The 56,291-nt window shown below is 74.8% G+C and carries 50 protein-coding genes (1 of these 50 running past the window's edge); 19 read left to right on the top strand and 31 right to left on the bottom strand.

Annotated elements, in window-relative coordinates; genetic code table 11:
- The 5 genes from MNY62_RS01070 to MNY62_RS01050 form a co-directional block, all read right to left on the bottom strand.
- Positions 1–336, bottom strand: the 5' end (the start) of a protein-coding gene (locus MNY62_RS01070; RefSeq protein ID WP_242342237.1) for a dicarboxylate/amino acid:cation symporter. It extends 993 nt beyond the left edge of the window; the window shows 336 of its 1,329 coding nt (coding positions 1–336); it begins with the start codon at positions 334–336; its stop codon lies beyond the left edge, outside the window.
- Positions 337–640: 304 nt separating this feature from the next.
- Positions 641–2,050 (bottom strand): sigma-54-dependent transcriptional regulator, encoded by a 1,410-nt coding sequence (locus MNY62_RS01065; RefSeq protein WP_242342236.1) that lies wholly within the window; start codon positions 2,048–2,050, stop codon positions 641–643.
- Positions 2,047–3,753, bottom strand: a complete 1,707-nt coding sequence (locus tag MNY62_RS01060) for a transporter substrate-binding domain-containing protein (protein WP_242342235.1) — start codon at positions 3,751–3,753, stop codon at positions 2,047–2,049. The genes MNY62_RS01065 and MNY62_RS01060 overlap by 4 nt, the downstream gene beginning before the upstream one ends.
- 92 nt (positions 3,754–3,845) lie before the next feature.
- Positions 3,846–4,379, bottom strand: coding sequence for a cupredoxin domain-containing protein (locus MNY62_RS01055; RefSeq protein WP_242342234.1), 534 nt, complete (start codon positions 4,377–4,379; stop codon positions 3,846–3,848).
- A gap of 63 nt (positions 4,380–4,442) precedes the next feature.
- Positions 4,443–5,129 (bottom strand): RNA polymerase sigma factor, encoded by a 687-nt coding sequence (locus tag MNY62_RS01050; RefSeq protein ID WP_242342233.1) that lies wholly within the window; start codon positions 5,127–5,129, stop codon positions 4,443–4,445.
- 70 nt (positions 5,130–5,199) lie between these two features.
- Between MNY62_RS01050 and MNY62_RS01045 the strand changes: the two genes are divergently transcribed.
- Positions 5,200–5,631, top strand: a complete 432-nt coding sequence (locus MNY62_RS01045; protein ID WP_242342232.1) for a DoxX family membrane protein — start codon at positions 5,200–5,202, stop codon at positions 5,629–5,631.
- A 49-nt stretch (positions 5,632–5,680) separates the two neighbouring features.
- On the opposite strand, the gene MNY62_RS01040 is transcribed toward MNY62_RS01045, so the two are convergent.
- Genes MNY62_RS01040 through MNY62_RS01030 form a run of 3 tightly spaced genes read right to left on the bottom strand, consistent with a single transcriptional unit; the run spans position 5,681 to position 8,850 of the window.
- Positions 5,681–7,465 (bottom strand): lysylphosphatidylglycerol synthase domain-containing protein, encoded by a 1,785-nt coding sequence (locus MNY62_RS01040; protein ID WP_242342231.1) that lies wholly within the window; start codon positions 7,463–7,465, stop codon positions 5,681–5,683.
- Between the two features lie 16 nt (positions 7,466–7,481).
- Positions 7,482–8,609 carry a glycosyltransferase family 4 protein gene (locus MNY62_RS01035; RefSeq protein WP_242342230.1) on the bottom strand — a complete coding sequence of 376 codons (1,128 nt, stop codon included), beginning with the start codon at positions 8,607–8,609 and terminating at the stop codon, positions 7,482–7,484.
- A 7-nt stretch (positions 8,610–8,616) separates the two neighbouring features.
- Positions 8,617–8,850 (bottom strand): hypothetical protein, encoded by a 234-nt coding sequence (locus tag MNY62_RS01030; RefSeq protein ID WP_242342229.1) that lies wholly within the window; start codon positions 8,848–8,850, stop codon positions 8,617–8,619.
- 309 nt (positions 8,851–9,159) lie between these two features.
- On the opposite strand from MNY62_RS01030, the gene MNY62_RS01025 reads away from it, so the two are divergent.
- The 3 genes from MNY62_RS01025 to MNY62_RS01015 are packed head-to-tail and all read left to right on the top strand — an operon-like array spanning position 9,160 to position 12,424.
- Positions 9,160–9,762 (top strand): TetR/AcrR family transcriptional regulator, encoded by a 603-nt coding sequence (locus MNY62_RS01025; protein ID WP_242342228.1) that lies wholly within the window; start codon positions 9,160–9,162, stop codon positions 9,760–9,762.
- Positions 9,759–11,372 carry a DHA2 family efflux MFS transporter permease subunit gene (locus MNY62_RS01020; protein WP_242342227.1) on the top strand — a complete coding sequence of 538 codons (1,614 nt, stop codon included), beginning with the start codon at positions 9,759–9,761 and terminating at the stop codon, positions 11,370–11,372. Before MNY62_RS01025 ends, MNY62_RS01020 begins: the two co-directional genes overlap by 4 nt.
- A 2-nt stretch (positions 11,373–11,374) precedes the next feature.
- The gene (locus MNY62_RS01015; protein ID WP_242342226.1) at positions 11,375–12,424 is read left to right on the top strand and encodes an HlyD family secretion protein; all 1,050 of its coding nucleotides are present in this window, start codon (positions 11,375–11,377) and stop codon (positions 12,422–12,424) included.
- 26 nt (positions 12,425–12,450) lie between these two features.
- On the opposite strand, the gene MNY62_RS01010 is transcribed toward MNY62_RS01015, so the two are convergent.
- From MNY62_RS01010 to MNY62_RS00975, 8 genes are all read right to left on the bottom strand, one after another.
- A complete protein-coding gene (locus MNY62_RS01010) occupies positions 12,451–13,236 on the bottom strand; it encodes a 3-hydroxybutyrate dehydrogenase (RefSeq protein WP_242342225.1) in 786 nt (261 codons plus the stop codon).
- Positions 13,233–14,177: a branched-chain amino acid ABC transporter permease gene (locus MNY62_RS01005; protein WP_242342224.1), complete on the bottom strand. Its 945-nt coding sequence runs from the start codon at positions 14,175–14,177 to the stop codon at positions 13,233–13,235. The genes MNY62_RS01010 and MNY62_RS01005 overlap by 4 nt, the downstream gene beginning before the upstream one ends.
- Positions 14,174–15,037 carry a branched-chain amino acid ABC transporter permease gene (locus MNY62_RS01000; RefSeq protein ID WP_242342223.1) on the bottom strand — a complete coding sequence of 288 codons (864 nt, stop codon included), beginning with the start codon at positions 15,035–15,037 and terminating at the stop codon, positions 14,174–14,176. Before MNY62_RS01000 ends, MNY62_RS01005 begins: the two co-directional genes overlap by 4 nt.
- A 7-nt stretch (positions 15,038–15,044) precedes the next feature.
- Positions 15,045–16,256 (bottom strand): ABC transporter substrate-binding protein, encoded by a 1,212-nt coding sequence (locus MNY62_RS00995; RefSeq protein ID WP_242342222.1) that lies wholly within the window; start codon positions 16,254–16,256, stop codon positions 15,045–15,047.
- A 25-nt stretch (positions 16,257–16,281) separates the two neighbouring features.
- Positions 16,282–16,998, bottom strand: a complete 717-nt coding sequence (locus MNY62_RS00990; RefSeq protein ID WP_242342221.1) for an ABC transporter ATP-binding protein — start codon at positions 16,996–16,998, stop codon at positions 16,282–16,284.
- The gene (locus MNY62_RS00985) at positions 16,995–17,747 is read right to left on the bottom strand and encodes an ABC transporter ATP-binding protein (RefSeq protein ID WP_242342220.1); all 753 of its coding nucleotides are present in this window, start codon (positions 17,745–17,747) and stop codon (positions 16,995–16,997) included. The genes MNY62_RS00990 and MNY62_RS00985 overlap by 4 nt, the downstream gene beginning before the upstream one ends.
- Positions 17,748–18,045: 298 nt before the next feature.
- Positions 18,046–22,101 carry an InlB B-repeat-containing protein gene (locus MNY62_RS00980; RefSeq protein ID WP_242342219.1) on the bottom strand — a complete coding sequence of 1,352 codons (4,056 nt, stop codon included), beginning with the start codon at positions 22,099–22,101 and terminating at the stop codon, positions 18,046–18,048.
- A gap of 397 nt (positions 22,102–22,498) precedes the next feature.
- On the bottom strand, positions 22,499–23,443 hold the full coding sequence (locus tag MNY62_RS00975; protein ID WP_242342218.1) for an aldo/keto reductase family protein: 945 nt from the start codon (positions 23,441–23,443) through the stop codon (positions 22,499–22,501).
- Positions 23,444–23,887: 444 nt separating this feature from the next.
- On the opposite strand from MNY62_RS00975, the gene rnk reads away from it, so the two are divergent.
- Positions 23,888–24,307, top strand: coding sequence for a nucleoside diphosphate kinase regulator (gene rnk / locus MNY62_RS00970; RefSeq protein WP_242342217.1), 420 nt, complete (start codon positions 23,888–23,890; stop codon positions 24,305–24,307).
- Here rnk and MNY62_RS00965 read toward each other — a convergent pair.
- Positions 24,284–24,784: a hemerythrin domain-containing protein gene (locus tag MNY62_RS00965; protein ID WP_242342216.1), complete on the bottom strand. Its 501-nt coding sequence runs from the start codon at positions 24,782–24,784 to the stop codon at positions 24,284–24,286. The two genes, rnk and MNY62_RS00965, sit on opposite strands and share 24 nt — an antisense overlap.
- Positions 24,778–25,476 (bottom strand): iron-sulfur cluster repair di-iron protein, encoded by a 699-nt coding sequence (gene ric / locus MNY62_RS00960; RefSeq protein ID WP_242342215.1) that lies wholly within the window; start codon positions 25,474–25,476, stop codon positions 24,778–24,780. Before ric ends, MNY62_RS00965 begins: the two co-directional genes overlap by 7 nt.
- A 116-nt stretch (positions 25,477–25,592) precedes the next feature.
- On the opposite strand from ric, the gene MNY62_RS00955 reads away from it, so the two are divergent.
- From MNY62_RS00955 to MNY62_RS00930, 6 genes are all read left to right on the top strand, one after another.
- Positions 25,593–26,591: a sigma-54 interaction domain-containing protein gene (locus tag MNY62_RS00955; protein WP_242342214.1), complete on the top strand. Its 999-nt coding sequence runs from the start codon at positions 25,593–25,595 to the stop codon at positions 26,589–26,591.
- Between the two features lie 112 nt (positions 26,592–26,703).
- Complete coding sequence (gene rdgC, locus MNY62_RS00950) at positions 26,704–27,342, top strand: recombination-associated protein RdgC (RefSeq protein ID WP_242342213.1); 639 nt, start codon at positions 26,704–26,706, stop codon at positions 27,340–27,342.
- A complete protein-coding gene (locus MNY62_RS00945; RefSeq protein WP_242342212.1) occupies positions 27,329–27,958 on the top strand; it encodes a hypothetical protein in 630 nt (209 codons plus the stop codon). Before rdgC ends, MNY62_RS00945 begins: the two co-directional genes overlap by 14 nt.
- 105 nt (positions 27,959–28,063) lie before the next feature.
- On the top strand, positions 28,064–29,416 hold the full coding sequence (locus MNY62_RS00940) for a TolC family protein (protein ID WP_242342211.1): 1,353 nt from the start codon (positions 28,064–28,066) through the stop codon (positions 29,414–29,416).
- Positions 29,413–30,420, top strand: a complete 1,008-nt coding sequence (locus tag MNY62_RS00935; protein ID WP_242342210.1) for an efflux RND transporter periplasmic adaptor subunit — start codon at positions 29,413–29,415, stop codon at positions 30,418–30,420. The genes MNY62_RS00940 and MNY62_RS00935 overlap by 4 nt, the downstream gene beginning before the upstream one ends.
- Positions 30,417–33,776, top strand: coding sequence for an efflux RND transporter permease subunit (locus MNY62_RS00930; protein ID WP_242342209.1), 3,360 nt, complete (start codon positions 30,417–30,419; stop codon positions 33,774–33,776). Before MNY62_RS00935 ends, MNY62_RS00930 begins: the two co-directional genes overlap by 4 nt.
- Positions 33,777–33,838: 62 nt before the next feature.
- On the opposite strand, the gene MNY62_RS00925 is transcribed toward MNY62_RS00930, so the two are convergent.
- The 8 genes from MNY62_RS00925 to pdxH all read right to left on the bottom strand — a co-directional run bounded on the left by MNY62_RS00925 (position 33,839) and on the right by pdxH (position 40,163).
- Positions 33,839–34,159 (bottom strand): carboxymuconolactone decarboxylase family protein, encoded by a 321-nt coding sequence (locus MNY62_RS00925; protein ID WP_242342208.1) that lies wholly within the window; start codon positions 34,157–34,159, stop codon positions 33,839–33,841.
- Between the two features lie 231 nt (positions 34,160–34,390).
- A complete protein-coding gene (locus MNY62_RS00920; protein WP_242342207.1) occupies positions 34,391–34,900 on the bottom strand; it encodes a class I SAM-dependent methyltransferase in 510 nt (169 codons plus the stop codon).
- A gap of 282 nt (positions 34,901–35,182) precedes the next feature.
- Positions 35,183–36,214: an ABC transporter ATP-binding protein gene (locus tag MNY62_RS00915; RefSeq protein ID WP_408628810.1), complete on the bottom strand. Its 1,032-nt coding sequence runs from the start codon at positions 36,212–36,214 to the stop codon at positions 35,183–35,185.
- Positions 36,215–36,216: 2 nt separating this feature from the next.
- On the bottom strand, positions 36,217–37,020 hold the full coding sequence (locus MNY62_RS00910; RefSeq protein WP_242342205.1) for a carbohydrate ABC transporter permease: 804 nt from the start codon (positions 37,018–37,020) through the stop codon (positions 36,217–36,219).
- Positions 37,017–37,889, bottom strand: a complete 873-nt coding sequence (locus MNY62_RS00905) for a carbohydrate ABC transporter permease (protein WP_242342204.1) — start codon at positions 37,887–37,889, stop codon at positions 37,017–37,019. The genes MNY62_RS00910 and MNY62_RS00905 overlap by 4 nt, the downstream gene beginning before the upstream one ends.
- Entirely contained in the window at positions 37,886–39,145 is a 1,260-nt protein-coding gene (locus tag MNY62_RS00900) for an ABC transporter substrate-binding protein (protein WP_242342203.1), read from the bottom strand. Before MNY62_RS00900 ends, MNY62_RS00905 begins: the two co-directional genes overlap by 4 nt.
- Before the next feature lie 127 nt (positions 39,146–39,272).
- Positions 39,273–39,554 carry a YciI-like protein gene (locus MNY62_RS00895; protein ID WP_242342202.1) on the bottom strand — a complete coding sequence of 94 codons (282 nt, stop codon included), beginning with the start codon at positions 39,552–39,554 and terminating at the stop codon, positions 39,273–39,275.
- Positions 39,555–39,566: 12 nt separating this feature from the next.
- Entirely contained in the window at positions 39,567–40,163 is a 597-nt protein-coding gene (pdxH, locus tag MNY62_RS00890) for a pyridoxamine 5'-phosphate oxidase (protein WP_408628809.1), read from the bottom strand.
- A 51-nt stretch (positions 40,164–40,214) separates the two neighbouring features.
- Between pdxH and MNY62_RS00885 the strand changes: the two genes are divergently transcribed.
- Both MNY62_RS00885 and arsN2 read left to right on the top strand, forming a co-directional pair.
- Entirely contained in the window at positions 40,215–40,640 is a 426-nt protein-coding gene (locus MNY62_RS00885) for a YbaN family protein (protein ID WP_242342200.1), read from the top strand.
- Entirely contained in the window at positions 40,637–41,098 is a 462-nt protein-coding gene (gene arsN2, locus MNY62_RS00880; RefSeq protein ID WP_242342199.1) for an arsenic resistance N-acetyltransferase ArsN2, read from the top strand. Before MNY62_RS00885 ends, arsN2 begins: the two co-directional genes overlap by 4 nt.
- 121 nt (positions 41,099–41,219) lie before the next feature.
- Here arsN2 and MNY62_RS00875 read toward each other — a convergent pair whose 3' ends face one another.
- Positions 41,220–42,689: a hypothetical protein gene (locus tag MNY62_RS00875; RefSeq protein WP_242342198.1), complete on the bottom strand. Its 1,470-nt coding sequence runs from the start codon at positions 42,687–42,689 to the stop codon at positions 41,220–41,222.
- Positions 42,690–42,883: 194 nt separating this feature from the next.
- A complete protein-coding gene (gene hemF, locus MNY62_RS00870; protein WP_242342356.1) occupies positions 42,884–43,744 on the bottom strand; it encodes an oxygen-dependent coproporphyrinogen oxidase in 861 nt (286 codons plus the stop codon).
- A 180-nt stretch (positions 43,745–43,924) separates the two neighbouring features.
- Here hemF and MNY62_RS00865 point away from each other — a divergent pair, with 180 nt between their 5' ends.
- The 3 genes from MNY62_RS00865 (at position 43,925) to MNY62_RS00855 (ending at position 48,684) form a co-directional block, all read left to right on the top strand.
- On the top strand, positions 43,925–45,622 hold the full coding sequence (locus MNY62_RS00865; protein ID WP_242342197.1) for an ABC transporter permease subunit: 1,698 nt from the start codon (positions 43,925–43,927) through the stop codon (positions 45,620–45,622).
- An 8-nt stretch (positions 45,623–45,630) separates the two neighbouring features.
- A complete protein-coding gene (locus MNY62_RS00860) occupies positions 45,631–46,899 on the top strand; it encodes an ABC transporter ATP-binding protein (protein ID WP_242342196.1) in 1,269 nt (422 codons plus the stop codon).
- Positions 46,900–47,055: 156 nt separating this feature from the next.
- Positions 47,056–48,684: a peptide chain release factor 3 gene (locus tag MNY62_RS00855; RefSeq protein ID WP_242342195.1), complete on the top strand. Its 1,629-nt coding sequence runs from the start codon at positions 47,056–47,058 to the stop codon at positions 48,682–48,684.
- An 85-nt stretch (positions 48,685–48,769) separates the two neighbouring features.
- On the opposite strand, the gene MNY62_RS00850 is transcribed toward MNY62_RS00855, so the two are convergent.
- Both MNY62_RS00850 and MNY62_RS00845 read right to left on the bottom strand, forming a co-directional pair.
- Positions 48,770–50,098, bottom strand: a complete 1,329-nt coding sequence (locus tag MNY62_RS00850) for an L-lactate MFS transporter (protein WP_242342194.1) — start codon at positions 50,096–50,098, stop codon at positions 48,770–48,772.
- 453 nt (positions 50,099–50,551) lie between these two features.
- The gene (locus tag MNY62_RS00845) at positions 50,552–51,256 is read right to left on the bottom strand and encodes an SDR family oxidoreductase (protein ID WP_242342193.1); all 705 of its coding nucleotides are present in this window, start codon (positions 51,254–51,256) and stop codon (positions 50,552–50,554) included.
- A gap of 130 nt (positions 51,257–51,386) precedes the next feature.
- On the opposite strand from MNY62_RS00845, the gene MNY62_RS00840 reads away from it, so the two are divergent.
- Genes MNY62_RS00840 through MNY62_RS00830 form a run of 3 tightly spaced genes read left to right on the top strand, consistent with a single transcriptional unit; the run spans position 51,387 to position 55,265 of the window.
- The gene (locus MNY62_RS00840; RefSeq protein ID WP_242342192.1) at positions 51,387–51,965 is read left to right on the top strand and encodes a LemA family protein; all 579 of its coding nucleotides are present in this window, start codon (positions 51,387–51,389) and stop codon (positions 51,963–51,965) included.
- A gap of 10 nt (positions 51,966–51,975) precedes the next feature.
- Complete coding sequence (locus MNY62_RS00835) at positions 51,976–53,862, top strand: M48 family metallopeptidase (protein WP_242342191.1); 1,887 nt, start codon at positions 51,976–51,978, stop codon at positions 53,860–53,862.
- Entirely contained in the window at positions 53,859–55,265 is a 1,407-nt protein-coding gene (locus MNY62_RS00830) for a DNA topoisomerase IB (protein WP_242342190.1), read from the top strand. Before MNY62_RS00835 ends, MNY62_RS00830 begins: the two co-directional genes overlap by 4 nt.
- A 103-nt stretch (positions 55,266–55,368) precedes the next feature.
- On the opposite strand, the gene MNY62_RS00825 is transcribed toward MNY62_RS00830, so the two are convergent.
- Positions 55,369–56,291, bottom strand: a 923-nt coding sequence (locus tag MNY62_RS00825; protein ID WP_242342189.1) for an HNH endonuclease, incomplete at its 5' end; no start/stop codon positions are given.

Here is a 56,291-nt window from a genome sequence, read left to right as displayed (position 1 = left end):
GTCGAGGGTGGCCGGGTTCACGTCCATGCCGGCGCCGGGCTGGGCGAGGCGGGCGACGACCAGCCCGATGGCGAGCGCGAGCGTCGTGAGCCCCTCGAAGTAGAGCAGCCCCTTCAGCCCCACGCGGCCGACCTTGCGCAGGTCGCCCATCTTCGCGATGCCCGTCACCACCGTCGTGAACACGATGGGCGCGATGAGCATCTTCACGAGCTTGATGAACGCGTCGCCGAGCGGCTTCAGCGACGCGCCCGTCGCCGGGGCGAGGTGGCCGACGAGGGCGCCGAGCGCCACCGCGACGAGGACCTGCAGGTAAAGGCTGCGAGCGAGACGCTTCACGTGAGCCTCCTCCTGGCGGCGCCGCGCCGCCGTCGCGCCGCGCCGCGAGGACGGGAGCGCGCTCGTCCACAGCACGCGATGTGCCCGGGCGCGCCGATCCGGCGGAAGTCGAAAAAATGCACGCCGGGGCGCGTGCCACGACCCATCGGACCGGGCGGGCCGGCACGAAGGGGCATTCCGATCGTCATCGGTGCGTGAGGGAGACCGCGCGCCGGCGCGCAGGCACGCAGGATCCGCAGCGCGCGCGAGCGGTCATTCCGCGAGGCATGACCATTCCGGAGGGAATGGCCCTTCGCGGCCGGAGCTACCGGCGCCAGGCCTTGAGGCGCTTCGAGAGCGCCGGCTGCGAGAGGCCGATGAGGCGCGCCGCGAGCGTCTGGTTCCCGCCGGCGCGCGTCATCGCCTCGCGCGCGAGGAGCTCGAGCGCCTCGTCGAACGTGGGCAGCCGCTCCGCGCCGGCGAACGGGTTCGCGTCGGCCTCCGGGTCGGCGCGGCCACCGTCCGCGACGCGCCCGATCGCCTCCACGAACGCGTCCATCGACAGCACGCGATCCACGTGGAGCGTGACCGCGTCGAACACCATCGCGCGCAGCTCGCGCACGTTGCCGGGGAAGTCGTGCGTCGCGAGGAGCAGCGGGAGCTGGCGGGGCGGGGTCGGCTTCTTCTTGCCGAGCGCGCGGGCGGCCTCTCCGAGGAAGTGGTCGAGGAGCAGCGGCAGGTCGTCCTTCCGCTCGCGCAGGGGCGGCACCCGGACGCGGTGGGTGCGGAGCCGGTAGAAGAGGTCGCGCCGGAAGCTGCCGGCCCGCTCCTTCGCGGCGAGGTCCTGGTGGGTGGCGGCGATGACGCGCGCCTTCACCCTCCGCGGGCGGTCGCTCCCGAGCGGGAAGAACTCGCCGTCCTGCAGGAAGCGCAGGAGCTTCACCTGCGACGCCATCGAGAGATCGCCGATCTCGTCGAGGAACAGGGTCCCGTCGGCCGCCTCCTCCACCATGCCGCGCCGCGGCTGGTCCGCGCCGGTGAAGGCGCCGCGCACGTGCCCGAAGAGCGTGTCGGCGAACACGGCGTCGTCGAGCCCCGCGACGTTCACGGCGACGAGCTTCCCGGGGCAGCCGGAGACCGCGTGGGCGGCCCGCGCGACGAGCTCCTTGCCCACCCCGCTCTCGCCCGTGACGAGCAGCGGCTGCGCGCTCCTCGCCACCGCCTCCACGTAGGAGAAGAGCGTCCGCATGGTGGGATCGCGCGTCACGATCCCGGCGAACGCCTCCGGGTGGCGGAGCTCGCCGGACAGGAGCCGCGTCGCGACCTCGACGTTCTCGCGCTGGAGCTCCTGCATGCGCAGCGCGCGCAGCACGCCCGCGACGAGCCGGTCCTCCTCCTCGGTCTTCACGTGATAGTCGAACGCGCCGAGCTTCATGCACCGGACGGCGGTCTCGACCTGGTTCAGGCCGGAGACGACGATGACGGCCACCTCGGGGTGCTCCGCGGCGATCCGCGGCAGCAGCTCCTCGCCCGAGAGGTGCGGCATCGTGAGGTCGAGGAGCACGACGCCGATGTCGTCGCCGTCCAGGATCTGGAGCACGCGCCGCGGATCCTGGCAGGTGACGACGCGGCGGATGCCGGCGGTGCGCTCGAGGGTGAGGCTCATGGCGCGCAGCCAGGCCGGCTCGTCGTCCACGAGCAGGATGCCGAACGCGGGGGAGCCCGGATCGCTCATGCGGCCGCCGCCTCCGGCGCGGCCGGGAGGGCGAGGGTGGCGGTCGTGCCCGCGCCCGGGGTGGAGGTGAGCGCGAGCGTGCCGCCGTGCTCCTTCACGATGCTCGCCGAGACCGAGAGGCCGAGCCCCGTCCCGCCCCGGGCGCGCTTCGTCGTGAAGAAGGGCTCCTCGACGCGCGCGAGGTGCTCGGCCGCGATGCCGACGCCCTCGTCCCGCACCTCGAGCACGACGCGCCCGTCCTCTCGCCGCGTGGTGAGCCGCACGCCGCGGCCCGGCGCGGGCAGGGCCTCGCAGGCGTTCACGAGCAGGTTCACCACCACCTGCTCGATGCGTTGCCCGCTCCCGAGCACGGCCGGCAGCGCCGGCGCGAGCTCGAGCTCGAAGCGCGCGGTCGCCCTCCGCAGCGCCGCGCCGGCGAGCCGGGCCGCGGCCCGCGCGACCTCGTTCAGATCCACGCGGGCGAGCGGCGGGGCGTCGTCGCGCCGCGCGAAGTCCTTGAGGTCCTCGACGATGCGCTGGATCCGCCGCCCGCTCTGGGCCATCTCGTCGAGGAGGAGCGGGAGCTCCTCGCGCATCCTCGCGTAGGGGAGCCCCGCGAGCGCCAGCCCCTCCGTGCCGCCGCGCGCGTCGAGGGCGTCGAGGGCGTCGAGGAGCGCCGCGCGCACGGTGGTCGTGTCGAGCAGGATGAGGCCGGTCGGGTTGTTGATCTCGTGGGCGACGCCCGAGACGAGGACCCCCAGCGCCGCGAGCTTGTCCGCCTGCAGGAGCTCGGCCTGGTGCCGCCGCAGCTCCTCCATCGCGCGCTGGCGCTCCTTCACCTCCGCCGCGAGCGAGGCGGTCCGCTGCGCCACCTGCCGCGAGAGCGCGCGCGACCAGAGGAGCACCGCCCCGAGGACGGCGAGGAGCGGCGCCAGCACGAGCGCCGCCCAGCGCAGGGCCGCCTCCCAGCTGAGGCCCCGCGGCTCGAGCACCCCCAGCCAGCGCTGGTGGATCGCGTCGTAGCGGCCGGTCTTCTTGAGGATCGCGAGCCCCTCGTCGAGGCGGGCGAGGAGCGCCGCGTTGCCCTTCCGAACCGCGTAGCCGTAGGGCTCGCTCGCGACCTCGCGGACGACCGGCTCCACGTTCGAGAGCCCGAGCTCGCGCTCGAGGTACACGCCGGGGAGGAGCGCGAGCGCGACGTAGTCGTGGCGGCCGGAGGCGAGGAGCCGCATCGCGTCGGCGGGGGTGCCGGTCCGGACGAGCGCGGCGCCCATCCCGCGGCGCGTGAGCTCCTCGTCCATGATCCCGCCGCCGAAGACGATGACCTCCTTGCCGCGGAGGGCGTCGAGCGAGGTGACCGCCGGCGTGCCCTTCCGCGCGAAGAGGGCGTGCTGGACGATCGCGTGCGGCGGGGCGAAGTCGAGGGTGGCGGCGCGCGCCTCGGAGAAGGAGATGCCCTCCAGCGCGTCGATCTGGCCCGCCTCGAGCGCCGCTCGGATCTCCGCCCAGTTCCCGAACCGGAACTCGACCCGCAGGCCCATCACCTCCGCGATGGCGCGGGTGAGCTCCACGTTGTAGCCGGCGGGACGCCCCTGGGCGTCGAGGAACTCGTACGGCGGGTAGTCGCGATCCGCCCCCACCACGATCGTGCGCTCCGGGTCGCCGGCCGCGGATCGGGGGAGCAGGCTGGCCGCGAGCAGCGCGGCGGCAAGGCGGCGGCGCATGGAGGCGCGAGGCTACGCCGCCGCCCTGCGCGGGACAAGGCGCGCCAGGCGGGCGGGCGGCGGGCCCGCCGGGCGCTCCCCGCCGCCCGGGCTCAGTACGGGCCCGAGGGCGTGGGCGTCGGCATCGTGGGCGTCGACGGAGTCGCCGGCGTCGTCGGAGTCGTGGGCGTGCCGGTGGTCGTCGAGCCGGGCGTGGCGGTGACCACGATCTCGCCGTTCGGCGTCGCCATCGTGCCGAGGTGGACCGAGCAGTAGTAGGGGATCGTCGCGCCGAGGGGCGCGTTCGCGGGGATCGTGAACGTCCGCTGGCCCGTGAACTGCCCCGTGTCGAACGAGACCCCGCTCGCCGCGCCCGGGCGGAACGCGCCCGCCGTGCTCTCGCTCGTGACCGAGTGCGGAATGCCGTCGAGGTTCCGCACCGTGACGGTGGCGCCCGGCGCCACCTCCAGCTTCAGCGGGCTGAACGCCATGCCCTGGATCGTGATCTCGTTCTGCGCCGTCGGGTTCACGGTGGGCGTCGTCCCCGGCGTCATCGCCGGGGTCGTCCCGCTGCCCGAGTCGCTGGACGACCCTCCGCCGCCACACGCGACCACCGCCGCGAGCAGCGCCCCCCACCTCGTCGTCATGCTTCGCATACGACCTCCAGCACCGATCGACGTGGGAGGCGCGGCGCGGTTACCGCTCGACCCTTATGAGCGCGGCTCGGTCACGCGGGGCATGACCGCGGCGACGATCCGGTCGCAGCGTGGCGCGAGGAACGGGAACGCCTCGGCGTACGCCTGGCCGCTCGCGGCGGCGAGCACCTCGCGGAGCGCGCGGCGCGCGCGATGGAGGCGGACCTTCACGAGGACGGCGGAGATGCCGAGCGCCTCCGCCGCCTCCGCGGTGGAGAGCTCCTCCACTTCGCGCAGCATGAAGACCACGCGATGGGCGGGCGGGAGGCGATCGAGGGCGCGCTGCAGGAACGCCATCGCCTCGCCCGCCGCGGCCCGATCCTCCGGAGAGCGATCGGGCGGTCCGGGCGCCTCGTCCTCCGCCTCGGGAGCGTCGAGCCGCTCCACCTTGCCGCTCCGGCGCAGCCGCCCGAGCGCCTCGTTGAGGGCGATCCGGGTGAGCCACGTCGAGAACGCCGCCGCGCCGGCGAACTCGCCGAGCCGCGCGAACGCGAGGAGGTAGGTCTGCTGCATCGCGTCCTCCACCTCCGCCTCGTCGCGGAGGAGCGCGCGGATCGCGCGGTAGACGCGCGGGTTGTGACGGCGGATGAGCAGCTCGAACAGCGCGCGCTCTCCGGCCTGGACGCGCCGCACGAGCTCGAGGTCGGGAAGCGCGGAGCCCGCGGCCGGCGGGACCTGCGCGAGGACGGTGCCGTGCTCCATGACGGCCTCCCTTTCAGGCAAACGTAACCTCGCGCCGCCGGCGCGCATCGGATTGCACGAGGAGGGAGTCATGGAGAGGAACACCGTGATGGCGTACCGGGTGCTGCGGGTGGCCTTTGGCGTCGTGCCGATCGTCGCCGGGCTCGACAAGTTCACGAACCTGCTCACCGACTGGAGGATGTACTTGAGCCCGCTCGCGGTCCGGCTCCTGCCGGTCCGCCCCGAGCTGTTCCTGCGCGCCGCGGGGATCGTGGAGATCGTGGTCGGGGCGGCGATCCTGCTCGGGTTCGCGCGGATCTTCGGCTTCGTCGCGATGGCGTGGCTCGCCGCGATCGCGCTGAACGTCATCGCGACGGGCGCATTCCTCGACGTGGCCGCGCGCGACGCGGTGATGGCGTGCGGGGCGTTCGCGCTCGCCGAGCTCGCCCGGGTGCACGAGCCCGTCCGCGCGCGGCGGGCGGCGCGAGCGGCGGGGCCGGGAGAGGCGAGCGCGCACGCGTGAGGCGGGCGCGGGAGGGGCGAGGCCTCCACCTCGCCGCTCTCTCTCTCACTCAGCGGGCCTGGTCCGGCGGAGCACCCGCCGCCGCGCCGGTGAGGGCGCGCGTCCCGCCGCGGGCGGCGAACGCCACCCCGAGCAGCGCGACCGGGACGACGTGCACGGCGTGGAAGCCGAGCGCGTACGCGAGGGCGAGCTCCCGGTCGACCCCGAGCGCCTCGAGGGCGACGACGGCGGCGAGCTCGAAGACGCCGGCGTTTCCAGGCGAGACCGAGACCGCGGCGGAGAGCGTCGTCGCGACCACCATGAGCACGGCCACGGTGACCGAGGCGGGCATGTGGAGCGCGGGGAGGCAGAGGAGCGCGACGAGCGTCTCCGCCGCCCAGCCGACGAGCGCGGCGGCGAGCGACCTCGCGACGACGCGCGGGTCGCCCGCCGCGGTGAGCCCGCCCCTGAGGCGCGCCCAGGTCCGCGCGAGCCACCCCGCGTGCGCGGCCGCCGCCTCGCGCCGCGCCAGGAGCGCGGCGAGGGCGGCGGCGGCGGTCGCGACGGCCAGGGTGGACCAGGCGGCCGAGCGCGCCCAGCCCGGCAACGGCGCGAACAGCCCGAAGAGGCCCAGGCCGCCGAGGAACGCGAACGACGCGGTGAGGTGATCGAGGCCGACGGTGGCGAGGAGCGTCGCGGTGGGGCTCCCGCTCGCACGGGCGTGCAGGTGCGCGCGGGCGGGGTCGGCGGCGCGCGCCGGCAGCACGAGCCCGAGCGCGTAGCCGCCGACGAGCGCGCGGAAGCTCGCGCCGTACGTCGCGCGGGGCGCCACGGGGCGGACGAGGACGTGCCAGCGCAGCGCCTGCGCGGCGAGCCCGGCGACGTTCGCGAGCGCCGCCGCGAGGAGCAGCGCCGGGTCCGCGCCGGCGAGCGCGCGCGCGACGCCGCGGACGTCGGCGTGGCGCAGCCCGAGCGTGATGAGGAGGGTCAGGACGGCGAGCCCGCCGAGCCGCGCGGCGACGCCGCCGCCTGCGGCGCGCGGGGGCCGCTCGAGCCGGTCGAGCGTCACGAACCGGAAGCCCGCTGCGCGCCAGCGGCGGACGATCTCGGGGATCGCCTCCGCCGTCTGCTCCCGGCGGCGCTCCGGCGCCGGCTCGCGCTCGCCGGCCACCTCGCCCGCGCCGTCGTGGAGGAGGAGGATCTCGCCGCCTCGCATGCGCGCGCAGGCGCGCTCCGCGATCGCGGCGGCGCCCGGTCGCTCGGTGTCCCACACGCCGCGCGTCCACGCGGCGAGCACGAGGCCGCGCCGCCGCAGGGCGCGGCGGAGCAGCGCCGACTTGAAGCCGTGCGGCGCGCGGAAGAACGGCGCCGGCTCGACCCCCGCCGCGCGGATGGCAGCCGCGCCGCGGTCGATCTCCGCCGCGAGGGTGGCCGGCCCGGCGAGGTGGAGCTTCTCGTGGCCGTGGCCGTGCTGCGCGACGAGGTGCCCGCGGCGCGCCGCCTCGCGCACGAGCTCCGGGGCCGCCTCGGCGGCGCGGCCGAGCACGAAGAAGGTGGCCTTCACTCCGGCGCGGTCGAGCGCGTCGAGCACCGCGGCCGTGTCGGGCCCCGGCCCGTCGTCGAAGGTGAGGGCGACCTCGGCCCGGTCGCGGCGACCGGCGCGCAGGCTCGTCCCGCCCGGATCGAACGCCGGCCAGAGCGCGTCGGCGGCGGCCACGGCGATCGCGAGGGTGACCGCCGCGAGGGCGATCCCCGCGACGGGGCTGCCCCGCGCGGCGAGGAGCGCGGCCGCGGCCAGGAGCGCGACGAGCGCGGCGAGGGCGAGCGCGAGGAGGGCCTGCTTGCGGAGCGGCATGGATCCCCAGCAGATCCTAGCCGGCCCCGACCGCGCGATACAGCTCGAGCACCTGGCGCGCCACGCGCGGCCAGGCGTAGCGCGTCGCGGTGAGCTTGCCGCGCGCGCCGTACGCGGCGGCGAGGTCCCGGTCCGCGGCGAGCCGCGCGAGCGCGCGTGCCCACGCCGCCGGGTCGGCCGGCGGGAGGAGCTCACCCTCGCGCTCGTGCTGCATCACCTCGCGGAAGCCCGCGATGTCCGACGCGAGGACCGGCTTCCCCGCGCTCATCGCCTCGAGGAGCGTCACGCCGAACGACGCGATGCGGGTGGGCGCGCAGTAGACGTCGGCGGTCGCGTACCAGTCGGGCCGGTCGTCCCGGGAGACGCCGGCGAACACCACGTCGTCGCGGAGCTCGGGCGGGACCAGGTCCTCGTAGCGGGGGCGAAGCGGCCCGTCGCCGACGACGAGGAGCCGCGCGGACACCTCCCGGCGCAGGAGCGCGAAGGCCTCGAGCATGACGTCGAGGCCGTTGCGTGGCTCGAGCCGGCCGACCCAGAGCACGTTGAGGCGCCCGTCGTCGAAGCGCGCGAGCCGCTGGCCCGAGCCGAAGCGCTCAGTGTCCACGCCGTTCGGGATGATGCGGAACGTGGCGCGCAGCCGCTGCTCGTACGGTCCCGCCGCCGCGTGGGACACCGCCACGGCCGCGTCGAGCCGCTCGAGGTAGCGGCGCTGCCAGAGCTGGGTGAGCGACCAGGCGCGCCCGGGGTGGAAGTTCGTGTGGAAGGTCCCGACCACGGGGCAGCGCGCGTGGTGGATCGCGAGCCAGGGGAGGACCGGGGTGAGCGGGCAGTGCACGTGCACGACGTCGAACCGCTCGCGCTCCAGCGTCTCGCGCACCGTGCGGGAGAGGCCGTAGCCCACGGAGACGCGCCCGAACCCGCCGTTCAGGTACATCGGGACGCTCCGCCCGACGCGCAGCACGTCCGGCGCCTCTGCGACCCCGGGGCTGCCGGCACCGCCGCTGGCCGCGAGATCCGGCATCTCGCTCGTGACGATCCGGGCGACGTGCCCGAGGCGGCGCGCCTCGCGGGCGAAGTGGTGGACGTGCTCCTGAACGCCGCCGATGCTGGGGTAGTAGTACTCGGTGACGATGCCGATGCGCATTCCGGGCTCAGGCCTGCGAGGCGCGGCGATCGGTGGGCGTCGGGGCGACCGCGTCGCCCGGACGTAGCTCGCGGCCGAGCGGGCGCCGGCGGCGGAGGATCGGGAGCATCGCGGCGCTCGCCCCCAGGAAGGCGACGACGTCCATCCAGGCGACGCGGGCGACCGCGCGGACGACACGCGCGCGCGCCCAGCGCCGCGAGCGCGGCGGCGGGGCAGGGGGTCGAGGATCGGCGGGTGGCATGGTGACCGAGCGTAAGATGTGCCGCCTTCGCCGGCACGTCACGGAGAAGCCGGCCGAGTGGGTTGCGGCCGATCGAGCAGGGGCGGGCAAGCGCGAGCGCGCCGCGTCGGGGAGAAGGGGGACGGTGCGCGCGAGGGGCGGGGCGATTCTCCCCGGCTCGGGGGCCCCCTCGCGCCCGGAGGGGGCGTGCGCCGGTCCATGGGTTCCAGCGCTCGCGGCGCCCGGCCGCGCGGCCCAGGGCGCACGCCCGTTGACGGGTGCGACAAATAGCATTAAGTGGCGTTCATAAGTTGAATGGAGATTCATCGAATGACCCGCTCCTCAGCCCAGCCCCGCCTGCGCGATCGCCTCCGCGAGGAGACCAACCGCGCCATCCTCGAGGCGGCGGAGCACGAGTTCGCGGGGGAGGGGCTGCACGCCGCGCGCATGGAGCGCATCGCGGCGCGGGCAGGCGTCGCGGTGGGCACCGTCTACAACCACTTCTCGGATCGCGAGGCGCTCCTCGGGGCGCTCGCACGCTCGCGGCGCGAGCGGCTCCTCGCGCGGGTCGACGCGGCGCTCGCGGCGGCGAAGGGCGAGCCCGTGGCGGCGCAGCTCCGCGCCTACCTCGAGGCCATCACCGAGCACGCGCGGGCGCACGGTCCTTTCCTCACCGTGCTCGTGCAGGCGGGCGAGGGGCCCGCCCGCGCCCGGCCGGCACGGCTCGGCGACGAGCTCACCGCGCGGGTGGACGCGGTCGTCCGCCGAGGGATCGCGACGGGAGAGCTCCGGAAGGACGAGGCCGGCGTGTTCGCCCTCGCGTTCGTGGGCATGGTCCGGATCGTGCTCACCCGCTCCATCCAGGACGACGCGCCGTTCGAGCGCGCCTCCGGAGCGCTGCTCGAGCTCTTCCTCAGGGGGGCGCACCGGTGAGCGCCACGACGCTCTCCGCGCCGCTCGCCGGCGCGAGGCCGGTGCCGAACAAGTGGCTCGTGACCGTCTCGGTGACTTTCGGGACGCTCATGGGCGCGATCGACTCGTCGATCGTGAACGTCGCGCTGCCGCAGATCCGCGGCGCCGTCGGCGCCACGGTCCAGGAGATCACCTGGATCACGACCGGCTTCGTGATCGCGACGGTGATCGTGATGCCGCTCACCGCGTTCCTCGGCCGGCTCTTCGGGCAGAAGCGCGTGTACATGGCGAGCCTCGTGCTCTTCCTCGCCGGCTCCGCGCTGTGCGGCGTCGCCTCGAGCCTCCCGGAGCTCGTCCTCTTCCGCGCGCTCCAGGGGTTCGGAGCGGGAGCGCTGCAGCCCACCGAGCAGGCCATCCTGCGCCAGACCTTCCCGCCGAAGGAGCAGGGCATGGCGATGGCGCTCTTCGGGATGGCCGTGATGGTCGGACCCGCGATCGGCCCGACGCTCGGCGGCTACATCGTCGACAACTATCACTGGTCGTGGATCTTCTTCATCAACCTGCCGGTCGGCGCGCTCGGCCTGTTCATGGTCTGGCAGTTCGTCCAGGAGCCGGAGGACATCCGCGCCGCGAACGCCGCCGCGGCGGCCGACCAGCGTCGCAACCTCGACTGGCTCGGGATCGCGCTCCTCGCCGTCGGCCTCGCCGCCCTGCAGTTCTTCCTCGAGGAGGGGCAGCAGGAGGACTGGTTCCAGTCCCGTCTCATCGTCGCCGCCGCGGCCGTGGCGGTCGTCGGCCTCGCGCTGTTCGTGTGGCGCGAGCTCACCGCCCGCGCGCCGGCCGTGAACCTCCGGCTCTTCAAGGACCCGGTCTTCACCTCCGGGACGCTCGTCGGCGCGGTGATGTTCTCGATCCTCATGGCGAGCATGTTCCTCCTGCCGCTCTTCATGCAGGAGCTGCTCGGGTTCACCGCCATGCAGTCGGGGCTCGCGCTCATGCCGCGCGTGCTCGTCATGATGGCGGTGACGCCGATCGTGGGGCGGCTCTACGGCAGGGTGTCGGCGCGGCTCCTCATCGGGGTCGGGGTGCTCCTCGTCGCCTACGGCGCCTTCGCCGTGTCGCACGTGACGCTCGCGACCTCCGCGGCCGGCATCACCCACGCGATCCTGGTCCAGGGCGTGGGCTTCAGCTTCCTGTTCGTGCCCCTCACCACCGTCGCGCTGTCGAACGTCCCGCGCATGCGGCTCGCCGACGCGACGGGCCTGAACTCGCTCCTCCGCCAGGTGGGCGCCTCGGTGGGCCTCGCGGTGTTCGCGACCCTGCTCTCCCGCTACGGCGTCCACGCGCGCGCAGCCGTCGCGAGCCACCTCACGATCGAACGGCCGGAGGTGCAGGGCCGCCTCGCGCAGCTCGCGGCGGGGTTCCAGCAGCGCGGGTTCGATGCGGTCGCGGCCCACGAGGCGGCGCTCCGCGCCCTCGACGGCATCGTCAGGCGGCAGGCGATGGTGCTCGCCTTCGAGAAGGTGCTCCTCCTCACGGGGCTCCTCTTTCTGTGCGTCCTGCCGCTGCTCTTCTTCCTCAAGGCCAAGCGTGGCCCCGGCGAGCCGGTCCACGTCGAGATGGAGATGTGAAGATGACCCCCACCGATCCGAAGCTCCACGAAGTCCGGCCGCTCCCGGCGGCGCCTCCACCCGCGCCCGCCCCGGCACGGTCGCGGCGCCGGCTGATCATGGGCGGCGGCGCCGCGCTGGCGCTCCTGCTCCTCGGCGCCTTCGCCGCCTGGGAGTACCTGCACCGGGGCGAGGAGGTGACGGACGACGCGCAGGTCGAGGCCGACGTGGTCGCGGTGGCGGCGCGCGTCGGCGGCCCGATCGCCGAGGTGCTCGTCGAGGAGAACGCGCCGGTGAAGGCAGGACAGCCCATCCTGCGGCTCGACACGGCCGACTACGAGCTGCGCGTCCGGCAGGCCGAGGCGGAGGTCGCGACCGCGCGCGCCCAGGCTCGGGCCGCCGACGCGCAGATCGGCGCCGCGCGCGCGACGGTGACGCGCGCCGAGGCCGAGGCGGAGAAGGCGCTCGCGGACCTCCGGCGGGCCGACGAGCTCAAGAAGGGCGAGGCCATCGCGGCGAGCCAGTACGACACGACCCGCGTGTCGAGCGAGACCGCGCGCGCGGGCGCCGGCGCGAACCGCGCCCAGTACGCCGCGGCGCTCGCCAACGCCGAGCTCGCCCACGCGCGCGTGCAGAGCGCGGAGGCCGCGCTCGCGCTGGCGAAGCTCCAGCTCGGCTACACGGAGGTGCGCGCGCCGGCGGACGGCGCCGTGACCCGGCTCGGGGCGCGCGTCGGCCAGATCGTGGCGCCCGGCCAGGTGCTCGGGCAGCTCGTGCCGGACCGGACCTACGTCGTCGCGAACTTCAAGGAGACGCAGACCGGCGCGATCCGCCCCGGGCAGCGGGTGGACGTCGAGATCGACGCCTACTCCGGGCGCACGATCGAGGGGCGCGTCGAGAGCGTCTCCGGCGGCACCGGCGCGCGCTTCGCGCTCCTCCCGCCGGACAACGCCTCGGGCAACTTCGTCAAGGTGGTCGAGCGCGTGCCGGTGCGGATCGCCTGGGTCGGGCCGCCGCCGGATCTCTCGCTCCGCGCGGGCCTCTCCGCGCTCGTGACGGTGCACACGCGCTGACCCGCGGCACGGCGCGCGGAGCCTCGCTACTGCGCCGTGTACCCTCCGTCGATGACCGCGGCGGCGCCGGTGATGCCGCCGGCGGCGTCGCTCGCGAGGAACAGGGCGTAGGCGGCGACCTCCGCCGGCGTGAGGAGGCGGCGCAGCGGGACGAGGGGATAGATGACCTCCTCGAAGACGCGCTCGAGCGGCACGCGGCGCGTGCGCGCGAGATCCGCGAGCTGGTTCCGGACGAGCGGCGTCTCGACGTAGCCCGGGCAGAGGGCGTTCACGGTGATGCCGTGCTGCGCGCCCTCCAGCGCCGCCACCTTGGTGAGCCCGATGAGGCCGTGCTTCGCGCTGTTGTAGGCGCACTTCCCGGCGAAGCCGACGAGGCCGTTGATCGACGCGACGTTGAGGATCCGGCCGAAGGCCTGGCGCTTCATCGCGGGGAAGGCGTGCTTCGTCGCGAGGAACGGCGCGACGAGCATGACGCGGAGGAGCATCTCGAACCGCTCCGTCGGGAACTCGTCGATGGGGGCGACGTGCTGCAGCCCCGCGTTGTTCACGAGCACGTCGAGGCGGCCGTCCTCGGCCACCACCTCGTCGAGGACCGCGCGCACCTCCGCCTCGCTCGTCACGTCGCAGGCGACGCCGCGCGCGGCGAGGCCGCCTTCCGCGAGCGCGCCCGCCGCCGCGGCGGCGGCGGGGCCGTTCAGGTCCGCGAGCGTCACGCGCGCGCCCGCCCGCGCGAGCTGCGTCGCGATCTCGAGCCCGATGCCGCTGGCCGCCCCGGTGACGACCGCGACGCGCCCCGCGAGCCCCTCCGTCATGGCTTCCCTCCGATGAACGAGCGGCGCACGAGCGCGCGCACCTCGCCGACGATGCCGCGCCGGAACGCGAGGACGCACGCGACGAACACCGCGCCGGTGATGACCGTCACCCAGGACCCCACGTCGGCGAGGTAGTTCTCGAGGGTGACGACGAGCAGCGCGCCGACCGACGGCCCCAGCACCGTCCCCATGCCGCCGAGCAGCGTCATGAGCACGACCTCGCCGGAGCGGTGCCAGTGGACGTCCGAGAGCGACGCGAACTGGAGCACGACCGCCTTGAGCGAGCCGGCGAGGCCCGAGAGGGCGGCCGAGAGGACGAACGCGAGCAGCTTGTAGTGCGCGACGTCGTAGCCGAGCGACAGCGCCCGCGGCTCGTTCTCGCGGATGGCGCGGAGCACGTGCCCGAAGGGCGAGTGGATGGCCCGCTGGATGAGCCAGAAGCCGGCGAGGAACGCGACGTAGACGAAGTAGTACGTCGTGACCGGCCCGTCGAGCGCGAGGAGGCCGAGCGCCTTCCCGCGCGGGATGCCCTGGAGCCCGTCCTCGCCGCCGGTCCAGGGCAGCTGGACCACGAGGAAGTAGACGAGCTGCGCGAAGCCGAGGGTGATCATCGCGAAGTAGATGCCGGAGCGGCGGATCGCGAGCGCGCCGAACACGAGCCCGAGCAGCGTCGCGACCGCGGTGCCCGCGAGGACGCCGAGCTCCGTCGGCAGCCCCCACGTGCGCAGCGTGATCCCGGTGACGTAGGCCGCGGCGCCGAGGAACGCCGCGTGGCCGAAGGAGAGGAGCCCGGCGTAGCCGAGCAGGAGGTTGAACGCGCTCGCGAACAGCGCGAGGCAGAGCACGTTCATCGCGAACACCGGGTAGACGAGGTAAGGCGCGGCGAGGCCGAGGAGCACCATCGCCGCCCACGCGAGGCGCCGCAGCGCGGGCGCGCTCACCGCTGCCTCCCGAAGAGCCCGGCGGGGCGGACGAGCAGGACGAGCGCCATCACGACGAACACGACGACGCTCGAGGCCTCCGGGTACAGGTAGCGCGTGAGCCCCTCCACGAGGCCGATGCCGAGGCCGGTGAAGATCGAGCCGGCGATGGAGCCCATCCCGCCGATGACGACCACGGCGAACACGACCATGATGAGCGAGCTGCCCATGAGCGGGGTCACCTGGTACACGGGCGCCGCCATCACGCCGGCGAACGCCGCGAGGGCGACGCCGAAGCCGTAGGTGATCGTGAACATGAGCGGGACGTTCACGCCGAACGCCTGCAGCAACCTCGGGTTCTCCGTCCCGGCCCGCAGGTACGCGCCGAGCTTGGTCCGCTCGATGACGAACCAGCTCGCCGTGCACACGACGACCGACACGACCACCACCCACGCGCGGTAGATCGGCAGGTACATGAACCCGAGGTTCACGCCGCCGCGCAGCGCGGCGGGCACGGGGTAGGTGCTCCCGGAGTTCCCGTAGGCCTGGTGGAACAGGCCCTCGGCGATGAGGGTGAGCCCGAAGGTGAGGAGGAGGCCGTACAGGTTGTCGAGCCCGTACAGCCTCCGCAGGAGCAGCCGCTCCACGGCGACGCCGACGAGACCCATCGCCGCGGGCACGAGCAGCAGCGCCCAGAAGTAGCCGATCCCGAGGTACGTCGCCGCCATCCAGGCGGCGAAGGCGCCCATCATGTACTGCGCGCCGTGGGCGAAGTTCACGACGTTGAGCAGCCCGAAGATGATCGCGAGCCCCAGGGAGAGGAGCGCGTAGAACGACCCGTTGATGAGGCCGACGAGGAGCTGCCCGAAGAGCGCCTGCATCGGGGGGCTACTTCTTCGCGAGCGGGCAGGCCTGCTGCTCGACGGTCGGGAACGCCTCGGCGGCTGGGATCGTCTTCACGATCTCGTAGTAGTCCCAGGGCTTCTTGGAAGCGCCCGGCGCCTTCACGCGGGCGAGGTACATGTCGTGGCGGAGCAGCCCGTCCGGCCCGATGCGCGCGTTCTTCGCGAAGAAGTCGTTCACCGGCGTCGCCTTCATCTTCGCCATCACCGCGTCCGCGTCGTCCGTCCCGGCCGCCTGCACCGCCTTCAGGTAGTGCATGATCGACGAGTACACGCCGGCCTGGACCATCGTCGGCATCTTCTTGTGCTTCTCGAAGAAGCGCTGCGACCACTTGCGCGTGTCGTCGTTCAGGTCCCAGTAGAACGCGGTGGTGAGGTACATGCCCTTCGCGGTGTCGAGCCCGAGGCTGTGGACGTCGGTGATGAAGACGAGCAGGCCCGCGAGGCTCTGCTTGGGAGTGACGCCGAACTCGTTCGCCTGCTTGATGCAGTTCACGGTGTCGGCGCCCGCGTTCGCGAGCCCGACGATCTTCGCGCCGGACGACTGCGCCTGGAGCAGGTAGCTCGAGAAGTCGGTCGTGCCGGGGGAGGGGTGGCGCGCGAAGCCGAGGACCTTGCCTCCCGCGGCCTTCACCACCTTCGAGGTGTCCTCCTCGAGCGAGCGGCCGAAGATGTAGTCGGCCGTGACGAAGAACCAGGTGTCCCCGCCCTGGCGCACGACCTCGCGGCCCGTGCCGTTCGCGAGCGCCCAGTTGTTGTACGTCCAGTGCACGTTGTAGGCGGTGCACTTCTCGCCCGTGAACGCGGTCGTGCCCGGTCCGGAGAGCAGCGTGATGCGCTTCTTCTCCGCGGCGACCGGCATGACGGCGCCCGCGGTCGACGACGAGACGAGGTCTGCGATGACGTCCACCTGCTCCTGGTCGAACCACTTGCGGGCGGTGTTGGACGCGACGTCCGCCTTGAGCTGGTGATCGGCGGACACGAGCTGGATGGGCTTGCCGAGGACCTTGCCGCCGAAGTCCTCGACCGCCATCCGCGCGGCGAGGACGGAGCCCGGGCCGGCGAGGTCGGAGTAGTAGCCCGTCATGTCGGTGAGGACGCCGATCTTGACGACGCCGTCCGAGACCTTGTCGGCGGCGAGGGTGGGCGCCGCGAGCAGCGCGGCGAGACAGCAGGCGACTCGAGGAATCCGGCTCATGTGCGCTCCTTCGTGGTGGGCGGCGCTAGACGCCCAGGAAGCGTTGCAGCGACTCCATCCTCCCCGGGAGCTCGTCCCGGGCGATCGTGTCCACCACGCGCCCGCGCTCGAGCAGCACGTGGCGGTCGGCGAGCGGCGCGACGAAGCGGAAGTTCTGCTCGACCAGGATCACCGTGAACCCGCGGTCGCGGAGCGCGCGGACGGCGCGCCCGAGTGCCTGGACGATGACCGGCGCGAGCCCCTCGGTGATCTCGTCGAGGAGGAGCAAACGCGCGCCGGTGCGGAGGATCCGGGCCATCGCGAGCATCTGCTGCTCGCCGCCGGAGAGCCGCGAGCCGGGGCTCTTCCGGCGCTCCCGGAGGTTCGGGAACATCTCGTAGATCTCCTCGAGCGACATGCCGCCCGAGCGGACGACCGGCGGGAGCGTCAGGTTCTCCTCCGCGGTGAGGCTCGCGAAGATGCCGCGCTCCTCCGGGCAGAAGCCGAGGCCGAGCTGGACGATGCGGTGCGTCGGGAGCCCGATGGTCTCGTGACCGCTCACCACGATCGACCCCGTGCGCCGTCCCACGAGCCCGAGGATGGCCTTGAGCGTCGTCGTGCGGCCCGAGCCGTTCCTGCCGAGGAGGGTGACGAGCTCGCCCGCGCTCACGGCGAAGTCGACCCCGTGCAGCACGTGCGACTCACCGTAGAACGCGTGGAGCCCTGCGACGCGCAGGAGCTCGGGGCGGGCGGGCTCGGTCACGCGGGCGCTCCGATGTACGCCTCGAGCACGGCGGGATCGCGCGAGACCTCGTCGTAGCTCCCCTCCGCGAGCACCGCGCCGCGCGCGAGGACCGTCACCCGTCGCGCGAGGTCCTGGACGACCGACAGGTTATGCTCGACGAGCAGCACCGTCCGCCCCGCCGCGACGTGGCGGATGAGCGCGACCACCCGCCCGACGTCCTCGTGGCCCATCCCCTGGGTCGGCTCGTCGAGGAGGAGCAGCTCCGGATCGAGCGCGAGCGTCGTCGCGAGCTCGAGCGCGCGCTTGCGCCCGTAGGGCAGCTCGACCGCGACGGTGTCCCTGTCCGCCTCGAGCCCGACCGCCGCGAGGAGCTCGACCGCGCGCGCGTCGAGCGCCTGGAGCGTCCGCTCCGAGCGCCAGAAGTGGAAGGAGGTGCCGAGCGGACGCTGCAGCGCGATCCGCACGTTCTCGAGCGCGGTGAGCGCCGGGAACACCGCCGACATCTGGAACGAGCGGACGATGCCGCGCCGCGCCACGTCGGCGGGGCGCGCGTGCGTCACGTCCTCGCCATTGAAGAGGATCGCCCCGCGCGTCGCCGGCAGGAACCGGGTGAGGAGGTTGAAGACCGTCGTCTTGCCCGCGCCGTTCGGGCCGATGAGCGCGTGGATGCTGCCCCGCGCCACGCGCAGCGAGACCCCGTTCACGGCGACGAAGCCGGCGAACTCCTTCACGAGGTCGCGCGTCTCGAGGATCGTCTCCTCGGGCATCCGGCCTCCGGCGTGGAACCCAGGTGGAGAGGAAACCTTTACAGGTTGTGGGGTGCGCCGAAACGCCCCAGGGGGGAGGGGAGGGGTGGGCTGCACGGCTGGAGGCAGCCAGTTGGGAGCCAGCAGGCGACGCGCCGCGTCGCGAGCGGATTCGGACCCGGCTCCGCGCCCGATCCTGGCCGCGGAGGCGGCGGCGCCGGAGAGCAAAAAAGAACGCGCGGGCCCGGAGGCCCGCGCGGTGGACGCCGTCGTGATGCCGGGGGGCGGGGCGGTCAGCGGACCGGCCCCGCCCGCGCCGTCAGGGCTGCGTCACTGGGTAGCAGAGCGTTGCGCCGGTGCTCCCGAAGGAGGCCGTCACCGTCTTCGCCGACGTCATCGTGACGGTGCACGCTCCCGTCCCGGTGCACCCTCCGCCCGACCAGCCGCTGAACGTGTCGCAGGTCGAGCTGGGCGTGGCGTCGAGCGTCACGGTCGCGCCGTTGTCGATCGCCGCGGTGCAGCCGCTCGCCGAGCCGGTCGAGCACGCGATGCCCGGCCCGCTGACGGTGCCGTGGCCGAGCCCGGTGGTCGAGACGGTGAGCGCGTACGTCGCCGGCTGGAACGTCGCGGTGACCGTCTTCGCGCTCGTCATGGTGACGGTGCAGGTCGCGCCGTCCGCGGACGTGCAGTTCGCCCAGCTCTTGAAGATCGAGCCCGGGGCGGGCTCGGCGAGGAGCGTGACGGTCGCGCCGTTCGCCACGGAGGCGGAGCAGCCCGTCGTCGCGCCCGGGGCGCAGGAGATCCCGGGGCCGCTCACGGTCCCGCTCGCACCGTAGACGCCGGTGATGGAGACGGTGAGCGCGTACTCGCTCGGCATGAACGTCGCCGTGACCGTCTTCGCGCCCGTCATGGTGACGGTGCAGCTCGTGCCGCTCACGGACGTGCAGTTCGCCCAGCTCTTGAAGAGCGACCCGGGGGCGGGCTCCGCGACGAGCGTGACGGTCGCGCCGTTCGCCACGGAGGTGGAGCAGCCCGTCGTCGCGCCCGGCGTGCAGCCGATGCCGGGGCCGGCGACCGAGCCACTCGCCCCCGAGACGCCGGAGATGGAGACGGTGAGCGGGTACTCGCTCGGCTGGAACGTCGCGGTGACCGTCTTGGCGCTCGTCATGGCGACGGTGCAGGTCGCGCCGTCCACGGACGTGCAGTTCGTCCAGCTCTTGAAGATCGAGCCGGGGGCGGGCTCGGCGAGGAGCGTGACGGTCGCGCCGTTCGCGACGGAGGTGGAGCAACCCGCCGTCGCGCCCGAGGCGCAGCTGATGCCCGGGCCGCTGACCGAGCCGCTCGCTCCCGAGGCGGCGGAGATGGACACCGTGAGCGGGTACTCGCTCGGCTGGAACGTCGCGGTGACCGTCTTGGCGCTCGTCATGGCGACGGTGCAGGTCGCGCCGTCCACGGACGTGCAGTTCGTCCAGCTCTTGAAGATCGAGCCGGGGGCGGGCTCGGCGAGGAGCGTGACGGTCGCGCCGTTCGCGACCATCGTCGAGCACCCCTCGGTCGCGCCGGGCAGGCAGCTCACGCCGGGCCCGCTGACGGAGCCGCTCGAGCCGGAGAGGCCGGAGATCGACACCGAGAGCTTGTACTGGGCGGGCTCGAAGTAGGCGGTGGCGGTCTTGGCGCCCGTCATGGTGACGGTGCAGGTCGCGCCGTCCGAGGAGGTGCACCCGCTCCAGCGCTTGAACACCGAGGCCGCGTCGGCGGTCGCGGTGAGCGTCACCGTGGCGCCGTTCGCGATCATCGCGGAGCAGCCGTCCGGGGACCCCGTGGTGCAGGAGAGGCCGGCCCCCGTGATCGTGCCGCCGGAGCTCACGCCCGACGTCGTCGCCGTCAGCTTGTACTGGGCGGGCTCGAAGTAGGCGGTGGCTGTCTTGGCGCTCGTCATGGTGATGGTGCAGGTCGCGCCGTCCGAGGAGGTGCACCCGCTCCAGCGCTTGAACACCGACGTCGCGTCCGGCGCGGCCGTGAGGATCACGGTGTCGCCGTTCCCTACGGTGGCCGAGCAGCCCGCCGTCGAGCCCGTCGTGCAGCCGATCCCCGGCCCCGTGACCGTGCCGCCGGCGCTCGTGCCCGACGTCGTCACCGTGAGGGGGTACGTGCTCGGCTGGATGACGGCGCTCACCGTCTTCGCGGAGGAGACCGTGACCGAGCAGGTGTTCCCGGAGGAGCTCGTGCATCCGCTCCAGCTCTTGAAGAGCGAGCTCGCGTCGGGCGTCGCGGTCAGGGTCAGCACCTGGTACGGGGTCGTGTTGGCCACGACGGCGGTGCAGCCCGTCGTCGACCCGGTCGTGCAGGAGATGCCCTCGCCGGTGATCGTGCCGACTCCGCCGCCGGAGCTGCCCACCTTCACCGTGTAGGTCGAGGGCTGGAAGCTCGCCGTGACGGTCTTGGCGGCGCTCATCGCGAGCGTGCAGTCGCCGAGGCCGGTGCACGCGCCGCTCCACCCCTTGAACACGGCGCCGTCGCCGGGCGCGGCGTGCAGCGTGACGGAGTCACCGCTCGCGACGAGCGCGCTGCAGCCCGCGGTGGAGCCGGTGGTGCACGCGATGGTGCCCGCCCCCACGGGCCCGGTGGCGCCGCCGCTCACCGTGCCGGTCGCGCCGCCGATGTTGGACACCGAGAGCTTGTAGGCCGGGACGAACGTCGCGGTGACCGCCTGCGCCGCGTTCATCGCGACGACGCAGGTCCCCATGCCCGAGCAGGCGCCGGACCAGCCGGCGAACACGGACGTCGCGCTCGGGCTGGCGGAGAGCGTCACGACCGTCCCCTCGACGAGGTCCGCGGCGCAGGTCGCGCCGCAGACGATCCCCGCCGGATCCGACGCGACGTCCCCGGTCCCCGCGCCCGCGCGCGTCACCGTGAGCGCGTAGAGCGGCGAGAACTTCGCGATCGCGAGGCGAGACTCGTCCACCGTGAGCGTGCAGGGTCCGAGGCCCGCCTCGGCACAGGCGCCGGACCAGCCGACGAACGTCGAGCCGGGGGCCGCGGTGGGCGTGAGCGTCACCACCGTGGGCGCGTCAAACATCGCGGCGCAGGTCGCGCCGCAGTCGACGCCCGCCGGCTCGGAGACGACGGAGCCCGAGCCGTTCCCGATGAGCGACGCGGTGAGCTCCGCGCGGACCGTGATCGCCTGGGTCCGGACGCGCGTGACGGTGGTGAGGTCGCCGAGCGTCTGGAGGGCGTCGAACGCGACGAGCACCTGTCCCGCGCCGTCGGAGGCGACCGAGGTCGTGACCCCGCCCGTGCCGCTGGCGACGAGGAACCCGGAGGGATCGACGACCGCGCCCGCGCCCGTGACGCGTGCCGCGTACAGGTCGAACGCGACGCCGCTCCGCCGGTCGTGCCAGGCGACGACGTAGTAGGCGCCCTCGAACTGGGCGTCCGGCGACTGCTGCGCATCCGCTGCCGTCGCGATCGCGAGGCCGGACGCGTCGAGGATCGCTCCGGCCGCGGTGACGCGCGTGCCGTAGACGTCGCTCGTCCCCGAGCGCGTGTCGTTCCAGACCACGAGGTACCCGGTCCCGTCCGACGCGATGGCCGGGCGTCCCTGGCTGCTCCCCGCCCGCGAGATCGGCAGGCCGGCGGGCTCGAGCACGCTCGTCCCCGCCACCCGCGCGCCGTACACGTCGGGTCCACCCGCTCGTCCATCGCGCCAGGCGACGAGACACCCGCCGGTCGCGCACGCGACGGCGGGCTGCGTCTGGTGCCCGGTCGCCCCGGAGATCAGGAGATCCGCCGCGAGGACCGTTCCGTTCGGGCTCACGCGCGCGCCGCGCACGTCGGCGAAGCCGCTCCGGCGATCCTCCCAGACCACGAGGTAGCTCGTCCCGTCGAACGCCACCGCGGGCTCGACCTGGTGCTCGAGCGCGGTGCTGATCGGGATCCCGCCCGGATCGAGGACCGTGCCGTCGGGCGTCACGCGGGCGCCGTAGATGTCGCGTCCCGTGGAGCCGCGCGAGTCCTGCCACACGACGAGGTAGTTCGTTCCGTCGAAGGCCACGGCCGCGGAGACCTGATCGCCGGGCGCCGCGGAGATGACGATCGGGGAGGAGCCGAGCACGACGCCGGCCTTGCTCACCTGGGCGCCGTACAGGTCCTGGCCCGTGCCGCCGCGGGCATCCGACCAGACGACGAGGTGGTTCGTCCCGTCGAACCCGGCGGCGGGCGCCGCCTGGGAGCCGGTCGGGGGCGGGAACACGTCGCCCCCCGCCTCGTTCACCACGGCGAAATCGGTCGATTCCAGTGCGCCGCGTTCCGGGCCGCCCGTGCCGTTGCACGCGAGCAGCGCTGCGACCCACAAAAGTGAGATCTTCCCCCTCATGACGCACTCCTCCCTCTCGGAGCGTCGACCGGATCCCCGTTTTGGGTGATCTCCTGTCGGTGACGGCGCACCCTAAGTGGACAATTCACGACATGTCTTGAGCCCGACTGGGGTGAGTCTAGCCTGACCTGCGACCGAGAGGGAAGAGTGCCCGGTCGCCGCGCGGTTGCTGAGGTCGAGATCACGTGGGTGATATCGCTCAGCAACCATCAGTGAATGTCGGCGGTGACGAAAATCGCGCGAGAGCGGGACGGTGCCCAGCGTCACCTCGAGTCGCCCGACCGAGCGCGACCCTGGGAAGGTTCACGCGACCCCGGCATGTTCACTGACGGTGGTGATGACGAAGCGCGCGCGATCGCCGCGGGGCGCTCCGGTGCGCTTCGCGATTCACGGTGGGTTACGAGGACGCCTGGAGGGCGAACGCCTCGTCGATGCGACGCAGCACGTCCGGGGAGAGCTTCACGCCAGACGCCCTCGCGTTCTCCGTCACCTGCGCAGGCCGCGAGGCGCCGATGATCGCGGACGAGACCTCCGGCCGCCGGAGCACCCACGCGAGCGCGAGCTGGGAGAGCGTGAGCCCGAGCTCGGCCGCGATCGGGCGGAGCCGCTGCACGCCCTCGAGCACGCGGTCGTCGAGCCGCCGCTGGATGAAGACGCCCATCGTCGTGCTCGCGGCGCGCGAGCCGGGGGGCGGGGCGGCGCCGGGGAGGTACTTCCCGGTGAGGATGCCCTGGGCGAGCGGGGACCACACGATCTGGCCGATCCCCTGCTGCGCGCAGAGCGGGAAGACCTCGGCCTCCGGCTCGCGCCAGAGGATCGAGTACTGCGGCTGGCTCGACACGAAGCGCTCGCCAGGGAGCGCGAGCGCGGCGCGGATCTGGTCCGCGCTCCACTCCGAGAACCCGAGGTAGCGGGTCTTGCCCTGCCGCACCGCCTCGGTGAGCGCCGCCATCGTCTCCTCGAGCGGGGTCTCCGGGTCGTAGCGGTGGCACTGGTACAGGTCGACGTGATCGACGCGCAGGCGCCGGAGCGAGGCGTCGAGCTGCTTGCGGATCTGCGCGGCGGACAGGCCGCGGTCCGTCTCGGACATCGGGAAGTAGAGCTTCGTCGCGAGGACGTAGGAGTCGCGCGGTACGCCCCGGAGCACCTCGCCGAGGAGCTCCTCCGCCCGCCCGCCCGAGTAGACGTTGGCGGTGTCGATGAAGTTGATGCCGGCGTCGAACGCGGCGCGGACACAGCCCTCTGCCTCCGCGCGCGCCACGCCGCCGCCGTAGGTGAGCCAGGAGCCGAGCGAGATCTCGGACACGACGAGGTCGCTGTTGCCGAGCTTGCGGTACTCCATCGGGTTCCCTCCGTTCAGCGCGGCGCCGGGCGCGGCGCGAGGCGTGAAATACGAATACGCCGAGGTGGCGGTCGACGCATGCGTCGTCGACCCGGCCCGCAATCCGCCGCGGCTCCGACTCGGCGGGAGGAGAGGCGAGGCTTCGCGCCTTGACGCGCCGCCCGCCCGCCGATAGACGAAGAGGAGCATGTCGTCTCTCGCCCGCCATCGCTCGCGCCCGCAGCTCCCGCCGCTCTCGCGGCGCGGGGTGACGCAGGGTACGCCGAGCTGGGCGTGCGCTCGCGAGACGGCCTGCCTCCTCGCCCGCGCCTCGCGCTCCCTGCGGTAACCGAGGGCGAGGCGCCACCCGACAGCACGCCGCCGCCGCCATCCGCGGTGGCCCCCAGCCATCTTCCCCACGCTCCGGCGCGCGCGCCGGCCGTGGTTCCCGCCGAAGGAGCCGTCATGTCCGCCCCCGTCCGCAAGCCCATCCACGTCCTCCGCGCCGATCTCGAGCGCCTGCGCGCGCTCGTCGACCAGCACCTCGCGAGCCGCGACGCCACCGCCGCCGAGCAGCTCGACGCCGAGCTCGACCGGGCGATCGCGGTGGAGGTCGCGCCGCCCGACGTCGTCACGCTGAACGCGCGCGTCGCCTTCGTGGACGAGGCGACCGGCGTGCGCCGCGAGGTCGTGCTGGTCTACCCGCGGGACGCCGACGCGTCCTCGGGGCGGATCTCTGTGCTCGCGCCGATCGGCGCGGCCCTGCTCGGGCTCTCGATCGGCGACGACATCGACTGGAGGCTCCCGGACGGGCGCGTCGCGAGGCTCCGCATCCTGTCGGTCGCGCAGCCCGCCGAGGCGTCAGCTGCTCCCGCGGCGGTCTGACGCCGGTGGCGGATCGCCGACCTGCGCGCGGTATGCCTCCCGGCCGAGCGTGCGATCGAGGATCGGGAACAGGACGTGCTCCTCGAGCTCGAAGTGCGCGAGCACGACGCCGAGCAGGCGATCCGCGTGCCTCGCGAAGGCGCGCGGGTCGCCGCCGGACCTCCGCGCGAGCTCCGCGCTCCAGCGGTGGATGATGTCGTGCTCGTAGCGCATCGACGCGCTGAACGCGGCCGGCCCCTCGCAGGCGTACTTGTCCACCACGGGGTGCAGGGTCCGCTCCTCCCAGGCGAGGTGCGGCCGGAGGCACGCGTCGAGCGCGGCCACGATGGCGCGCATCTCGGCGGCCGCGCCGTCGGCCCCGAGCCCGGCGAGCGCGCCGACGCGGTCCCCGATCGCGGCGAGCGTCTCGCGCAGCCGGGCGCGCTGCTCGCGGAGCGGGGCGGTGACCGCCGGCGCCGGCGCCGGCGAGCTCAGCACCGCGCGCCCCGGCCTGCGGCGAACCGCGGCATGAGCACGTGGTTCTCGAGGTGGACGTGGCGGAGCACGTCGCCCTCGAGCGTCTCGAGCTCGCTCATCAGGACCCGGTACGTGGAGCAGCCCCACTCCGGGGTCGCGTAGCCGTCGGCGAGCGCGCGCATCCGCGCGAGCAGCTCCCCGACCGCGACGTGCTCCTCGTACATGCGATCGAGCTCGCGCCGCACGAGCGCCGGGTCCGGGCTGCGCGACATGAGCGCGGGGAAGAGCACCTGCTCCTCGTCGTCGAGGTGCGGCTCGAGCGCGTCCGCCAGCTCCGCGAAGGTGAGGCGCAGCTCCTCGAGCTTCTCGTTCTTCGGGCCGTGGACGCGGGCGACCTTGTCCGCGAGGGGGGCGATGAACGGGATCGCGCGGCGGAGGTAGGCGTGGTGGTGGGAGACGATGTGGGCCACGAGCGCGGGCACCGTGAGCGATCGCGGGTCCGCCTCGAGCGAGGCCTCCCCGCTCGAGGGGAGGGCCGCCTCGAGCTCCGCGAACACGGCGTCGGGATCGAGCTGCCGGCCGGCGCAGGCCTCGGGGAGGGTGACGTTCCCGTGGCAGCAGAAGTCGATCTGGTGCTTCTGGAAGACGCGGGCGGCGACGGCGTGGTCGGCGACGATCTGGGCGACGGTGGCGCTGCGGTCGAGGTGGGGCATTCGGGTCGGGTTTCCTTTCGGGGCTCCGAAGAGCACGCGGCGTGCCGCCCGGGAGAGCCGCCGATCCCGCGGTTGTGGGGCCCGGGGCTCGGCGTTAAGCACCGGATTGGAACACCATGGAACGTCCCCTGCCGCCGCTCCGCGTGCACGAGGCCTGCGACGTCTGCGGGCTCGACACCGTCGTCCCGCGCATCGCGCGCACCGCCCACCTCGTCGCGGAGGGCCCTGCCATGCGGGCGGCCCTCCGCCGCGCGCACGACTTCGCCGACTCCGACGCGCCCGTGGTGGTGCTGGGCGAGAGCGGCACCGGAAAGGAGGTCGTCGCGCGTGCCCTCCACGCGGCGAGCCCTCGCGGCGCCAGGCCGTTCGTGCCGGTCAACGTGGCGGCCCTGCCCGCGGAGCTGCTCGAGTCGGAGCTGTTCGGCCACGTGCGCGGCGCGTTCACGGGCGCGACCGCCGAGAAGCAGGGGCTCCTCGAGGCGGCGGACGGGGGGACGCTCTTCCTCGACGAGATCGCCGAGATGCCCCTCGTGCTCCAGGCGAAGCTCCTGCGCGCGCTCGAGGACGGCGAGATCCGCCGCGTGGGCGACACGCGCGCGTTCGGGGTGGACGTCCGGTTCGTCTGCGCCACGCACCGCGATCTCGCCCAGCGCGTGGCGGCGGGCCTCTTCCGGGAGGACCTCTACTACCGGCTCAAGGTCCTCGTGCTCCGCCTGCCGCCGCTGCGCGAGCGCGGCGAGGACGTGCTCCCGCTCGCGCGTCAGTTCCTGGCGGCGGAGCGGAGGCCGGCGGAGGGGCTCACGCCGGAGGCTGAGCGGCTGCTCGTCGCGTACGCGTGGCCGGGCAACGTCCGCGAGCTCCAGAACGCGATGCGGCACGCGACGGTGCTCGCGCGCGGCGCGGAGATCCGCCCCGAGCACCTGCCCGAGGAGCTCCTCGCGCCCGCCACCCGCGCGGACGCGCCGGCGCGGACGCTCGCGGAGGTCGAGCGCGAGCACGTCCTGCGCGTCCTCGAGGCGTGCGGCGGCTCGCAGGTCGAGGCGGCGCGCGCGCTCGGCATCGGGCGGAACACCCTCTGGCGGAAGCTGCGCGCGTATCGAGAACGCGAGCGCTGAGCGGCCGATCGGGATCCGGCGACCGTCGAGGAGCGCAGGGCAGGGCCCGCGCGAGCCGGGGGCGGGGGACGCAGTTGACGGCGGGCCGGGACTCGCTCATGTTGCGCGGCCCATGCCCGTCCTCGGTGGTGCCGTCACGTTCGCCCGGTTCCGGTGGGAGCCGGGCAAGAAGCCTCTCTCGGATACCCGGCGCTGGCTCGCGAAGGGGCTCGCCTCCGCCGCCTTCGAGCCGCTCGACCCGGCCAAGGGCGACGAGGAGCGCGCCGCCGGCTTCGTGGAGCTCGAGGACCAGGACGCGACGTCCTTCGCCTCGATCATCCAGGGGGAGTACGCGCTCTTCGCCTTCCGCATCGACACGCTCAAGGTGCCGGGCGCGGCGCTGCGCACCGAGCTGGAGCGCTGGCGCGTCGCGTTCGAGAAGGAGCACGGGCGGCCGCCGGCGAAGCGCGAGAAGGCGGAGCGCAAGGAGGCCGTCCGGCACCTGCTCCGCCAGCGCGCGACCCCCACCTCGCGCGTGCACGACGTCAGCCTCAACCTGAAGGCCGGCCAGGTGCAGATCTGGGCCGCCTCGCGCAAGGCGGTGGACGAGATCGCCGCCGCGCTCGAGGGCGCGCTCGAGCTGAAGCTCGCGCCGCTGACCCCCGGCGCGCTCGCCGCGAAGGCGGGGACCCCGGACGCCGCGCTCGCGCCGACGCCGGAGCTCGTGGGGCTCGAGTCGTCCAGGCGGGAGGTGAGCGATGTCGAGGCGTGAGCAGGCGCGGACCGACGCGGCCGTCCAGCGGGGCGACGCGGGGGTGGACGGGCTCCCCACCGAGGAGGAGCGCCGCGACGAGGCCGAGGTCGAGAAGGACAAGGCGCGCGAGCAGCTCCTGCGCGGCCGGACCTACCTCGGCCGCGAGCTGCTGACCTGGCTCCTGTGGCGCTCCGAGTCGACCGAGCCCGTGATCGAGCTCGACGGCGCGGGGGTGACGGTCGTCTTCGTCGGGCGCCTCACGCTCCGCGGCATCGCGGGGGACGTGACGGAGCTCGTCGCGCGCGGCGCGCTCGCGCCGTACTCGGCGCAGGTGCGCCGGGCCCTCGACGCCGGCCTGCTCGTGCACCAGGCGCGCGTGCGCATCGAGCACGCCGAGCGGGTGTACGAGACGACGCTCGACGCGGAGTTCCTGGACGTGCGCGCCGCGAAGCTGCCGGAGCTCCTGACCGAGGAGGAGGACGATCGGCTGCTCGAGCGGCTCGAGCTCGCCGAGCGGCTCTCCGCCATCGTGGACGCGCTCTCCGGCGCCTTCCTGGACGTCCGCACGAGCCGCGCATGGCGCAAGCGGGTTGCGACACTCAAGGCGTGGATGCGCGAAGGCGAGAAGACCTAGCCTCGCGTAGAGCCGTCGCCGGTCGAAGCGATTCGCCGAAGCCCCATCGGCGCAAAGACGAGCTCGCTGCCGAAACTTTTCACGCGATGACGGCTCGCATCGCCTGTGAAAAGCCATTCGATCACGTGGAAGCGGCTCACGGTCGCGGCGCTCGCCGCGCTCGCGGCCGTCCCCGCCGGCGCCGCCGCGGCGCCGCCCGTCACCATCCAGGAGGCGATCCGCGCGGCCTGGCAGGAGAACGCGGGCCTCAAGGCGTCCTCCGCCCAGGTCGAGGCCGCGCGCGCGGAGGCGGCGCGCGCCCGCGCCGGACACCTCCCGACGCTCTCCCTCTCCGGCCGTGGCGTCCGCACCGACGAGCCGATGATGGCCTTCGGGCTGAAGCTCGATCAGGCCCGCATCGGCCAGTCGGACTTCGACCCGGCGCGGCTCAACCACCCGGACGCGGTAGGGGGCTGGGGCGCGGGCGCCGCGCTCAACCTGCCGGTCTTCACCGGGGGCCGCGTCGCGGCCGGGTCGCGCGCCGCGGGCGCGATGGCCGGGGCCGAGGCGGCGAGCCACGAGCGGCGCCGGCTCGAGATGGCCGCCGCCGTCGTCGAGGCCTACTTCGGCGCGCAGGTCTCGGAGGAAGGTGTCCGCTACGCCGACGACCTCCTCGCGCAGGCGAAGGAGACGGAGCGCTTCGTGCGCGAGCGGAACGCCCAGGGGCTCGCGCTCGACGCGGACCTCGCCCGCGCCTCCGCGTTCCGCGCCCAGGCGGAGGCCGAGCGCGCCGCCGCGCTCCAGCGGCGCGCCTCCGCCCGCTCCGGGCTCGCGCTCGTCGCCGGTGACGCGGTCGGGGAGGCCGAGCTCGCGACGCCCGTGGCGGCCCTCCCGCCGCTGCCGCCCGTCGCCGACGGCGCGCCGCCTCCGCCGGACCGGCCCGATCTCGTGGCGGCGCGGCTCCAGCGCGACGCCGCGGACGCTGGCGTCTCCGCCGCGCGCGGGAGCCTGCTCCCGTCGCTCTTCGCGCAGGCGAGCGCCGAGACGATGCGCGAGGGGAGCGATCTCTCCCGCGGCGGCAGCTGGACGACGCTCGGCCTCATGCTGCGCTGGGACCTCTCGCTCGCCGACGCACAGGCCACGCGCGCGGCGCAGGCGCGGGCCCGCGCGGCGGGAGAGGCCCTCGTCTGGCGTGAGCGCGAGGCGACCCGGGAGGTCGGCGAGGCGCGCCGCGCGGTCGAGACCGCCGACGTCCGGATCCGCTCCGCCGAGGAGGCGGTGGCGGCGTCCGAGTCGGCCCGCCACCTCCGCGGCGCGCGCCACCGCCAGGGCCTCCTCCCGCTCACCGACGTCCTGGACGCGGAGGCCGGCCTCGCCGGCGCCCGCGCCCTGCTCCTCGCGAGCCGGCTCGAGGCGCGCGTCGCGCGCGCCCGCCTCGCGCTCGCGCTCAACCTGCCCATCGAAGGGATCACGCCATGAAGACCGCTGCCCTCGCCGCGCTGGCGCTGCTCGCGCCCGCGCTCGTCGTCGCCTCGCCCGCCGCCGCGCCACAGGCCGCCACGCCGCGGCGCGTCCGGCCCGTCCACGGCGACACGACGCCCACGGGTGGCCACCTCGTCCCGGCGAACGTGATCGCTGCGCGCCGCGCCACCCTCTCGACGCGGATCGCCGCCCACGTCTCGGCGCTGCACGTCGAGGAGGGCCAGCGCGTGAAGCAGGGCCAGCTCCTCGTGTCGCTCTCCGACGACGACCTGCGCGGCGCGCTCGCCGCGGCCGAGAGCGGCTACGCGGCGGCCGCGGCGCACGAGAAGCGCATCCGCGCCCTCGCCGCGGAGCGCGCGGCGACGCCCTCCGAGCTCGAGATGGCGGTCTCCCAGCGCGCGCAGGCCCAGGCGGGCCTCGCCGCGGCGCGCGCGAACCTCGACTACGCCCAGATCCGCGCGCCGTTCGCCGGCACCCTCCAGACGCGCCGCATCTCGGCGGGCGACATGGTCGGCCCCGGCCAGCCGCTCCTGGAGCTCGAGGGCGACACGCTCGAGCTCCAGGCGAGCCTCACCGAGGCGGAGGCGGCCGGGCTCGCGCTCGGGCGAGCGCTCCCGTTCGTCTCGGGCGACGCGAAGGGCCAGGCCGAGATCACCGCCCTCACCCCGGGCGGCGACCCGGTCTCGCACCGGCGCGGCCTGCGCGCGCGCGTGCGCAGCGTCACGGGCGAGCTCCGCTCGGGCGCGTTCGCGCGACTCGAGGTGCCGGGCGCGCCGGAGGGCGCGCGCGGCGCCTGGGTGCCGCGGAGCGCGCTCGTCGAGCGCGGCGATCTCACCGGCGTGTTCGTGGCCTCGGGCGGCAAGGCCGAGCTGCGCTGGCTCTCGCTCGGCGAGCCGACCGGCGACGGCTTCGCGGTCCGCGCCGGCCTCCGGCCCGAGGAGACCGTGATCGACGCCCCCGGCGCGCTGCGCGACGGGGAGCCGGTGGAGGTGCAGCCGTGAAGGAGCAGGAGTATGGCCTCGCCGGGCGCCTCGCGCGCCCGTTCCTGCGCTCGAAGCTGACGCCGGTGATCGTCTTCGCGTCGATCCTGCTCGGCGTGCTCGCCGTGTCGCTGACGCCGCGCGAGGAGGAGCCGCAGATCGTCGTCCCCATGGTCGACGTCATGGTGCCGTTCCCGGGCGCCACGCCCTCCGAGGTGGAGAGCCAGGTCGTGACGCCGCTCGAGCGGCGGCTGTGGGGCATCCCGGGGGTGGAGTACCTCTACAGCACGAGCCGGCCGAACGCCGGGTTCATCACCGTGCGGTTCAAGGTGAACGAGCCGCTCGAGCCGAGCCTCGTGAAGGTCCACCAGGAGCTCGGCGCGCACCCGGAGCTGCTGCCGCAAGGCACGATGCCGCCCGTCGTCCGGGCGCTCACCATCGACGACGTCCCCTTCCTCACCGTGACGCTGCACGGCCGGGAGGCGCTCCCGGCGGGCGAGCTGCGCAAGCTCGCCGAGCAGGTCGCCCGGGAGATCTCGGACGTCGAGCGCACCGCGCAGGTGCGCGTCGAGGGCGCCGCGCGGCGCGTCGTGCGCATCGAGCCCGATCCGGCGAAGCTGCGCACCCTGTCCGTCTCCATCGGCGAGCTCCACCAGGCGCTCCAGTCCGCCCAGGCGCAGCTCCCCGCCGGCGCGCTCGTCGACGGCGGCGCGCGCGTGGAGGTCGAGGCCCGCGGGTTCGCGCGGTCCGCGGAGGAGCTCCGGCGCGTCGTCGTCGCGGTGCGCGACGGCCGGCCGCTCTACGTCGAGGACGTGGCCCGCGTGACGGACGGGCCCGAGCCCGAGCCCGCGGTGGTGCTCACCGCCTCGAAGGAGCGGCCCGGGTTCGAGCAGGCCGCGACGGTGGTGGTGGCGAAGCGGCCCGGGACGAACGCGACCGAGCTCGCCGACCGGGTCATCGCCAAGGTGAACGCGCTGCGCGGCGGGCTCATCCCGGCCTCGGTCGACGCGACGATCACCCGCAACTACGGCGAGACCGCGGGCGAGAAGTCGAACGAGCTCATCGAGCACCTCCTCATCGCGACGCTCTCGGTCATCGCCCTCATCCTCCTCGCCATGGGCTGGCGCTCGGCGCTCGTCGTCGCGGTCGCCGTGCCGGTGACGCTCGCCCTGACCCTGCTCCTCACCTACCTGAACGGCTACACGCTGAACCGCGTCACGCTGTTCGCGCTCATCTTCTCGATCGGCATCCTGGTCGACGACGCGATCGTGGTGGTCGAGAACATCCACCGCCACATGTACCTGCCCGGCCCGCGCCGGAGCTTCGCGCGGGTCGTGCTCGACGCGGTGGACGAGGTCGGGAACCCGACCATCCTCGCCACGGTCGCCGTCATCGCGGCCATCCTGCCGATGGCGATGGTGCGCGGGCTCATGGGCCCCTACATGCGGCCCATCCCGGTGGGCGCGAGCGTCGCGATGGTCTTCTCGCTCGTCATCGCGTTCGTCGTGAGCCCCTGGGCGGCGATGAAGATCTTCCGCAAGGAGGCGCACCTCCCGGACACGGACGCGAGCGGCCTCCACCCCTCCGATCCGGCGCGGGACGCGCCGGAGCCCGAGCACGACCTGCCGTCGGCGCACCCCGAGACCGCGCCCGAGGGGCGGCTCGCGCGCGCCGACCGCCGGATGGTCCGCTGGCTGCTCGGGACCTGGAAGGTCCGCGTCGGCTTCCTCGCCGGCGTCGCGGTGCTGCTCCTCGCCGCGACGGCGCTGCTCTTCACCGGCGCCGTGAAGGTCAAGATGCTCCCCTTCGACAACAAGCGGGAGTTCCAGGTGCAGCTCGATCTCCCCGCGGGCGCCGCCCGAGAGGAGTCGCTCGCCCTCGGCCAGCAGGTGGCGCGCCGGCTCCTCGCCGAGCCGGAGGTGGAGAGCGTCCAGGTCCACTCCGGCGTGGCCGCGCCGTTCACCTTCGTCGGCATGGTGCGGCACAGCTTCATGCGCGAGGCGCCGGAGCAGGTGGACCTCCAGGTGAACCTCGTCGCGAAGGGGGACCGCCACGCCTCGAGCCACGCCATCGCGGTCCGGGTGCGTCCGGAGATCGAGGCGCTCGCGAAGCCGCACGACGCGCGCGTGAAGGTGGTGGAGATCCCGCCCGGCCCGCCGGTGCTCGCCACGATGGTGGCCGAGATCTACGGCCCGAGCGCGGCGACCCGCGATCGGATCACCGGCGAGGTGCGCGAGGCGTTCCGCGCCGTGCCCGGCATCGTGGACGTGGACTCGACGCTCAATCCCACGGCCCCCAAGCTCGTCGTGGCGGTGGACCGGGAGAAGGCGGCGCTCCACGGCGTGGCGCCCGCGCACGTCGTGCAGACCCTCGCCGCCGCCGGCTACGGCGTGCCGCTCGGCGCGTTCCACGTCGAGCGCGGCGCGGCGCAGGTGCCGCTCGTCCTCCAGCTCGCGCCGGCGCAGCGCTCCAGGCTCGACACGCTCCTCGCGCTCACCGTCCCGGGCGCGCGCGGCCAGGTGCCGCTCTCCGAGCTCGTCCGCGTCGAGCGGACCCGCGAGGCGGCCGAGATCCAGCACAAGAACCTGAAGCCGGTCTCCTACGTCACCGCCGATCTGGCCGGCCAGATCGAGAGCCCGCTCTACGCGCTCCTCGCGCTCGAGAAGAAGCTCGACGGACTCCGCGGGGACCGAGGCGAGCCGGTCGCGCGCTACGGACTCGCCCACCCGGCGGACACCGAGTCGCCCTCGCTCAAGTGGGACGGGGAGTGGCACATCACGCTCGAGGTCTTCCGCGACCTCGGCCTCGCCTTCGCGGCGGTGATGCTGCTCATCTACGTGCTCATGGTCGGCTGGTTCCAGAGCTTCTCCATGCCCATCGTGATCCTCGTCCCGATCCCGCTGTCGCTCATCGGGATCCTGCCGGCGCACGCGCTCGGCGGGACCTTCTTCACCGCGACGAGCATGATCGGCTTCATCGCAGGGGCGGGGATCGTCGTCCGCAACAGCATCATCCTCGTGGACTTCGCCGAGCTGAAGCTGCGCGAGGGGATGCCGCTCGCGGCGGCGGTGGAGGAGGCGGTGCTCGTCCGGTTCCGGCCGATGGCGCTCACGGCGCTCGCCGTGATCGTCGGGAGCGCCGTGATGCTCGCGGACCCGATCTTCCAGGGCCTCGCGGTGGCGCTCATGGCCGGCGCGGTCGCGGCGACCTTGCTCTCCCGCTACGCGGTGCCGGTCCTCTACTACATGCTCGCGCGGCACGGGCGCGCCGCCGAGCTGCAGCGCGAGGGCGCGCGCAGCCGCACCGCCGAGGAGAAGGAGCGCCGGCCCCCGCCGCCGCTCGAGGCCGCGCTCGCGACCGGCACCGACGTGTACTGACCGAGTACCCGGTGCCGCAGCCGCCCCGCTCGCGCCGACCCGCCGGCGCGGGCGCGGGCTCGCTACTTCTCCTCGCCGACCAGATCCTCCACCCAGCTCATGGCGGCGAGCGCCCGCGGCCAGCCGATGGTCGTGATGGCCAGCCGGACGACGTGCGCGATGTCCTCGCGCGAGCAGCCGCCGGCGTTCGCGAAGCGGACGGCGGAGTGGACGCCGCCCTCCGTGCCGAGCCCCACCGCGATGCCGAGCTTCACGAGCCGCCGCTCGCGCTCGGAGAGCGGCCCGCTCTCGTGCAGCGTGCGCCCGAGCTCCTCGAACGCGGCGTAGATCTCGGGGTGCGTGCCCTTGAAGCGGAGGAAGTTCTCGGGGAGCTTGCCGGCCATCGCTCGTCACCTCTCGTGTCGGTTCAGGCGCCTTCGTACACCGCCGCGGCCCGCCCGGTGCGGGCGAGCGCGCCGCGCGCCCCGCCTGGGCGCCGCGGGGCCCAGGGGGCGGGCGAGCCGGCGTGCGTCGGACGCAGGGGCCGGGCGACCGTGAACGGAGTCGCCGTGGCGCTGGCGCGCCACGGACCGTGCCCCATGCGGCGGGCGACCGTCGTCGCGATGCTCCGTGGATCACGGGCGCACTGCCAGGAAGACCTCGCTCCCGAGGTCCGCGCCGGGGTCCCGAGGCAGCGGTCGCGGCTCGAAGCCCGCCTCGGCGATCAGCGCGCGCCAGCGCGCGCGCGGAAAGAGCCCGCACACATGGCGATCGTGGAGGGCCCGAACGTCCCCGCCCTCTCGGAGGAGATACGCGAAGTCCACGAGGTACGTCGAGTCGCCGGGATCGGGATCCCACGTCCACTCGAGGTATCGGAGGGCCCGCCCGTCGCCGTCGCGTCCGCCGTGGTCGGTGCGCGTCGTGAACGTCTCGCGCGTACAGTCCGGCACGAACAGCGCCGCCCCTCCCGGGCGACAATGGACGAGGGCCGTCGCGATGGCGGCGCGGAGGTCGGACTCGCTCGTCATGTACGTGATCGCGTCGTGCACGAGCACCGCGTCGAACGTCCGTCCCAGCCGCAGGCCACGCATGTCCCCCGGCACGTGCTCGCACTCGGGGTTGAGCGCGCGGCTCTGCGCGAGCATGGCCTCGGACACGTCCGTGAGCGTGCAGCGGATGGGAGGCGTTGTTGCCGCCGCCGCTCCCCAGCTCGAGGAGCGTCGCGACGGGCCCGGCGACGCCGACCAGCGCCTCCCGGTAGAACGCGGCCTCGTCCGCGTACTCGTCCGGCGAGGTGAGCAGGTGGAACCACCCCGCGAGCTCGCCGTAGAGGAGCGGCTGCGATGGGTCGGGCATGCCGGTTCATTAGCGGCCCTGCGGCCGGACGCAACGCATCGGGCCGCGCGCCCGGCACCGGGCGCGCGGCCTCACCCGGGGCGATCGGGCACGACGCGTCGCCCCGTCTCGCGTTCGAACCGCTGCAGCCGGCGCGGATCGAACCCGAGCCGCACCGGAGCGCCCGGCGGCGCGTCGAAGGCGGCCTCGCAGCGCGCGACGAGCCGCGCGCCCGCGCGCTCCACCGTCACCCACGTCTCCGAGCCCATCGGCTCGACGAGCCAGACGCGCGCCGCGAGACCGGCTGCCCCGGCCTCGCGCGAGACCCGCAGGTCCTCGGGCCGGAGCGCCACGTCGATGGGGCCTTCGGGGAGCCCGAGCACCTCCGGCGCGACGAGGTTCACGGGCGGCGTCCCGACGAAGCGCGCCACGAACGCCGTGGCCGGCGCGCCGTAGATCTCGCGCGGCGTCCCCACCTGCTCCAGCGCGCCGTCGCGGAGGACCGCGATCCGGTCGGCGAGCGTCATCGCCTCGGCCTGGTCGTGCGTGACGTACACGAACGTCGCGCCGAGCCGCTCGTGCAGCTTCTTCAGCTCGGCGCGCACGCCGAGCCGCAGCGCTGCGTCGAGGTTCGAGAGCGGCTCGTCGAGGAGGAACACCTTCGGGCGGCGCACGAGCGCCCGCCCCAGCGCGACGCGCTGGCGCTGCCCGCCGGAGAGCGCGGCGGGGCGCCGGTCGAGCAGCGGCGCGAGGCCGAGCAGCGCCGCGACCTCCTCCACCCGCGCCGCGATCTCCCGGCGCGGGACGCCGGCCACGTCGAGCGGGAAGGCCAGGTTCCGCCGCACGGTCATGTGCGGGTAGAGGGCGTAGCTCTGGAACACCATCGCGACGTCCCGCTCCCGCGGGGAGAGGTCGTTCACGACGCGGCCGTCGATCCGGATGACGCCCGCGTCGGGCGCGTCGAGGCCGGCGACGAGCGACAGCAGCGTGGACTTCCCGCAGCCCGACGGGCCGACCACGGCGACGAGCTTCCCGTCGCCGACCGAGAGGCTCACGCCGCGCAGCGCGGGCACGCCGCCGTACGACTTCGCGAGCGACTCGAGCTCGAGGCGGACGCCGGCCACGCTCACCCCTTCACCGCGCCGGCCGTGAGCCCCGCCACGACCCGCCGCTGGAACAGGACCGCGATGGCGACGACCGGCACGGTGGCGAGCATCGACGCCGCGGCGAGGACGACGAACGGGTCCCGGAACTCCCCGCCGAAGAGCGCGAGCGCGACCGGCACGGTGCGGCGCGAGGGCGAGGTGAGGAACGTCACGGCGTAGAGGAGCTCGTTCCAGGCGAAGACGAACACGAGGAGCCCCGCGGTCGCGACGCCGGGCGCGGCGAGCGGGAGGAGCACCCGGCGGAACGCGCCGAGCGGCGTGCACCCGTCCACGCGGGCGGCGCGGTAGAGCTCCAGGGGGAGGGCGCGGAAGGTGCCGGTGACGAGCCAGAGCGCGAGGGGCACGGAGAAGCTCGTGTAGGGCAGGACGAGGCCGGGGAGGGTGTCGAGGAGCCGCGCGGCCCTGAGCGCGGCGTAGAGCGGGGCCGCGGTGGCGATGGGCGGGAACATGGAGACGGCGAGCGCGGCAGCCAGGAGCGCGCGGCCGCCGCGCACGCCGAGCCGGGCGATGGCGAACGCGGCCGGGGCGGCGAGCGCGAGGGCGAGCGCCGCGGTCGCGCCGCTCACGAGGAGCGAGTTCAGGACGGCGCGCGCGAGGCCGCCGCCGGCGAGCGCGGCGGCGTGGTTCTCGAGCGTGAGGTGAGAGGGGAGGGGCCGGGCGAGCTCGGCGTCGGGCCAGAAGGAGGTGAGCGCGAGCCAGCCGAGGGGCAGGAGGAAGAACGCGAGGTAGGGGAGGGCGATCGTCCAGGCGGTGCGCGGGCTCATGGCGCCTCCGCGGGACGCCGCTCGCCGAGGGCGGAGAGCCACGCGAGCCCGATCGCCACCACGCACAGGAACGTGACGAGCGAGATCGCCGCGCCGAGCCCGAAGCTGCCGGCGCGGAGGAGGGTCCGGTACGCGTAGAGCGAGAGCGGCTCGGTCGTGTGGCCGGGTCCGCCCTCGGTGAGGACGAAGACGACGTCGAACACCCGGAAGGCGTCGAGGCTGCGGAACAGGAGGGCGAGGAGGATCGCCGGGCGCAGGAGCGGCAGCGTGATCGAGCGGAACACGCGGAGCGCGGACGCGCCGTCCACCCGCGCCGCGCGGGCGAGGTCCTCCGGGATCGCCTGCAGGCCGGCGAGGAGGAGGAGGGCGACGAAGGGCGTCGTCTTCCAGACGTCCACGAAGATCGCCGCGTGCAGGGCGAGCCGGGGCCGGGTGAGCACCGCCCCCGCGCCGTCGGGCCAGATCCGGGCGAGGAGGCCGAGGTCCGGCTGGAGGAGGAGGGCCCAGAGCTTCGCCGCGACGACGGTGGGCAGGATCCAGGGGACGAGCACCGCCGCGCGGATCCCGCCGCGGCCCCGTCCGGCGTGGTGGAGCGCGAGCGCCAGCGGGAGCGCGAGGACGAGCTCCAGGGCGACCGCGAGGGCGGTGAAGTACGCGGTGTTCGCGAGCGCGCCGAGGAAGCGCGCGTCGTGCGCGAGCGCGCCGTAGTTCGCGAGCCCGACGAAGCGATCCTCCCCGAGCACCGGGACGCGGTGCCGGAGCGAGAGCCAGGCCGTGGCGAGGAGCGGGCCGAGCGCGACGAGCGCCAGCGCCGCGCCCGCGGGGGCGACGAGCGCGGCGCCCAGGCGCCGCTCCCCTCGCGCGCTCACCGCTCCACCCCGGCGATCGCGTCCGCCTGCGCCTGCGCCCGCGCGAGCGCCTCCGCGGGCGAGCGCAGCCCCGACACCGCCGCGGAGAGCTCTCCCTGCAGCGCGTCGGCGGCGAGCATGTAGTACGGCGTGACCGGGCGCGCGCGCGCCGCCTCGACGCGCGGGAGGAGCGCGGCGATGAACGGCGCCTCCGCGCGGATGCGCGGGTCCTCGTACGACGCATGCCGCGCCGGGTTCCGGCCGTAGGCGATCGCGAGGACGGCGTTGGCGTCGGGAGAGGTGAGGTGCGCGACGAGCCGGATCGCCGCGGCGCGCCGCGCGGCCGGCGCGCGCGAGGAGACCGCGAGCTGCCATCCCCCGAGCGCCCCGGGCGCGGGGCCGTCCGCGCCGGGGAGCGGCGCGACGCCCACCTTGCCGCGGACCTTCGAGGCGGGATCCTGCAGGAGCGGCCACGCGTAGGGCCAGTTGCGCATGAACACGGCGCGGCCCTCCTGGAACGCCCGCCGCGCGTCCTCCTCTGCGGCGGTGACCACCGACCGCGGCGAGAGCCCGTCGGCGACGAGCCGGCGCAGATGGCCCAGCGCCTCGCGCGCGGCGGGCGTGTCGAGCCGCAGCCGATCGCCGTCGAGCGCCGCGCCGCCGTGCCCCCACAGCGCCTCGAAGAAGTTGCAGGAGAGCCCCTCGTACTGGCGGCCCTGCCACAGGAAGCCTGCGATCCCGGGGGCCTCCGCCCGCGCGGCGCGGATCGCCGCCGCGAGGGCCGCGTACGTGCGCGGCGGCTCCGGCACGAGGTCCTTGCGGTAGTAGAGGAGCCCCACGTCCACGTACCAGGGCACCGCGAACGTCCGGCCGCCCTGCACCACGGCGCCGGCGGGGCCGGCGAGGAACTCCTCGCGCACGCGCGCGGGCGGGAACGCGTCCGAGAGATCCGCGAGCCACCCGGCCCGCGCGAGCTCCGCCACCCAGACGACGTCGAGGACGAACACGTCGACGTCCTGGCCGCCCGCACCGAGCGAGGTGACGAGGAGCTGGTGAGCGAGATCCGCCGCGTTCGGCAGCGCCTGCACCTCGACCTCGACGCCGCTCTCCCGCTCGAACGCCGCGACGAGGGCGCGGAACGGGGCCGGGTCGGGCCCGAGCGGCTGGTAGCGCAGGACGAGGCGATCGGCGGACCGGGTGTCCTCGCGAGCCCGGCACCCGGCCGCCAGGGCGGCGCAGAGGAGGAGCGGGGCGAGCGCGCGGAGGGACGGGAGCACGCGGGGAGCGTAATTGGGCTGGACCCGGCGGGTGGGGCATCCCGCGGGTGCGGCCCGGGGAGGGACGCGAGGGCCGACCCGACCCCCTCGGTTCGTCACGGCACCCGAGGCGCCCGCGCGGCGCCGCTCAGCCGAGCGCGCCGAGGACCACCTTCCACTCGCGCACGCGCCAGGAGGCGACGAGCCCGTTCCGGACGTACGGGTCGGCCCGCGCGAACGCCTCGGCGCCCTCGGGGCCGTCGCCGCGGAACACGAGCAGCGCCGCGTCCGGGGGATCGAACGCGCCGGCGAGGAGGAGCTTGCCCTCGCGGTGCGCGCGCTCGGCGGCCGCGAGGTGCTCCGCCCGGAACTGCGGGCGCCGTGCGAGGTAGTCGGGGACGGTGTCGTAGACGAGCGCGTAGAGCGGCATGGGGACCTCCGGTCAGGGGTTGAGGAGCGACGTCGTCCAGCCTTCCGCGGCGCGCGTGAACAGCGTCCGGTGGTGGAGCCGGCCGTCCGCGCTCGTCCAGAACTCGATCCGGTCCGGCCGCAGGAGGTAGCCGCCCCAGAACGGCGGCCGGGGGACTTCCCCGCCGGAGAAGCGCGCCTCGACGGAACGGACCGCCTCCTCGAGCGCGGCGCGCGACTCGAGCGGCGCGCTCTGCCGGGAGGCCCACGCGCCGAGCTGGCTCGCGCGCGGGCGCGTGGCGAAGTACGCGTCCGAGGCGGCGTCGTCGAGGAGGGCGACCGCGCCCTCCGCGCGCACCTGCTCGCCGATCGCCGGCCAGTGGAAGCAGAGCGCCGCGCGCGGGTTCGCCGCCAGCTCGCGCCCCTTGCGGCTCTCCCGGTTCGTGAAGAACGCGAACCCCTCCGCGCCGGCCTCCTTCACGAGGACGATCCGGACCGAAGGCCTCCCGCTCGCGTCGGCGGTCGCGAGGGCCGCCGCGGTGGGGTCGTCGCCGGAGGCGCCGGCGGCGCGGGCGAGGACCGCGTGGAAGCGGGCGATGGGATCGAGCGGGTCGGGCATCGTGGGTAGCATAACCGCTGCATCCCCTTGCGCCCCCGCCCATCCTCGGCCAAGTACATGGCCGTGCCCGCGTACGCCCCCGACCCCGCGACGCCCCGCCCGCGCGCCCACCGCCGCTGGGCCCTGCTCGCCCTCGGCTGGACCTGCTTCGTCCTCGGCGTCGTCGGGGCGGTGCTCCCGCTCGTCCCGACCACGCCGTTCATGCTCGTGGCGCTCTGGGCCTTCTCGTCGAGCTCGGAGCGGTTCCACCGCTGGCTCTACCACCACCGCGTGTTCGGCCCTCCCCTGCAGCGCTGGCAGCGGGAGCGGGCGCTGCCGTTCTGGGTGAAGCTCGTCGCGGCGGGCTCGATGGCGGCGAGCCTCGCGTACGCGACGTTCGCCCTGACCGTCCCCGGGTACGCGCTCGCCGCGATGGCCGCGGTGATGCTCGCCGGCCTCGTGTTCATCGCGCGGATCCCGAGCCGCGCCGCGAGAGGGCTGTCTCGATGATCGACCGGGAGAGGGACATGGACGTGCACTTCGACGACGCCGAGCCGGCGGATCTCCCGCGCCTCCGCGCGCTCCTCACCGAGGCCCGGCTCCCGGAGGCCGACGTGGGCGCGCCGAACCAGCTCTTCCTCGTGGCGCGGGCGCCGAGCGGCGCGCTCGTGGGCTGCGTCGCGCTCGAGCGCTACGGGGACGACGTCCTCCTCCGCTCCCTCGCGGTCGTGCCGTCACGGCGGGGAGAGGGGATCGGCGAGGCGCTGCACGCCCGCGCGCTCGAGCGGGCGCGGGAGCTCGGCGTCGGGACCGTGTACCTGCTCACCACCACCGCGGAGGGCCTGTTCGCGCGGGCGGGCTACGCCCGGATCGATCGGAGCAACGTGCCCGCGGCGGTCCGCGCGAGCGCGGAGTTCGCCGCCCTCTGCCCGGCGAGCGCGGTCTGCATGGTCCGGCGCCTCGACTGACGCAGTCCCTGCGCTGCTCGACGGGCCTCGGTGGCCCGCCTGCGCTGCTCGGTCGTCAGGTGCCCGGATCGCCGACGCCGTCGCGCGCCTCGTGACGCGACCCGATCGACCGGGCTCCGCGCTAGCGAGCGGAGGGCGGGGCCGGTCGGGCCGGCTGACCCTGCTGCCCGGCCGGCGCGACCGGGCCGCCGATCTGGGTGAGCCCCGTGACCGTTCCGTCGGGCCGGTCCGCGACGTCAGCCTCGATCCGCAGCTCCGTCACCGAGCCGTCCGAGAGCGCCACCTCGCCGTTCGCCACGAGGTCCGCCAGCCGGAACGTGAGGAGGCCGACGTCGGTCATCCGCCCGCCGCCCTCGTCGCTCACCACGCGCAGCGAGATCGTCCGGTCGTCGTAGGCGTTCGCCGCCACGACGACGCTGCCCTCGAGCAGCGCGTAGACGCCGCGCCGGGGCGCGCTCTGGAAGGCGCGGCCGTCGGGGAGGGCGAGCGTCACGACGAGGTTCGGCTGGTTGGCGTGCGGGATTCGGCGCGCGAGGTCGAGCGCGACGGCGGCCGGGCCGCTGCCCTCCCGGTACGTCGTGAGCCGCGCGACCGCCCGGTCGAGCTCGCGGGTTCGGCCGCCCGCCCAGGGCCAGCCGTCGGGCCGCGTGGGGCGGACGAGGACGGAGCGGAGCCGCACCGCGTACGGGCGCACCTTGACGCGGTCGAGCTCGGCGAGGGCGATGCCGCCGTCCACCTCGAGCGCTGCGGCCTCCGCGAACGCCTTCTCGGCGCCGGCGAAGTCCCGCCGGCGCAGGGCCTCGTCGCCCTGGGCGAGGAGCGCGGCGCAGCGCGCGCGGGGCTGGGCGCGGCCGTTCGGACGGAGCTTCAGCGCCGCGTCATAGCTCGCCTTCGCGTCCGCGAAGCGTCGCTTCGCGAGGAGCGCGTCACCCTCGGTCGCGTACCGCTCCGCCTCGGCGTCCTTCCAGCGCTCGTGCTCGGCGCGCACCGCGTCGAGCCGGGGCGTGACGCTCGCGTCCACCCGCGCCGCGCGGGCGAGGAGGTCGATGGCCTCGGGGAACTGGCGGGCCGCGCGGTGGCGCTCCGCCGCGTCGACCGCGCCGCGCACGACGCCGGGCTCCACGCGCCGGGCCTCCGCCGCGACGCCGAGATCGTCCGTCGCCGCGCGCGCGCCCTCGACGAGCTGCAGCGCCGTGGCCCAGTCGCGCCCGCTCGCCGACTCCTGCGCGCGCCGGAGCCGGAGGTAGCCCACCTCACGGCCGGAGTCACGCCGCAGCGTGGCGAGCGCCGCGCTCGTCGGCTCGAGCGCGAGCGCGTAGTCGGACTCGGAGAACGCACACTCCCAGTCGCGCGCGGCGACGCACGCCTGCGCGCGCTTCGTCGCGTCCTCGAGCGCGGCCGCCCGCGCCTGCCGGTACTTGTCCTGGAGCTCCTTCTTCTCGGGATCCTTGCGCACCGCCGCGGCGTACTCGCGCTCGGCGGTCTTCCAGTCGCCCAGGGCGGCGGCGCGATCGCCGGACTTCTCGTGCGCGGCGCACGCGAGGGCGAGGGCCAGGGAAAGGGCGAGGAGGGGCAGCGAGCGGCGCGTCATGCGGGATTCTCCGGCGAGCGGCACCGGCCGGGCGGCCGGGCGAGCCCACGCTACGGGGAAGCCGCGTCGCCGGGCAAGTCCGCGAAAGGCGTGGCGCGCGCGCCGGCGCGGCGCGGCGGGATATCGGGGGCGCGGCGCGACCACCGCAGCGCACCGCCGCACACAGCGTCGCGCGTCCCGCGCGCGCCCTCCGATCACACCCAGTCGCGCGGCGTCCGGAGCACCTCGAGGAGGGCCGCCTCGCGGCTGCCCGGCGCGGGCTCGTGGCCGTACACCCAGCGAACCCGGGGCGGCAGCGACATGAGGATCGACTCGGTGCGCCCGCCGGTCTCGAGCCCGAACACCGTCCCGCGGTCGAGCACGAGGTTGAACTCCACGTAGCGTCCGCGGCGGATCTCCTGCCAGCGCCGCTCGTCCTCGCCGTACGGCTCGGCGCGGCGCCGGTCGACGATGGGCAGGTAGGCCGCGACGAAGGCGGACGCGACGTCCTTCGCGAACCCGAGGTCCCGCTCGAGCGGGCCCCCCGTGTCCTCGAAGAAGATCCCGCCCACGCCGCGGTGCTCGCCGCGGTGGCGCAGGTGGAAGTAGGCGTCCGCGGCGCGCTTGTGCCGCGCGTGGCTCCCCGGCGCGTGCCGCTCGCAGGCCTCGCGCATCAGGCGGTGGAAATGGACGCAGTCCTCGTCGAACAGGTAGTAGGGCGTGAGGTCCGCCCCGCCGCCGAACCAGCCTGCCTCCCCCCGCCGGATCATCCGGACGTTCATGTGCGCGGTCGGCACCATCGGGCTCTGCGGGTGGATCACGACCGACAGCCCGGTCGCGGCGAACGCGACGCCTTCGCCGCCCACCCTGCGAGCGAAGTCGGGGGAGAGCGCTCCGTGCACGTCCGAGAAGCTCACCCCCGCCTTCTCGAACACGGCCCCGTCCTGGAGCACGCGGGAGATCCCGCCGCCGCCGCCCGGCCGCTCCCACGCGTCCTCCCGGAAGCGCGCCGCGCCGTCGACCTGCTCGAGCTCGCGGCACAGGGCGTCCTGGGTGGCGCGCGTGAACGCGACCATGTCGGCGTAGATGCGGTCGAGCGCTTCGGGCGTGGCGGGCGTGGGCACGGCGGACGAGATGCCGCGCGGACCCGTGCGGTGCCACCTCCCGGCAGGGGCGGGGACGCACGCACCGTCTCGTGCCTTGATGGCCGCGAGGCGCGGCCGTGAACGGCGCGCAGGATGAGGATGCGGGAGCGGGTGAACCGGGTGTTCGGCGCGGCGAGCGCGCTCCTCGACCGATCGCGCCGGCCGAGCGTCGTGGACGCGGCGCTCCTCCTCGCCGTCGCCGCCGCGGCGATCGGGCTCGTGCGGCTCGGCCACCGGTCCGGCGGCGGGCTCCGCGCCGCCGTCGAGATCGATCTCTCCGTCGCTGCGCTCCCGCGCTACGCGCTCTACTCCCTCCTCCGCGGCGTCGCGGCCTACGCGCTCTCGCTCGCCTTCTCGATCGGCTATGGCTACTGGGCCGCGAAGGATCGCCGCGCGGAGCGCGTCCTCGTCCCGCTCCTCGACGTGCTCCAGAGCATCCCGGTCCTCGGGTTCATGCCCGGGCTCGTCCTCGCGCTCGTCGCCGCGTTCCCCCGCTCGAGCGTGGGCCTCGAGCTCGCGGCGATCCTCATGATCTTCACCGGGCAGGCCTGGAACATGACGTTCAGCTTCTACCGCTCGGTGGGGAGCGTGCCGAAGGAGCTCTCGGAGGTCGCCACCTGGGGACGCTTCTCGGCCTGGCAGCGCTTCCGCGCGGTCGAGCTGCCGGCGGCCGCGATCGGGCTCGTCTGGAACAGCATGATGAGCATGGCGGGCGGCTGGTTCTTCCTCATGGTGAGCGAGGCCTTCGTGCTCGGCGACCGGGACTTCCGCCTCCCCGGGATCGGCGCGTACATGAGCGTCGCCGTCCAGCGCGGGGACGGCGGCGCCATGGTCGCGAGCGTCGTCGCCATGGCGCTCCTCGTCGTCCTGCTCGACCAGCTCGTGTGGCGGCCGCTCGTCGCGTGGTCGGAGCGGTTCCGCCTGGACGAGGGCGGCGGCGCCCTGCCGGCGCGCTCCTGGGTCTACGATCTCCTGCGCCGCTCGCGGCTCGGCGCCGCGCTCCGCGGCCGGCGACGGCCACCGCGACCGCCCCGGCCCGCGCCGCGCGCGGTCGCGGCGGCGCTGTCGGTCGCCTCGCCGGCGGCGTTCCTCCTCCTGCTCGGCGTGCTCGGGGCGGGCGGGCTGCGGCTCGTCCACCTCCTGCGGGCGGAGAGCGTGTCCGCGTGGGTCGGGGTCGGCCGCGAGACGGCGATCACGCTCGGCCGCGTGCTCGCCTCGGTCGCGCTCGCGACGCTCTGGGCCGTGCCGGCCGGCGTCGCGATCGGCCGCTCGCCGCGGCTCGCGCGCGTGCTCCAGCCGGCGGTCCAGGTCGTCGCCTCGTTCCCGGCGCCGATGCTCTTCCCGGCGGTGGTCCTGGGGCTCCGCGCCGCGGGCGTCGGCCTCGGCGCCGGCAGCGTCCTCCTCATGACGCTCGCCACCCAGTGGTACGTGCTCTTCAACGTGATCGCCGGCGCGAGCGCCGTGCCCGCCGATCTCGAGGAGGCCTCGCGCGCCTACCGGCTCGGGCGCTGGCAGCGGTTCCGCGCGCTCTACCTGCCGGCGGTGTTCCCGTACCTCGTCACCGGCTGGGTCACCGCCGCGGGCGGCGCCTGGAACGCGAGCATCGTCTCGGAGTACGTCGCGATCGGGAAGGACACCCTCGTCGCGCCCGGGATCGGCGCTGCGATCAGCCGGGCCGCCGCGGAGGCGCGGCTCGCCGACCTCGCCGCCGCGGTGACGGTGATGGCGGTCACCGTCGTCGTGTTCAACCGCCTCGTGTGGCGCCCGCTCGGGCGGATCGCCGAGGAGCGCTTCTCGGTCCAGAGGTAGGGGAGGGCATGGCCACCAACGGACCCCTTTGCGAGCTCAGGAAGGTCGTCGTCGAGTTCCCGCAGCCGCACGGGCCGGCGCGCCGTGTGCTCGAGGACGTGGACCTCGAGGTGCGCGCGGGCGAGGTGCTCGCGCTCATCGGCCCCTCGGGCTGCGGGAAGTCGACTCTCCTGCGGGTCCTCGCCGGGCTCCTCGCGCCCACGCGAGGGGAGGTGCGCTTCCGCGGCGCGCCGCTCCGCGGGGTGAACCCGGCGGTGGGGTTCATGTTCCAGGGCGCGGCGCTCTTCCCCTGGATGACCGTGGCGCGGAACGTCACGGAGGTGCTCCGCGCCGCCGGGACGTCGCCTGCCGAGATCCCTGCACGGACCGAGCGCGTGCTGCGGCTCGTCGGCCTCGCGGAGGTGGCGGACGCCTACCCGCGCGAGCTCTCCGGCGGGATGAAGCAGCGGGTCGGCACCGCCCGCGCGCTCTCGCTCGAGCCGGAGCTGCTGTTCATGGACGAGCCGTTCAGCCAGGTGGACGCGCTCACGGCCGAGGCGCTCCGCGCCGAGATCCTCGACATCTGGGCGGCAGCGGACCGGCATCCGAGCGCGGTCGTGCTCGTGAGCCACGACATCCCCGAGGTCGTGTACATGGCCGATCGGATCGTCGTGTTCGACGCGAACCCGGGCCGGGTCCGCGCGGTGATCGATGACCCGCTCCCGCGCCCGCGGGACTACCGCTCGCCGGGGCTCACGCAGCTCGTCGACCGGCTGCACGACGTCATCACCGGGATGGAGATGCCCGACGTGCCCGCCGCGGGGGCGCCGGTCGAGGCTCTCCCGGACGCGAGCGCGGGCGAGGTGGTCGGCCTCGTCGAGTACCTGGACGCGCGCGGCGGCCGGGAGGACGTGTTCCGCATCGCCGCCGAGACCGACAGCCGGTTCGACCGGACCATCAACGCGGTCAACGCCGCCGAGCTCCTCGATCTGGTCGACACGCCCCGCCGGGCGGTGGTGCTCGCGCCGCTCGGCCAGCGCTTCGTCCGGGCGCCCGACATGGAGCGGCGCGCGATCTGGCGAGAGCGGCTCCTCGGCCTCGGGCTCTTCCGGCAGGTGCAGGAGGCGATCGCCCGGAGCCCCGCCGGCCGGGTGGAGCGGGACTTCGTGCTCGAGCTCATCGCCATCGCCGCGCCGCGCGAGGACTTCGAGGCGGTGTTCGAGCGGTTCGTCTCGTGGGCGCGCTACGGTCGCCTCTTCGTCTACGACGACGCGGCGCAGGAGCTCGCGGCCCCCTGAGGCCGCCCGCGGCGCACCCCCCGAGCTCCCGCTCGTCGGGAGGCAGGCCGGGCCGGCGCCCGCCGGCCCGCCGGCGCAGCGCTCTCCTTGACGGGGCGCGGCGCGGGCTGTTACGACCCGCCGGCGCGCTGGCCGCCCGGTCGCGCGCCCCCGACCATGACCGTCCAGCACGAGACCGCCCGCCGGCGCACGTTCGCGATCATCTCCCACCCCGACGCGGGCAAGACGACGCTCACCGAGAAGCTCCTCCTCTACGGCGGCGTCATCCAGCTCGCGGGGGCGGTGAAGGCGAAGCGCGGCCGCGCCAACGCGGTGAGCGACTGGATGGAGATGGAGCGCGAGCGCGGCATCTCCATCACCACGAGCGTCCTGCAGTTCCCATATCGCGGGATGCAGATGAACCTGCTCGACACCCCCGGCCACGCCGACTTCAGCGAGGACACCTACCGCACCCTCCACGCGGTCGACGGCGCGGTGATGCTCCTCGACTCGGCGAAGGGCGTCGAGGCGCAGACGCGCAAGCTGTTCCGGGTCTGCCGCCAGCGCGCCATCCCCATCTTCACCTTCGTGAACAAGATGGATCGGCCCGGGCGCGAGCCGTTCGAGCTCATCGGCGAGGTCGAGAGCGTGCTCGGCATCGGCGTGTACCCCATCACCTGGCCGGTGTTCCGCGGCGGCACGTTCGCGGGCGTGTACCACCGCGTCGCGCGGCGGGTGTACCTCTTCGACCCGGCGCACTCCGGGTCCTCCTCGGGCGTGGGGGCGGAGCGGCCGCCCGTCGAGGTCAGCGGCATCGACGATCCCGCCGTCCGCGACGCGCTCGACGACGCGGGCTACGCTCGGCTCCGGGAGGACGCGGAGCTGCTCGAGGCGGCGGGCGACGACTTCGACCGCGCGCGCTTCGAGGCGGGCGAGCTCTCGCCGATGTTCTTCGGGAGCGCGGTCAACAACTTCGGCCTCGAGGCGTTCCTCGACACCTTCATCGAGCTCATGCCGCCGCCGCGCCCCCGCGAGTCCGACCAGGGACCCGTCGCGCCGGCGCAGGAGGAGTTCAGCGGGTTCGTCTTCAAGATCCAGGCGAACATGGACAAGGCGCACCGCGATCGCGTCGCCTTCCTGCGCATCTGCTCCGGCAGGCTCACGCGCGGCATGAAGGTCCACAACGTCCGCACCGGCAAGGAGGTGCGGCTCGCGACGCCGACGCAGTTCATGGCGCGCGACCGGACCATCGTCGACGAGTCCTACCCGGGCGACGTCGTCGGCATCCACGACACCGGCGCGCTCGAGATCGGCGACACGCTCACCGGCGGGTCGCGCTTCCTCTTCGAGGGCATCCCGAGCTTCGCGCCCGAGCACTTCCGGCGCCTCGCGCTCGTGGACCCGCTCCGCCGAAAGCAGTTTGCGCGCGGGATCGAGCAGCTCGCGCAGGAGGGGACGGTCCAGCTCTACCGGCCGCCGGCGGGCCGCGCGGGCGATCTCGTGCTCGGCGCCCTCGGGCAGCTCCAGTTCGAGGTGGTGAAGTACCGGCTCGAGGCGGAGTACGGGGTCGAGGTCCGCGTCGAGGCGGTGCCCTACCAGCTCGCGCGCTGGGTGAGCCGGGCCGACGGCAAGGCCATCGACGTCGACGACTTCCCGAGCGGCGTGGAGGGCCTCCTCGTGCTCGACGTGCGCGATCGGCCCGTCGTGCTCTTCGACCGCGAGTGGGCGCTCCGCACGGCGGAGCGGCTCCACCCCGAGCTGCGGCTCGCGGAGACCGCGAGCGGCGTGGTCGTGCGGGCGGCCTGATCCGGAAAAAAGAAGAGCCGCTCGCCCGGGGCGGGCGAGCGGCCAGAGCTCCCTCGAGGCCGCTCGAGCGCGAGCGGCTCGTGGATCAGATGGAACGGGCGTCCGCGCCGGCGATCGCCCGCGCCTGCGGCGGGAAGACGGCGGGGGTCTCCTCGCGCTTCGCCGCGCGGCGGCCGATCCGGATGCGGACCTCCTTCTCCGGGATGCTCACCGAGATGCTCACGTAGCTGAGCATCGCGAGCACCACCGCCACGAGGAGCAGCACCGCGGCCATGCCGTAGGCGCTGGCGTACGAGCCGGTCCGGTCGGCGATCTTCCCGGCGAGCGTCGGGCCGAGCACGCCGCCCACGCCCCACGCCGTGAAGAGGATGCCGTAGTTGAGGCCCAGGTTCTTCGTGCCCCAGTTGTCCGCCGCGGTGGCCGGGAAGAGCGAGAGGCACGCGCCGTAGCTGAACCCGACCACCGCCGAGCCGACGATGAACGTCGCGATCGTCGAGAAGCTCGCGAAGAACATCATCGCCACGGCCTGCAGGACGCAGACGAGGCCGATGGTGACCACGCGGCCGATGTAGTCGGAGATGATCCCCGCCACGATGCGGCCGCTCGCGTTGAAGATGGCGAGCAGCGCGACGAACACGAACCCGACCTGGATCGAGTTCTGCGACTGCACCGCGACGATCTTCGCCATGTGGCCGATGATCATGAGGCCGGCGGTCGCGGCGCAGGCGTACTGGACCCACAGCGACCAGAACGTGGGCGTCCGCACCATCTCCTGCCAGGTGCGGTCGGGGCCCGCGCCGGCCTTCGCGGCCGCCTTCGCGGGCGTGAGGGGCGTGGGCGGGTTCGCGACGAGCTGCGCGAAGCCGGTCGCCGTCACGAGGAACGCGATCCCGAGGATGCGGAACGCGCCGGCGACGCCGTAGGCGGCGATGAGGTGCTTCGAGAGCGGCGCGATGTAGACCGGCGCGAGGCCGAAGCCGCCCACCACGATGCCGGTGATGAGCCCCTTCTTCGCGGGCGGGAACCACTTCACCGCGGCCGGCGTCGTCGCCGAGTAGCCGAGGCCGAAGCCCGTCCCGCCGAGGAGGCCGAAGCCGAGCAGCGCCGGCCAGGTGGATCCGGAGCTGGCGAAGCTCGCGACGATGAGGCCGAGCCCGGTGAGCACGCCGCCCGCCGACGCGACGACGCGGGGCCCGAGCCGATCCTGCAGGCGGCCGGCCGGCACCATCATCAGGGCGAAGCAGGCGATCGCGACGGTGTAGGGGAGCGTGGCGGCGGTCTTCGTCCAGCCGAACCCGCCGCGCTCGACGGACTCGACGAGCTGCTTCGAGAAGACGCTCCAGGCGTAGAGGATGCCCAGGGCGAGGTTGAGGCCGGTTCCGGCGAGGACGACGATCCATCCGCGTCGTGACATGTTTGATCTCCTAGGGGGCGGCTCGGCCGGAGCCGTCGCGGGCTCGCAATGTTTTCCGGTGCCGCAGGCGTGGCGAAAAGAGCACGGGGGCAGCGCGCGTGTCACCTGTCGAGCGGGGTGCATATCGACCGGTGAGGTGCACCATCTGCGCGAATGACGGCGCGGGCATTGGCGCGCAGGGTGCGACCCCGAGGCGCGCGCTCCCGAGGCGGGATCACTTGCGGCGCAGTTGTTTCGCCACGCCTCATTGGGCACGCACGATATTGCGTTCGCGCGCGCAGATTGTTTCGAGATGATGCAGATTCTTCACGTAACGCAAATCGTTCGCCGCTCCCCGGGCGGGCGGCGCGACGTGGACTCGGGCTCTCGTGCGACCGTGCGTCGCGCCCGCTCCGGGCTCGTCCGGTCGCGCGAGGCCCCAGCGGTACGAAGGCGGAGGGAAGGCTCGCGCGTTCAGCGCAGCCCGTCGCCCTCCACGACGCGCCCCTCGGCGCCTGGGTCGAGCGCGAGGCGCACGAGCGCGGCGGCGAGCGCGGCACCGGTGATCGATCGCCAGCGCGCGGCGAGCCGGCGCGCGCCGAGCAGGGCGGCGACGGAGAGCGCGGCGTCGGAGACGAGCGCCGCGGCGCGCTCGAGCGGGCGCGGCTCCTCGCGGTCCGGCCCGGTCACGAGCGGCGGCCGCGCGACGACGAAGGGCAGGCCGCTCGCGCGCAGGTCGCGCTCGAGCCGGGCGCGCGCGGCGAGGTACGCGTTGCGGGTGCCCTCGTGGACGCCCGCGGCGGAGAGGTACACGAAGCGCGGCCGGGCCCCGCTCGTCACCGCCGCCTCGAGGAGGAGCCGGGTGAGCCCGTAGTCGACGGAGGCGTAGCTCTCCGAGGCGCCGTGGCTCGCCGCGGCGCGCGCGCGGCGCCGCGTGGTCCCGAGGAGCGCGAAGACGATCGTCGGCCGCACGCGGGCGAGGGCGGCCGCCATCGCCGGTCCGTCCCAGGGCGTCAGGTCCACCTCCGCGCCGAGCGCCTCGAAGCGCGCGCGCCACTCGCCGGCGTGAACCGAGTCGGGCCGCACGTGCGCGACGGTCCGGACGCCCGCCGCGCGGAGCGCGCGGACGACCTCACGGCCCGTGTAGCCGGTGGCACCTGCGACGAAGGCGGTGGGCATGGCTGCGACCTCCGGAGAGCGGCGCCGACATCATGCCTCCCCGTTACACGGGACGCGCGGCTCCGTGCGCGGCCTCCCCGTTCGTGCCATGCTGGCCGTCACCGCGCCCGCGTCGCGCGGAGGAGGGAACATGGCCGCACTCGTCCTCGTCGCGCTCGTCGCCGCGGTCGCCGTCGCCTGGGTGATGCTGCACAACGGCCTCGTCACGCGGCGCAACGCGTTCCGGAACGCATTCGGCCAGATCGACGTGCAGCTCCAGCGGCGATACGACCTCATCCCGAACCTCGTCGAGGCGACGCGGGCCTACCTGGCGCACGAGCGGGGGACGCTCGAGGCGGTGGTCGCGGCGCGCAACCAGGCGGTCGTCGCCGCGCGCGCCGCCGCCGCGCACCCCGGCGACGGCGCCTCCATGGAGCGGCTCGCGCAGGCGGAGGGCGCCCTCGCCGGGCCGCTGTCCCGGCTCCTCGCCGTCGCCGAGGCGTACCCGGACCTCAAGGCGAGCGAGTCGGTCGGGCGCCTCGTCGAGGAGCTCACCTCGACCGAGAACCGCGTCGCGTTCGCGCGGCAGGCCTACAACGACGCGGTGATGGACTACAACAACGCGCGGGAGACGTTCCCGGGCACCGTCGTCGCGGGCGGCTTCCCCGAGGCGAGGCCGCTCGAGCTCTCGAGCCCGCAGGCGCGCGAGCCGGTGCGCGTCGCGCTGTAGCTCGGCTCGCGTGTCCCGGGCGACGCTCGACTTCTTCGCCGCCCAGGCGGCGGCGCGGCGGCGGACGGCGGTGCTCGCGCTGCTGTTCGCGCTCGCGTGGGTGGGCACGATCGCGGTCGTGTACGGCCTCGCGACGCTGGCGCTGGGCCTGCACCCCGGGCTCGGGCTCGGGCTCGTCCGCGCAGGGGCCGACCGCACGCGCGATCTCCTCGGCGTCGCCGGGATCGTCTCGCTCGTCACCGCGGGCGGGGCGCTCGTCCACGGCGTCCGGCTCGCGAGCGGCGGCGGGGCCTCGGTGGCGGAGCTCCTCGGCGGTACGCGCGTCGACGCCGGGACGGCCGATCCCGCGGAGCGCCAGCTCCTGAACGTGGTCGAGGAGATGGCGATCGCGGCGGGGGTGCCCGTACCCACGGTGTACGTCCTCGCGCGCGAGGAGGGGATCAACGCCTTCGCGGCCGGGTTCGCGCCCGACCGCGCCGTCGTCGCCGTCACCCGCGGCGCGATCGAGGCGCTCACGCGCGACGAGCTGCAGGGCGTCGTCGCCCACGAGCTCTCGCACGTCGTGAACTCCGACACGCGCCTGAACCTCCAGCTCATGGCGCTCGTCGGAGGGCTCACCTGGCTCGCGCTCGCCGGGCGCTTCCTCGTGCGCATCGGGTTCGGGCGCGACGACGGGCGGGTGCGCCTGCGCGCGCGCCGGTCGGTCGTGGGCCTCGGGCTCCTCGGCGTGGCCGTATGGGCCGCGGGATCGGTCGGGGCGTTCTTCGGGCTCCTCATCCGGCTCGCCGTCTCGCGGACCCGCGAGCACCTCGCCGACGCGGAGGCGGTGCAGTTCACGCGGAACCCCGACGGCCTCGCCGGCGCGCTCGCGAAGATCGCCCGCCAGGGATCGGTGCTGCACAGCCCGGCCGCGCCCGAGGCGGCCCACCTCTTCTTCGCCGACGGCCTCGCCTCCCGGCTCCTCGCGACGCACCCGCCCATCGAGGAGCGGATCCGGCGGATCGCGCCGCACCTCGCGGCGCGACTCCTCGCCGCGCTCCCGCCCGTCCCGCCGGCCGAAGAGGAGCGCCTCGCGGCCGCGTTCGCCCCCTCGACGGCGGGGGTGACGCTCGCGCCGCAGGTCGTGCGCGCCCGTGCCTTGCTCGCCGGGATCCCGCCCGCCCTCGCCGTCGCGGCGCAGGCCCCCGCCAGCGCTGGCGCGCTTGCGCGCGCGCTCCTCGTCGACCGCGACGACACCGCCCGGGCGGGCCAGCTCGCCTCGGTCCAGGAGGCCGCGCTGCGGGCGGAGGTGGGCCGGCTCGGCGCCGCGATCTCCGGAGTGGATCGCGCGGGCCGCATGGCGCTCCTCGATCTCGCGGCGCCCGCGCTCACGCGGCTCGCCCCGGCGGACGGCGAGGCGCTCGTCCGGGATCTCCGGGCGCTCGCCGCCGCGGATGGGCGCACGAGCGTGTTCGAGTGGGCCGTCCAGCGGATCGTTGCGCGCCGCGTGGTGCCGCGCGCGCCGCGATCCGGCGGGCGCGCACGGAGCGTCGAGGACGTGCAGGTGGAGTGCCTCGAGGTCCTGTCGCTCCTCGCCTGGCTCGGCTCCTCGGAAGGACCGTCCGCGCAGGCGGCCCTCGACGCCGGCGTCTCGGCGCTCGGGGCGAGCGGTCCGTGGCGGATCCTCCCGCGAGGCCGCGTCGGCGCCGCGCGGCTCGAGGCGGCGCTCACTGCGATCGACGCGGCGGCCCCGCGGGTGAAGGAGCGGGTGCTCGCGGCGTGCGAGGCGTGCGCCGGGGCGGACGGACGGGTGATCCCGGAGGAGGGCGAGGTGCTGCGCGCCATCGCCGCGTCGCTGGGGGTGCCTGCACCGCGGGTGGAGGGAGGGGAGGGAGAGGTGAGGGCCGCGGAGGCGTGAGGCGTGACCCCGACCTCGACCTCGACCCCGACGACCCCGACCCCGACCCCGACCCCGACCCCGACCCCGACCTCGACCTCGACCTCGACCCCGACGTCGACCCCGACCTCGACCCCGACCTCGACCCCGACCTCGACCCCGACCTCGACCTCGACCTCGACCTCGACCTCCAACCCGACCTCCCCCCGCCATCGACCCGCCATCGACCCGCGCGGACACCCCTCCGCTGGCGCCCCGTCCCCGCAGTGCCTACGGGTGATCCGGTGAGGGCGATCGATCGGCTCCAGCGCGAAGGTCTCCGGCGCGTCGGCACGCCGCGGAAGGGTTTTCGCTACGTGCAGGCGAACGGGCGGCCCGCCGGGGCGGGGGACGTGGAGCGCATCCGGGCGCTAGGGCTGCCCCCCGCGTGGACCGACGTGCACGTGAGCCCGGCTCCCGGCGCGAAGCTCCAGGCCGTCGGCCGGGACAAGGCCGGCCGCTGGCAGTACCGCTACCACCCCGACTTCGTCCGCCGGCAGGCGGCCGCGAAGTACCGCCGCCTGCTCCGCTTCGCGCAGGCGCTGCCGAAGGTGCGCGCGCGGGTGGAGCGGGACTTCCGGCGGCGCGGGCTCGGCCGCGAGCGCGTGCTCGCCGGCATGACGCGGATCCTCGAGGCGACCTGGATGCGTCCCGGCAGCGAGGCGTACGCGCGCGAGAACCGGAGCTTCGGGCTCGCGACCGTGCGGCCCGGGCACGTGCGCGTGCAGGGCGACCGGGTCGTGTTCGACTACCGCGGCAAGTCGGGCCAGCGGCAGGTTCGCGAGGTCCACGACCGGCGGATCGCTCGCCTCGTCCGCGCGCTCCTCGCCGTGCCTGGCCGCGACGTCTTCAAGTTCGTCGAGGGCGGGGAGATCGTGGACGTCCGCCGCCGCCACCTCAACGCCTACCTCCGCGAGGCCGCGGGCGGCCCCTTCACGGCGAAGGACTTCCGGACCTGGGCCGGGACGCTGCTCTGCGCGAGCGCGCTCGCGGAGGGTGCGCGCCAGCTCGTGCCCGGGCGCACGAGCCGCAAGCGGATGGCCCAGGCGGCGGTGAAGGCGGTCGCGCAGCGGCTCGGGAACACGCCCGCGGTGGCGCGCGGCTCGTACATCAGCCCGGCGGTCCTCGACGGCTTCGCGCGCGGGGAGGTCGTCTCGCGCTGCCTCGCGCCGGGGGACGTCCTCGGCCTCGCGAGGGGCGGTGGGCTCCACGAGGCCGAGCGCGCCCTCGTCGCGTTCCTGCGCCGCGTCTCGGCGCGGGCCCCGGCGCCGAGGGGGCGGCGACCGCGGAGCGGCGCGCTCCTCGAGGTCCGGCCGCCGCTCACCGGCCCGCTGGGGAAGCCGGAGCGGCGGGCCGCGCGAGCGCCGGAGCGGGAGCGCTCCTGAAAGGCGCTGCCCGCCCGGGCTGATCCCTGCTGCGGCTCACGCTGGCTGCCTGCGGCGGGCAGAACTCGCCTCTGCGCTGCTCGATGTGCCTTACAGGCACTCATCAGAGGCTGCCCAACCACGGCGCCCACACTCCCAGGTGCTGGATGGGATGCGGGGGCGCCCCGCCGGCGCGCTCCTGTGGCGTCGGCCCGTCTGCCGGGTTGCGGCGGAAGCGCTCCATGTGCTCGCGTCCGAAGGTCCTCTCGGCGTGAAGCAGGTTATGAGCTCGGCAGACGAGCCGTAGATTGTCGATCGTCGAGGCGCCGCCGAGCGCGGCGGGTTGGATGTGGTCGAGCTCGAGCTTCCAGCGGCTGCTGCAACGGCACCCGTCCGGACCGACCCAGGCGCAGCGCCCGCCGTCGCGCTTCCACACCGCGCGGCGCACTATCGCTGGGATCGTGGAGGTCGCCGTCGGGGACGTCGCCGCGGTCGGGTCCGGGCGCTTCGTCTTTCGCTCCGGCGCGACCGCGCCCTTGCGCTTGCCGTGCTTGTCGATGGCGCAGCGGATCGCCTCGCCGAGCACCGCCGCCAGGTCGCCGTCCGGTATCTTGTGCGAGAGAAGACACCGGAGCGTCTCGAGGTCCTCCTTGCAGGCGCGGTCGAGGGTGACGCGGAGCGACCAGTGGCTCTCGGTGGCCGCCACGGTCTCTGACCGGCGCGGTCTCTCGTTCCGGACTTCGCGGGTTGTCGGGGACGCGCCGTCTGTCGGGCTCGCGGGCACCGGCGCTGCGGGTGCTCCGTCCGACGGCTCGGCGCGCTCCCCGCCAGTGTCCGGCGCCGTGAGCGGCAGCGCCCTCGCCTGGGCGGGCTCGCGCTCCGGGAGCTCGCGGATCCCCGCGCGCGGTGCGGCGCGCGCCTGGATGGAGGCGACGAGGTGCTCGACCTCGGCGCGGGTCCGGTACGCGGCGCGGCCGAGGAGGTCGTCCACGTTCTCCTCGGTGAAAACCTGGCCGAGGAGCGTCACGGTAGACAGGCAGACGCGCC

Source organism: Anaeromyxobacter terrae, assembly GCF_022690685.1.
GTDB classification, from domain to species: domain Bacteria; phylum Myxococcota; class Myxococcia; order Myxococcales; family Anaeromyxobacteraceae; genus Anaeromyxobacter; species Anaeromyxobacter terrae.
This window is presented reverse-complemented; position numbering and strand designations above follow the sequence as displayed.

Bases quoted from the DNA above. Each gene is read 5' to 3' on its own strand.
- MNY62_RS00875 (WP_242342198.1), bottom strand. From the start codon at position 42,689: ATGACGCGCCGCTCGCTGCCCCTCCTCGCCCTTTCCCTGGCCCTCGCC.
- ric (WP_242342215.1), bottom strand. From the start codon at position 25,476: ATGCCCCACCTCGACCGCAGCGCCACCGTCGCCCAGATCGTCGCCGAC.
- MNY62_RS00985 (WP_242342220.1), bottom strand. From the start codon at position 17,747: ATGCCCGAGGAGACGATCCTCGAGACGCGCGACCTCGTGAAGGAGTTC.
- MNY62_RS01010 (WP_242342225.1), bottom strand. From the start codon at position 13,236: ATGACGGAGGGGCTCGCGGGGCGCGTCGCGGTCGTCACCGGGGCGGCC.
- MNY62_RS00845 (WP_242342193.1), bottom strand. From the start codon at position 51,256: ATGCCCACCGCCTTCGTCGCAGGTGCCACCGGCTACACGGGCCGTGAG.
- pdxH (WP_408628809.1), bottom strand. From the start codon at position 40,163: ATGCTACCCACGATGCCCGACCCGCTCGATCCCATCGCCCGCTTCCAC.
- MNY62_RS01025 (WP_242342228.1), top strand. From the start codon at position 9,160: ATGACCCGCTCCTCAGCCCAGCCCCGCCTGCGCGATCGCCTCCGCGAG.
- MNY62_RS01045 (WP_242342232.1), top strand. From the start codon at position 5,200: ATGGAGAGGAACACCGTGATGGCGTACCGGGTGCTGCGGGTGGCCTTT.
- MNY62_RS00935 (WP_242342210.1), top strand. From the start codon at position 29,413: ATGAAGACCGCTGCCCTCGCCGCGCTGGCGCTGCTCGCGCCCGCGCTC.
- hemF (WP_242342356.1), bottom strand. From the start codon at position 43,744: ATGGTCGCGTTCACGCGCGCCACCCAGGACGCCCTGTGCCGCGAGCTC.
- rnk (WP_242342217.1), top strand. From the start codon at position 23,888: ATGTCCGCCCCCGTCCGCAAGCCCATCCACGTCCTCCGCGCCGATCTC.
- MNY62_RS01030 (WP_242342229.1), bottom strand. From the start codon at position 8,850: ATGCCACCCGCCGATCCTCGACCCCCTGCCCCGCCGCCGCGCTCGCGG.
- rdgC (WP_242342213.1), top strand. From the start codon at position 26,704: ATGCCCGTCCTCGGTGGTGCCGTCACGTTCGCCCGGTTCCGGTGGGAG.
- MNY62_RS00855 (WP_242342195.1), top strand. From the start codon at position 47,056: ATGACCGTCCAGCACGAGACCGCCCGCCGGCGCACGTTCGCGATCATC.
- MNY62_RS00860 (WP_242342196.1), top strand. From the start codon at position 45,631: ATGGCCACCAACGGACCCCTTTGCGAGCTCAGGAAGGTCGTCGTCGAG.
- MNY62_RS00925 (WP_242342208.1), bottom strand. From the start codon at position 34,159: ATGGCCGGCAAGCTCCCCGAGAACTTCCTCCGCTTCAAGGGCACGCAC.
- MNY62_RS00995 (WP_242342222.1), bottom strand. From the start codon at position 16,256: ATGAGCCGGATTCCTCGAGTCGCCTGCTGTCTCGCCGCGCTGCTCGCG.
- MNY62_RS00895 (WP_242342202.1), bottom strand. From the start codon at position 39,554: ATGCCGCTCTACGCGCTCGTCTACGACACCGTCCCCGACTACCTCGCA.
- MNY62_RS01035 (WP_242342230.1), bottom strand. From the start codon at position 8,609: ATGCGCATCGGCATCGTCACCGAGTACTACTACCCCAGCATCGGCGGC.
- MNY62_RS01055 (WP_242342234.1), bottom strand. From the start codon at position 4,379: ATGACGACGAGGTGGGGGGCGCTGCTCGCGGCGGTGGTCGCGTGTGGC.
- MNY62_RS01065 (WP_242342236.1), bottom strand. From the start codon at position 2,050: ATGAGCGATCCGGGCTCCCCCGCGTTCGGCATCCTGCTCGTGGACGAC.
- MNY62_RS00980 (WP_242342219.1), bottom strand. From the start codon at position 22,101: ATGAGGGGGAAGATCTCACTTTTGTGGGTCGCAGCGCTGCTCGCGTGC.
- MNY62_RS01000 (WP_242342223.1), bottom strand. From the start codon at position 15,037: ATGCAGGCGCTCTTCGGGCAGCTCCTCGTCGGCCTCATCAACGGGTCG.
- MNY62_RS01060 (WP_242342235.1), bottom strand. From the start codon at position 3,753: ATGCGCCGCCGCCTTGCCGCCGCGCTGCTCGCGGCCAGCCTGCTCCCC.
- MNY62_RS00975 (WP_242342218.1), bottom strand. From the start codon at position 23,443: ATGGAGTACCGCAAGCTCGGCAACAGCGACCTCGTCGTGTCCGAGATC.
- MNY62_RS01040 (WP_242342231.1), bottom strand. From the start codon at position 7,465: ATGCCGCTCCGCAAGCAGGCCCTCCTCGCGCTCGCCCTCGCCGCGCTC.
- MNY62_RS01015 (WP_242342226.1), top strand. From the start codon at position 11,375: ATGACCCCCACCGATCCGAAGCTCCACGAAGTCCGGCCGCTCCCGGCG.
- MNY62_RS00955 (WP_242342214.1), top strand. From the start codon at position 25,593: ATGGAACGTCCCCTGCCGCCGCTCCGCGTGCACGAGGCCTGCGACGTC.
- arsN2 (WP_242342199.1), top strand. From the start codon at position 40,637: ATGATCGACCGGGAGAGGGACATGGACGTGCACTTCGACGACGCCGAG.
- MNY62_RS00910 (WP_242342205.1), bottom strand. From the start codon at position 37,020: ATGAGCCCGCGCACCGCCTGGACGATCGCCCTCCCCTACCTCGCGTTC.
- MNY62_RS00920 (WP_242342207.1), bottom strand. From the start codon at position 34,900: ATGCTCGCGCAGAGCCGCGCGCTCAACCCCGAGTGCGAGCACGTGCCG.
- MNY62_RS00945 (WP_242342212.1), top strand. From the start codon at position 27,329: ATGTCGAGGCGTGAGCAGGCGCGGACCGACGCGGCCGTCCAGCGGGGC.
- MNY62_RS00850 (WP_242342194.1), bottom strand. From the start codon at position 50,098: ATGTCACGACGCGGATGGATCGTCGTCCTCGCCGGAACCGGCCTCAAC.
- MNY62_RS01050 (WP_242342233.1), bottom strand. From the start codon at position 5,129: ATGGAGCACGGCACCGTCCTCGCGCAGGTCCCGCCGGCCGCGGGCTCC.
- MNY62_RS00840 (WP_242342192.1), top strand. From the start codon at position 51,387: ATGGCCGCACTCGTCCTCGTCGCGCTCGTCGCCGCGGTCGCCGTCGCC.